A 57,671-nucleotide genomic window follows, 5' to 3' on the forward strand; every position below is an offset into this window, starting at 1 on the left:
TGGGAATGCTCCAGGTGGTTTTCAGTATTTAGGCTACTATGCTTTTGTTGACCAATACAACGGAAACAGTGCTGCAACGCCTTATCAAAAAGGTAATCCCGATATCAGCTGGGAAAAAGTTACCAGTTACAATACTGCCATTACTGCGAGGGTTTTCAACAGAGTGGGAATAAATCTTGATCTGTATTATAAAAACAGCGACGGCTTGTTAACTTATGTGCGGCTTCCGGCAATAACTGGTTACAACGGTGTTTGGATGAATGTTGGGCGTGTAACCAACCGAGGGTATGAACTTTCGCTGACCCCTGAAATTATTAAAACACCGCGGTTTAACTGGGATATGACTATTAACCTTGCTTACAACAAAAACAGGGTAGAAGAATTGTACGAAGACAAAGCTTACACCAGTGGAAATAAAAGGATTGAAGTGGGCCATGATATGGATGCATTCTATCAACGCGTATGGTACGGTGTAAATCCAAACAATGGAGACCCGCTTTGGGAAAAAGTGATTGTTAACGAAGATGGAACGGAGACAATAGGCATTACCTCTGATTATTCAGAAGCCACGCTGCAATTTACCGGAAGCAAAGGAACACCGACTTATTCGGGAGGTATATTAAATACCCTTAGTTTTGATAATTTTACTTTATCGGCAAATATTTCTTTTGTTGATGACATTTACAAATACAACAGCGATCGTGAGTTGTTTGACAGCGATGGTTCGTATATCGCATTTAACAACATGAATCTGGTTAACGGATGGAGCCGTTGGGAAAAACCAGGCGACGTTGCCACTCATCCAAGACCTCACAATGGAGGGAATAAAAACGCCAATAAAGTGTCATCACGTTACCTCGAAGATGCCAGTTACATTCGTTTGCGAAATGTTAGTCTGTCGTACTTGCTACCCAAACATTTTGCGGGTAAGCTTAAAATGAGCAATGCTTCAGTATATGTAAGTGCAGACAACCTGCTTACAATCAGCGACTGGTCGGGTATGGATCCGGAAAGCGGGGCTCTTTATCCACTGTCGAAAAAAATATTGTTTGGAGTTAAAGTAGATTTTTAACCGTGTATTCATTATTAAATTAAGAGTATGACAACTAAAAGAATATATTCAATTATTGCAGTGTTGCTGGTACTTTCAATTACTGCCTGTGATATTACCCGAGATCCTTTTCAAGATCTCGAGGATGAAAAGGTATTTGGAGATGAATTAGGTATCGAAGCTGCTGCCTTGGGTACATACGCTCTCTTAAAGAAGAATCAGTTTATGCGCCCTTACCACTTCCATGGCGAATTTGGGGGGGATAATATTGCGTTAAGTGGTTCTACCACCGACAACCTCTTTTACATGTATAATTACCAACACATACCTAATAACGGTCACTTAAACGACTTATGGGAAACTTGTTATAAGGGTATTGTTAATGCCAATAAGGTTATCGACAAAGCACAAAAAGGTACCGACCGCATGAACCATGTAATTGGTGAAATGTATTACCTGCGTGCCTTTTTCTACTTCAATCTTGTTTCTGTTTGGGGAAGACCTTATAACCAGGAGCCGGAAACAAACCTGGGAGTGCCAATTATTTTGGATCCAGAACCTAATGTTGACAGCCTTCCGTTGAGGAACACAGTTAAAGAAGTTTACGATCAGATTATTACGGATTTAACAACTGCTGCCGATTTAATGAGCAACTTTAAACGACTTCCGGAAGAATACAATATTTATGCTAACGAGCAGGCTGCCAATGCCTTGCTTTCCCGCATATATCTTTACATGGAAGATAATACCAAAGCAGCAGCATTTGCTACAAAAGTTATTGAATCTGGTAACTTCGAATTGCTTAATGGTTCTGAATATGAAACATATCCGACTATGGTGCCTGAAAATAACGCAGAGGTTATTTTTGCATGCCGGGCTTTAAAAGATGAAGATGACTACGACTGGTATGCTTTCGGCGGTATGTATTGCACCATCGACGGTGTTGGCTGGGGCGAAATGTATGCTTCGGAACCTTACCGCGATTTGCTTGATCAAAATCCGGCTGACAGAAGACATAAGTTTATTGTTCCTCAATATGTTGCCGGAAATAGCTATGAAATTACTTATTCTTACGACAAGTCATCACCTTCGGGTTCACGAATGTTCCAAATGTATGCTGTTACTCAAAACGGCAACAATTGGGAGTATGAATATAATGGCAGTACGCACACTGTTTTAACCGAAGATGTGGATGGAACTACCCGTTATTATATTACTGACGGTGCCAACATTTCTGGAAAAACCTATGTGCGTTTAGACAAGAAAATGGAAGTTCGTAACGGTTATCCGAAGTACTTTGTGATAAAATGTTCGAACCAGGAAGGACAGCCGCAACTGTTCTCTCCAATTATTTCTCGTCTGGCTGAAATGTACCTCAACAGGGCCGAAGCACTTGCTAAAACAGGTGATGTTGACGGAGCACTTGCCGATGTTAACCTGATCAGGGAAAGGGCGAATATCCCGACCTATTCTGAGGTACCAGATGACAAAACCATTCTGCAGATTGTTTTGGAAGAACGTCGCCTGGAACTGGCTTTCGAGGCACACCGTCGTTACGACATCTTCAGAAATGGCCTGACACTGGACCGCAGATACCCTGGAACACACGACAAGGGTAGCAATCCGTTAATGACTGTTCCGGCAAATCATCCGCGTGTGGTGGATTATATTCCGGAAGATCAAATACTCGCTCAACCTAATTTGGTGCAAAACCCATAGTTTAGTTTGACATTTAAACATAGGGGCTTTGCCCGGGAAATAACCCGGGTGGAGTCTCTTTTTAATAATCGTAAATCCTTGAAAAAGATGAAGGTGCTTGGTTTTAGCTTAGCCTTTGCATCGTTTTTCGTGAAAGGATAGTCAAGATAAAAACCAATAGATGAGCATGATAATGGAATTCATACCAACCGGGTTCCATACGATGCCTTAATAAAACAAACAATTTTAGTAAGATGAAAAGTTCAAAAATTACCATCATCTTTTACCTCGCTTTAATGTTTTCTTATCTGCTTGTTTCCTGTAGCGAAGAAGAGGGTATGAAGATGGAGGAACCACCGCAAATGTCGGTTCATGTGCCCGCTAAAGGGAATAGCTGGTTTTTGGACAATGTGGGAACCAGTCAAATGAAATCATCCGACTTTGACGGTTTTAGCTGGACCTCGAAAAGTTCAGTCTTACGCACCTATTTTCGTTTGGAAAAAGCCGGAGAAGTTCATATCGGAATAAAAGCAACAGTAGCCACTGGTACCTCTACTATTAAAGCAACTTTTCAGAACGAATCAAAAGACATAGAAATAAAAGATACCAATCACGGTATTGTGTATATAGGAGCCTTTACTGTTCCGACTGCTGGCTATTATTATATCGATTTACAGGGTATTGATCGTGGCAACACTCAGTTTGCTTCTATAGAATACATAGCTCTTGGTGGCGAAGCAACATCGTCAGGAGTGCATTTCTCGAACGAAGAATATTTTTACTGGGGCCGTAGAGGGCCATCTGTTCATCTTGCATATCAAAAAGCGGAGGGAACAGCTGATGTGCAATGGTTTTACAACGAAGTAACCGTACCGGAAGGAAACGATGTAGTTGGTTCTTATTTTATGGCCAATGGTTTTGGAGAAGGATATTTTGGCATGCAGGTGAATTCATCGAGTGAAAGAAGAATCCTGTTTTCGGTTTGGAGTCCCTATCAGACTGATGATCCGGGAAGTATTCCGGAGGACCAGCGGGTAAAGCTTATTGCAAAAGGCAACCAAACGACCATTAACGATTTTGGCGGAGAAGGTTCAGGCGGACAAAGTTACCTGGTTTTTAACTGGGAAGCAGGGAACACTTATCGGTTCCTGTTAAAAGGAGAACCTGCCGGTGATAATAAAACGGATTACACGGCCTACTTTTTTGATCCGAAACAAAGCAAATGGCATTTTATCGCACAGTGGAGACGTCCTATGATTTCCACTTATCTGACAGGCTTGCATTCGTTCCTCGAAAATTTTGACACGGCAACCGGTCCAATGGGACGAATGGTTAATTATAACAATCAGTGGGTTTACGATACCAACTCAACCTGGCACGAAATGACGCGTGCACGTTTTACGGCCGATGCAACTGCCCGAGATAAAGCCCGGTTGGATTACGCCGGTGGATACAAAAGCGGCGAGAATGGATTCTACCTGAGAAACTGTGGATTTTTTAACGAAACGTCGACGGTTGATACCTATCATACCCGGCCGGCTTTAGGCATTGCTCCCGACATTGATTTTGATGCTCTTTCTTCCAATTAATACAACGGGAATGTGACAATTTATAAAGCGGTGATATAATTTTGGAGGAGAGTTTATCTGTTCGTGGGTCATAATTATCAATCAGTTAAAGTTATTCGAATGAAGAATACAATTTTATGTTTTCAGGTATTACTTTGGGCGATTATCCTATTGGCTGGCTGTTCGAGAACGAAGCCAACCACGGATATCAAACTGTTAAATCCAAAAGCAGAAACGCTTTTTCCTGCCGATTTTATTTCACCGACTTTTACGTGGGAAGATCAAAATCTGAATGCAAAATTCTGGCAGTTATCGTTTAACGTTCAGGGAAAGGAAATTTTATCGCTTATTCTTGCCGGTCAGCAAAAATGGAAAGCGACACCCGAAGAATGGGAAACAATAAAAAAGCAGTCTGCAAACCAATCGATCAGTTTGATAATTAATGGATTGAGCGATACCATTAAACAAGAAGCCGTTTCGAATGCCGGAATCCAATTTAGTTTCTCGGTTGACTCAGTTGAAGCTCCTATTTTTTACCGGTCGGTTCCGCTGCCGTTTAAACATGCACGCGAACACCTTAATGAGATTGAGTGGAAATTGGGTTATGTTGACTCGGAAGAAAAGCCGTATACAGTAATTCAGAATTTGCCAGTGTGTGGCAACTGTCATTCTTTTTCGGCCGATGGAACTACCATTGCCATGGATGTTGATGCCCGGGATGAAAAGGGAGCTTACGCCATTGCCGATTTCTCAGAAACAACTGAATTTTCATCGGATAACATTATTAACTGGGCTGACTTTCAGAACGGAGAGTTTACCTATGGTTTGTTGTCGGCACTTTCGCCCGACGGAAGATATGCCATCAGCACGTTAAAAGACGCCGAGATTTTTGTGGACGTCGATAATTTCGAATATTCACAATTATTCTTTCCGATCAAAGGAATCTTGGCGTGGTACGACAGGGAGACCGAAAAGATGGCTGAACTTCCGGGAGCTAACGATACGGTTTGGGTGAACAGTAACCCAACCTGGAGCCCTGATGGCAAGTACATTTATTTCTCGCGGGCCAGGGCAAGACACTTCGATGAAAGCGGAATTATGTACGGGTCAAAAGCGGTTGACCAGGCAAAATACCAGCTATTCCTAAATAATTTTCTGGAGCGGAAAGACCTGGTAAAATTTGATATTTACAGGGTGCCGTTTAATGAGGGAAAAGGAGGAATTGCGGAACCGGTTTCCGGTGCTTCAGGTAATGACAGGAGCAACTATTTCCCCAAAATCTCCCCCGATGGAAAATGGATGGTATATACGCAGGCCGAAAGTTTTATGCTGCTTCAGAAAGACAGCAAGTTGTGTATTGTTTCCACCGATGGGGGAAGCGCCCGCGTGCTGAATTGTAATTCGGATAATATGAATTCGTGGCATTCGTGGTCGCCAAACGGAAAATGGCTGGTGTTTGCCTCAAAAGCCAATGGCCCGTTCACCCAACTTTACCTGACTCATATTGACGAGAATGGAAACGACTCGCCGGCGGTTTTGCTGGAAAACTTTATGTTCCCTAATCATGTGGCCAATATCCCCGAATTTGTGAATACCACCAACAGAAGACAATACTCAATAGAACCTACGTTTCTGGAGAGCGACGAGTTTGCGCTTCGGGCAGGAGAAATAAAAAACAAAGCAGGCGATTATAAAGGGGCACTTACTGATCTTACCCGGGCTGTTAAACTGGTGCCGGGTAATGCCGATGCCTGGCACAAGCGGGGCGATGTAAAAATGAAATTGGGAATGAAGAAAGAAGCTTTTGCCGACTTCGATAAAGCCATTGCATTAAACCCAAATAAAACCGATTACTGGATTTCGAGGGGGGCGGCCAATTCAGATTTGCAAAAGCATACCCAAGCCATCGAAGATTTGCAGCAGGCAGTTCGAATCGATCCGAATTCCTTTTTGGCGTACAACAATTTAGGTTTTGCTTATAGCCGGATTGGAAATTTCGAAGCAGCCATGTCGAATTATAACAAGGCGCTGAAGTTGAATCCTGCCTCGTATCTTACATTTGTAAACATTGGCATTGTAGAGGCCCGAAAAGGAAACCTGGATATCGCACTACAATATTTTGAAAAAGCGATTGACGGTGATCCTGACCTGGCAACCGCTTATGCTGCAAGGGCAAAGGCAAAGGAACAAATGGGAGATGTAGAGGCTGCAATGAACGACTATTTCAAAGCATTTCGTCTTGACCCGGGAAACAGTGAGCCGGCCTTTAATGTGAGTATGCTTAAGTACAAAAACAAGGATATTAACGGGGCTTTGGAGGTTTTAAATGAAATAAAGAAAAACAGGGGAGGCCTGCTACAGGCATACGAACTTTCTGCACGTTTTTATATCGAGTTGAGCCAGTTTACCCGCGCACGCGAAGAAATAAATGTGGTACTCGAAAAAGCGTCGGAAAATGGGGCAGCTGTATTTTTAAGCGGGATTATTTACCAGCGAAGCGGCGATCCGGAGAAAGCCTGTGATGAATTTCACCGGGCTTATTCGTTGGGATTTAACGATGCAAAAGATGCCATTGCAAAATACTGCAGGTAAGCAATTGGTCGGATTGTGTAACTGCCTCTGATGCTGGTTGGACGGTAAGTATAGGAAATCACGTGTTAAAAACTCACTTCGTTTAAAAACAACCGGTAGGGTGCTGAGTTTTTCATTAATTTTCGCTTATTTCACGTCTTTTAACATGGGGTAAATTGCTTGTCATTACGTCTTATTTACGACAGACAGCAATAATTTAAAAGCAATAATGGATTACGGGCAGGATACGGGGGATCTTATTTTGAAATCTTTAACCGGAAATCTGGGGAAAGAAGAAAAGGTTTTTTTTGAAAAATGGCTTGCTGAATCAGTGGATAACAAGCAGGAATACCAGTCATACAAAAAGTTGTGGAGTAAATCTGGTGAGCTGATTTTTTCTGATTCAATTGATGTTGAGTCGTCTTTAAAAGCAACCAAAGACCGCATGGATTTTAACCGGGGGAAGAAAAGGCGCTGGTTGTACTGGACGCAACAAATTGCGGCTATTCTGGTGCTGGCGATTGTATTTGCATCGCTTTACCAGTATTTTACGAAGCCTGGACCGGTAGCTCCAATATATCAGAATGTTTCTACCACTTACGGGATGCAGACAAGTATAACACTTGCCGACGGAACAAAAGTTTGGCTCAATTCCGACAGTCATCTTCATTTTCCTGTTTCATTTGATAATATGGATGAGCGACGAGTCGTGCTGAATGGTGAAGCATTTTTTGAAGTGACACACAACCCGGAAATACCATTTATTGTAAATGCCGGTGAGTTGGATGTAAAAGTTCTGGGAACGTCTTTTAATGTTTCAGCCTATAACGAGTATGATAAATTAACGGTGGCTTTACAGGAAGGGAAAGTAAGTCTCGTTCAGGCAAACTCAGACTCCGGAAAGGAATTACTCACCATGAAGCCCAACCAGGTAGCAACATTTAACTACGGGTCACGTTCTTTAAATGTTGCAGAAGAAAGTGATCTTGGAAAATACTGTGATTGGAAAGAGGGACGTTTGGCCTTTTTTGGTGATGACATTGAAACGGTTGTTCAAAAGTTGGAGAAATGGTACAATGTGGAAACCGTAATTGCAGATGAAGCAATCCAGCAATATCATTTTACCGCAACATTTACCGACGAAACGTTGAATCAGGCCTTAAGTCTTTTGTGTAGTTCTTCAGGTATCAATTACAAAGTAAATGCAGCTGAAAGGAAAGCTGACGGTTCATACACAAAACGTAAGGTTATTTTATCGTCGAAGAAAATTCAGTGAACAAAGTAGGCATATGAATGGAGACACACTCCTCTGTCCGTTTTACCTGAAGAGGTTCAGACTAATCAAATAGTAAATAAATAGGAACATTAGAGTTATGAAAAAATAGGATTAACAGTATAATTCCTAATGAGGAGGAGACGAGAAAAAAGGTTTATACGATGAAGACAACAATCCTGACAATATGTTTTTTTGCATGTTTCCTGATTGTGCCGCATTTGTATGCTCAGGAAACTAAGGGGATTGCGCTGAAATTGAATGACGTTTCTATTAAGGATGCTTTGAGGCAGGTAGAACGATCAAGCAACTATTTTTTTCTTTATAATAATAACCTGATAGATGTCGATCGAAAGGTTACGGTTGATGTTGAGCAGGCAAGCATCGAAAAAATAATCGATCTTATTTTTCAAGGGCAAAAGATAAACTACGTCGTAAAAGGCAGGCAAATTGTTATCTCTCCACTGGATCTAAAAGCATTTCAAGATAATCGAACTATTGCAAAAGGAAGAGTTACTGACGAATGGAATGAACCACTTTCCGGGGTAGCGGTGTTAATTGAAGGGACCACCTCGGGGACCATTACCGATACAGACGGAAACTTTGTGGTTGATTTGGATAGCCTCCCTGCCGTTCTCCAGTTTTCCTTTTTGGGAATGGAGCCGCGATCGGTTAACTACAACGGGCAGGAAAATTTGCCAGTGGTAATGTTTTCGAAAAACCGGGAACTCGACGAAATAATTGTGGTGGCATATGGAAGGCAATCGACTGAAACAGTTACCGGTGCAATTCAGTCGATCAATATCAATAAAATCAGTCGTGTTAGTTCTCCCCATGTGTCCAATATTATTCAGAGTTCAGCTTCCGGATTATTGGTGGTGAATACATCGGGAGAGCCGGGAGAAAAACCCGAATTACGAATTCGTGGCGACGGGTCAATCAATTATTCGAATGAACCACTTTGGGTGATCGACGGCGTAATTTTTGGTAATTCATCGCCCGATATCAACCCTAATGATATCGAGTCAATTTCGGTGTTGAAAGATGCTGCAGCTTCTGCGCTTTATGGATCAAGGGCTTCGAACGGAATTATCCTGGTTGAGACCAAAACAGGAAACATTGCTACCTCCAGTTTTAAATTTATCTCCAACACCGGTGTTGCATTTTTAAATCAGGGAGAGTTCTCTCTGATGAATGGACAGGAACTTTACGATTACATTTCTCCGATGATCAACAGTGAAGACCAGTTTCCTTTGCCCTCCGCAACCTCAAATAGTGTAAAAAAGGGAACCAACTGGCTCGACATTGCCATGCAACCCGGAATTATTCACGACTATAATTTATCGTACCAGGGAGGATCAGGAAAAACGATGATCTATACAAACTGGGGGTACTACAACGAAGACGGAGCTGTTGTCGGGCACAAATGGGAAAAATTTTCAGGCCGTATCAACCTGGATTACAATGCATCGAAACGGGTTAAACTGGTAGCCAAACTGAGTGGCATATTTCAGAATAAATTTAATAGCGAGAATGCTCTACTTTCGTATGCTTATTTAATGCTTCCGTGGGATAATCCGTATAACGAAGACGGAAGCATTAAAAAAGTCACAGGGAATGACGAAAGCCCGGTTTGGTATAGCCGCGACAAGATAAATCCATTGTATGACAGACAGTTTAATTATAATAAAAGCCGCAGTGCGCAGTACATGTCAGACTTTAGACTGGAGTTGAAACTAACGGACTGGCTGACCTTTTCTTCAGGAAACCGGCTACATACCATCAATAATCGGTATGAGAATATTATCGATGCCCGGTCGTTAAGGGGGCAGGCCGACAACGGTTCCATTGAAAATAACTATGGTTACCGGCAAAATCTTTCTACCAGCAATGTTTTTCGCTTCAGTTTTGAGTCGCAGCAGCATCGGGTATTCGGATTGGCTGCCTACGAGTACTCAAAATCTTATGCAGATGGTATTCTCGGGATAGGAAAAGGTATATATCCAAGCCTGGAAATTTTAAATGCTACTTCAACACCCAAGTATTTAGGTGGCGGTAAAACCGAATCGGCTTTTTTGTCGCAGTTATCGGATGTGCAGTATAATTACGGCGAGAAGTACATGGCCCAGCTTTCGTATCGAAGAGACGGATCGTCACGCTTTGGAGTTAACAAACGTTTCGGTGATTTCTATTCGGTTAGTGTTGCGTGGGCGCTTCACAATGAAAAATTTATGAAATCGCTTGATTTTATTGATCAGTTGAAGTTGCGTGGTAGTTATGGCTCGGTTGGAAACGCCAATATCACGGATTATGTGTCACAGGGAATCTACAATGTAACGGTGCAGTACGATGGGGTTCCCGGAGGCTACCCACGGCGCCTGGCCAACCCCGACCTGACCTGGGAGTCGAATTATAATACCAATGTAGGTGTTGATGCAGGTTTGTTCGGGCAAATCGATCTTTCAGTTGATTTGTACAACAAGAAAACCGAAAACCTGTTGCAGGATGTTCCGCTTCCGATGGTTAGTGGGTTTTACTGGTTTACCGATAATGTAGGGGCGATTCAAAACCGCGGAGTTGAATTTCTTGTTAAGGCAGATATTGTCGAACACGATAAATTGAAGTGGAATGCCGACTTTAATATCAGCTTCAATAAAAACAAAGTACTGAGGTTAAACGAGGGAAAAGACATCATTACCGGAAATAAAATCATCCGCGAAGGCTGGGATATGAATACCTGGTACCTGCGAAAATGGGCCGGTGTGAATTCTGAAAATGGTGATCCTCTGTGGGAAAGAGTGGTAACTGATGAGAACGGGAACAAGGTAGTTGAAATCACCAATAATTACAGCCGGGCAACTTTGCAAAACGTCGGGTCTTCGTCTCCCCGTTTTTTTGGAGGTTTTACCAACCAGTTTTGCTATGGAACGATAAGCCTTACTGCCAATTTTAACTTTGTGGCAGGAAATAAAGTATACAATTCCTATCGCGAGTTTTTTGATAACGATGGAGCTTATCCAAGCTACAATTCGATGAAACTGTCCGACGGATGGAGTAGGTGGGAAAAACCGGGAGACGAGGCAACGCATCCAAAGCCGGTTTTGCAAGGGAATAAATTGTCGAACAAAGTATCGTCAAGGTACATTGAAAATGGTAGTTTCATTCGCTTAAGACAGCTGGTCGTGGCTTACTCTCTGCCTGAAACATTTTTGGAACGGGTTCATATAAAAGAGGCCGTTTTGAAACTTTCAGGCGAGAATCTGTTTACAATAACTGACTTTTCGGGGATGGATCCGGAAGTGGGGATTGACGGATATTCCGGAGCGTTCTTTCCGGTTACTCGAAAATATATATTCGGATTGGATATTAGTTTTTAATCATTACAGGAAAAGGAGAGGAGAAAATGAATAAGATAGCCGCATGTATTTTGGTCGCATTTTCGGTGAGTGCCTGTAATCTCGACTTTGCTCCGTATGAAGGTTTGCCGGAGTCGGATCTTATTGAAAACGAGCTTGGACTACAGGGCGCCACAATCGGAAATTATAATTACCTGAAAGATTCGTATTACCAACGCAACTTTCATTTTTTTGGAGAATACGGAGGCGATAATGTTTCATTGAGTGGTACTACTACCGATCAACTTTTCTATTGCTACAATTATCAGCATTTCCCTGCCATGTTCCCCACCACCGCATTTTGGGAAAAAGCCTATCAGTTGGTTGTTGGCTGCAATAAGGTTATTCAGGCAATTGATGATAGTGCTACGGTTGAAATGCGTCAGATTAAAGGAGAGAACCTGTTTTTACGGGCACAGGCTCTGTTTCATTTGTGCAATACTTTCGGAAGGCCGTATTGTCAAAATCCTGAAATAAACCCCGGGATTCCGGTGAAGCTGGATGATGTTGTGGAAAATGTCCCTCCCCGTTCAACCGTAAAACAAGTGTATCAACAGGTAATTGACGACTTATTGTATGCAGAGCAGCTTATGAGCAGCGGAAAGAAAAATATCTATGCGTCGAAAGAGGTGGCGGAAGCCTTGTTGTCGAGGGTGTATTTGTATATGTCGGGAACGCCGGATAACCCAAATCGTGAATATGCGGAAAAAGTTGTAGAATACGCCGGTAAGGTTATTGCCTCGGGGCGATACTCACTGATGGATACTGAAAGTTATAAAACGTATTTTCGTTTGTCGCCGGAAGATAACCGCGAAACTATTTTTGCAGTGAAACACATCGCTGATGTGGATGATCAGGGGTGGAATTCAATCGGCTCAATGTATAACTATGTATCAGAACAAGGCTGGGGAGAGATGTACGCGTCACTGTCGTACCGGGAACTACTCGATCAGAATCCTGACGATGCGCGTCACTCATTCATAGAGCCACAATACGAGGCCGATGGTATTACGCTTCAAAAGCGCAATGGTTATCCCAAATACTTCATTAATAAATACTCGTTGCAGGAAAATAATCCTACTTTGAGTTCTCCTGTTTTTCTGCGGCTTGCTGAAATGTACCTCAACCGGGCTGAAGCCAATGCTAAACTGGGTAACAACCAGGCTGCCATTGATGATGTTAACCTGATTCGGGAGCGTGCGGGATTAACCGGCGACCAGCTATACACCCTAGATGATCTGAAGGGAAGGTACAGTGTATTGGAAGTGGTTCTGGAAGAGCGCAGGCTCGAGTTGGCTTTCGAAGCCCAGCGGCGTTGGGATATTTTTAGAAACGGATTGACACTCGACCGGCACTATCCCGGAATTCATGAAAACGGTGATGCGCTTCTTTCTGTGTCACCTGATCACCCACGGGTTGTTTTTTTTATTCCTGAGTCACAGATACTTGTTCATGATGGGTTGATTCAGAATCCGTAGTTATTTTTCCTTTTCGCGATCGCGATTCTGAATTTTCTCAAAATAGTAGGGAAGTTAAAGCGTCGGAATCTTCCATGCTAAAAAATGCCCTTCTTTTTCACCCAATCTTGTTGCTCTCAGAGCTGTCTAAGTAAAAAAGTAGGGAAAACCCACCCCCCGGTTTAGGCATGCCCCCAAAAGAATCTGTTGGAAGCTAAGTAATTTTGTTGCCACATTAATTATTGAACAATGTACAGCAACGGATTAAAAGGGAAGAACAAGAATATTGTTATTCTGACCGAGTTCATGGAAGGAGCCTGGGAGTCGGCGATCTTTTCACACAGAAACCTGATAAACAGTAATCACGGGGTTGTTTTTGTTCAAACCTATAGTAAGCCCAGGTACGGTCAGTCGTTACTGAAAAATTTCGTGCCGGTAATGAAACAAATCGTTCGGAATGAGTTGCTGGAATTGAAGTTGAAAGCCGTAAATGAGTTTAAGTTTGAAGAATCACGTGTGTCGATTCGTCCTTTTGAAGGTGATTGGTTTAGTTTTTTAAACGGAGGACAAAAATCGCTGTCGCCCGAATTGCTGGTTGTTAGTTTAAAGAAAGCTTTCCCCGGAGTTTGTTGCCCGATTATTGGCAAAATCCAGAAGCTGGCAGAACAAACTACCAATCCATTGTTGATTTTACCTGCCTCATTTGCTCCGGCGAAACTTAAAAGTATATTGTTTCTAACCAGCAAAGAACTGTCTTTTTTGCGCAAACTGGATGAGTGTGAGTCGGTAAGCACGCTGCTGCAAAAATCGGAAACCGACTTGCGCATATTGCTCGATAAAAATACGGCACCTCCGGTTGACTGGAACAGTTATGTGTCGAACCAATGGGGAGCCGCACTTAAATCAAACGAGGCCGTTCCGTTTGAAAAAGTTCATCAGTTATTAAAAGATACCTATAAATATGATTTGGTCATTGTAGACCAGGAGCTATTAAAATCGCCGTTTGGAAAGGCTTTAAACCTGAAAAAGTGGTTCAGAAACAAATACTCCAAACCCGTTTTAATTTGTTAATAATGGCAAAAACTACTATTCATCATATTCTGGTTCCGGTGACTCTCGATGAGCATGGAATCAACTCGATCAGACAAGCGCTTATTTTAAGCCGCAAGTTTGATTCGAAAGTAACCTTGCTGTATGTGGCGCCCCGGTTCAGCATGCTGGGAAAATACTATCGCCCCATGGAGAGGTTGCATTACAAACGCGAGGCATTTGCGAGGTTCAAAAAGTTTGTCAAAGATTTTTTTGAACAGAAGATTCCGGGATTTATTCGCTTAAAGCTGCGCAAGGGAAGTCTGCAGAAATGGGTCGTTTCGTTTATCCACCGGGCAAAGTACGACCTGGTGGTGATCAATAAACGGCTGGGCAACGATTCAAGTGGCCTCCGGAAATGGAGCGACCAGGTAAGCCAGATGGTGGCAGAAGCGTACTGCCCTGTGGTGACTTTTGATGGAGTACCGTCTGAAGAAGAAAAGCACAAAATTCTGGTGCCGATTGATATACGTCGCCGCTACAACCACAACGTAAAATGGGCGGCAGAACTTGCCAAAAAATACAATGCCAAAATCCATCTGATGTCGGTTTTGAACGAAAAGATGAAGCGGGAAAACAGCAGCATTCATACCAAAATATGGAAAATAGAAGATTGGCTGCTGAAGCAGGACATTGCGTGTGAAACTACTTTGTTGAGGGGAGATGAAAAGGAAATGCACAAAATGGTCCCCGACTTTATCAACGAAAGCAAGCCCGATATGGTGGTGATCATGACCAACCAGGAAGTGTTGATCAATATCAAAAGCATCGGGAAAATGGCTTCGAATGTGATCAAACAATCAGAATACCCGGTTTTCACGATTACACCAAAAAAGGAATCGCTGTTTACTATTTTGATTGATGTATTAAAGAGTATGGGTAAAAGAAAAAAATATGAACACAAAGATTAAGGAACTAACCGAGAATATCTACAAGGAAGGTATCGAAAAGGCAAAAAACGAAGGCGATTTGCTGGTTGAAGAAGCAAGAAAAGAAGCTGAAAAAATGTTGAGCGATGCCCGGCAGAAAGCGGAGCTGATGGTTTCTGAAGCTAAAGCTGAGTCGGAAAAGATCTATGCTGCCATGCAGGAAGAACTGGAGTCTATTTCAACGCAAATGCTTGAAATTACCAGGCAGGAGGTAAGCAATGTGGTTTCGGCCGAGCTAGGTAAAGAGCTTGCTGCACATGCCACTGCCGACCCAAAACTGATCCATGATATGATGTTGGAAATTACCCGTTCGTGGGTAAATCCAAACGGGAACGGTTCTGCCAACGAAGCATTGGTGCCTGAAAACCTGATCGGGGAACTGGAGCCGCTTTACAAAGCGTCGGCCGCCAAAATCCTGAACTCGGGGCTGGTTATCAAACCTGTTCGCGGCATGGAAAAAGGATTTCAGCTGCTCAACAATCACGAAGGCTACAAAGTCTCGTTCACCGAAGACGATTTTCAAACTTTTTTTGAATCACTAATCAAGCCGAAAGTGAAAGAGCTGCTTTTTAATTCCTAAGTTTCATGAATACTTATTATGCGTTTATATCCGGGCTGCCGGAGCTAAAACTGGCTCCTGAAAAAGAAGTACAGCAACCGGCAGAGTTTTATGCCCGCCTGAAAGAGGTGCTGGCCGAAAATGAACTTCGGTGGGCTGAACTTTTGTGGATGCGCGGATTTCATAATACGCTGGTACTGTATGCGAGTGGAAGAACGCAAATAGAAACACTTCCCTTTGGCTGGAAAGCCGAAATGCTGGAGCCTGAAAACGAACAGTTTCAGGCTTTGCCGACTTACCTCCGCGAATGGATAAGCTGGCAAAAGCAACAGGAGGGAAGCGTTTCGGAACGTACCAGTGGGCAAAAACTTCAGGAGCTTTATTTTTCTGCACTTCGTGACTCCGGGAACCGTTTTCTGGAACTGTGGGGCGAATGGGAACTTAACCGGGTTAATTACCTTGCTTTCAGGCGTAGCGGAAAATCGGCCGACGAGAAAAAATGTCAGCTGGTGGAAGGGAATTCGTACTACGAGTTGTTGCTCGATTTTAACGAAGAAGCCCGTGTGGTTACGTCAGAGTTTGATGCTTCCGAAAAGTTGAAAAAGCTTTCGGACAACACCAATTTGCAGGAACGGGAAAAGAAAATAGATGCGCTCCGATGGGCTCAAATCGACGAGATCAATCGTTTTGAATATTTCTCGGCCGATGTGATTCTGGGCTATTTGCAAAAACTGATAATCATCGACAGGTGGACAGGTATTCATAACCCGGAAAAAACGGTGGTGCCCGAAGAACTGGCTGAAGCCATGGTACGCGCGTACGACAGTAGTCAACAACTTCACTTCTGATTCAATTAAATCCCGGTTTTCAAAAGAATAAAATTGCTATGGAAAACAAGAATATTATAAGTAAAGGAAAAGTAACCGCCATTGTGGGCAACCTGGTTGAGGTTGAAACCAGGGGAGCATTGATCCAGAATGGGATTTGCTTTTTTCAACACGATGGAAAAGAAATAATGGGCGAAGTAATTAAAACTTCGGGACAGACTGCCTATGTGCAGGTTTTTGAAGCAACCCGCGGTTTTAAAGTAGGCCTCGATGTTCATTTTATCGATTCGATGCTGGAAGTAACAATGGGGCCGGGAATGCTTACACGCAATTACGACGGGCTTCAGAACGACCTGGATAAAATCGACGGTATTTTTCTGGAAGCAGGTTCACGTTCGTATCCGCTTGAAAACGACTCGGTTTGGCATTTCAAACCGCTGGCAAAAGTGGGCGACCTGGTAACTGCTGCCGACTGGCTGGGACAGGTGCCCGAACATCATATTCAGCATAAAATTATGGTTCCTTTTAAGTTGGAGGGAGAATATGAAATAAGCTGGCTGGCCGGCGAAGGTGAATACCAACTGAGTGATACCATTGCCCGCTTAAAAGACGACAATGGCCGTGAACACGAGGTTTCCATGAGTTTTACCTGGCCCGTGAAAAAGGCTTTCAGAGGCTACCGCGAGAAATTGCGCCCGGGTAAACTGTTTGAAACCGGGGTTCGGGTAATCGATACGCTTAACCCGATTATGGAAGGCGGAACCGGCTTTATTCCCGGTCCGTTTGGTAGCGGAAAAACCGTTCTGCAGCACGCACTGGCCAAACAGGCAGCTGCCGATGTGGTAATTGTCGCAGCCTGTGGCGAGCGCGCCAACGAGGTGGTGGAGATCTTCTCGGAATTTCCGCACCTGGACGACCCGCACACCGGGGGAAAACTGGCTGAACGGACCATTATTATTGCCAATACTTCGAATATGCCGGTGGCAGCGCGTGAAGCTTCGGTTTACACTGCCATGACACTGGCCGAATATTTCCGCTCGCAGGGCTTGCGGACACTGCTTTTGGCTGATTCCACATCAAGGTGGGCACAGGCTCTGCGTGAAATGTCGAACCGGATGGAAGAACTGCCCGGACCGGATGCGTTCCCGATGGACTTGTCGGCCATTATTGCCAACTACTACTCGCGGGCAGGTTACACCTTGTTGCCCAACGGAAAAAGTGGTTCCATTACTTTTATCGGTACCGTTTCGCCGGCCGGTGGAAACCTGCTGGAGCCGGTTACCGAAGCCACCAAAAAAGTGGCACGCTGCTTTTTTGCCTTGTCGCAAAACCGCGCCGACAGTAAACGCTATCCGGCCATCGATCCGAACGACAGCTACTCAAAATATGTGGAGTACGACGAGTTTATCGCTTTTGCCAAACGCGAAATCAGTGCCGACTGGATTGAGAACATCGAATTTGTAAAGTATTTTCTGATCCAGGGAAACGAGATCAGGGAACAGATCAATATTCTGGGCGACGATGGCGTTCCGGTAAACTACCACGAAACATTCTGGAAATCGGAACTGATCGACTTTGCCATTTTGCAACAGGATGCTTTTGATGCGGTTGACTGTAACTCGCCGCTCAAACGCCAGAAATACATGCTCGAAAAAGTAATTGGACTGGTACGGAAAGAATTCAGCTTTTCTGATTTTGATGAGGTGCGCGACTTTTTCAAACGCGTCATCAACCTGTTCAAACAAATGAACTACGCCGAATTCAAGAGCCAGCAGTTCAAAGAATACGAAGCACAGTTAGAAGAATACATCAATCAAAATGTAACAGTATCATGAGAGCAAAAGCCTTTCAAAAAATATATTGCCGGTTAAACAACATTACAAAAGCTACCTGTACGCTCGATGCCACAGGCGTTGGCTACGAAGAAATGGCTTATGTTCAGGGACGAACTGCCCAGGTAGTAAAGATTGCCGGGAAAAGTGTGACGCTTCAGGTATTTGAAGGTACCGAAGGTTTGCAAAACGATGCCGAAGTAATTTTTACCGGACGGGCCCCGTGGTTGCCGCTTAGCGCCCACATGGCCGGACGGTTTTTCGATGCTTTTGGCTCGCCCATCGATGGTTTGCCTGCTGTTGAAGGCCGCGAGTATCCGATCGGAGGGCCATCGGTAAACCCGGTGCGACGTAAACAACCCAGCGAATTTATAGCTACGGGTATTGCGGGTATCGACCTGAACAACTCACTGGTCTCGGGGCAGAAAATCCCGTTTTTTGCCGATCCCGACCAGCCGTACAATCAGGTACTTGCGCTTATTGCCTTGCGTGCCAAGGTGGACAAAATTATCCTGGGCGGAATGGGGCTGACCCGCGATGATTACTTGTTCTTCAAAAACACCTTTGAGAAAGGATACGGACAGTCGAAAATCATTGGCTTTATAAATACCACCGATAAGTCGCCTATTGAAATGTTGCTGATTCCGGACATGGCACTGGCTGCCGCGGAATATTATGCGGTGGAGAAGAATGAGAAAGTACTGGTGCTGCTTACCGATATGACGCAGTATGCCAACGCACTGAGTATTGTTTCGAACCGTATGGACCAGATTCCTTCGAAAGACAGTATGCCGGGATCGTTGTACAGCGACCTGGCCAAGATATACGAAAAAGCCGTTCAGTTCCCCGATGGCGGAAACATCACGATTCTGGCGGTAACAACCTTGTCGGGCGGCGACATTACGCATGCCATTCCGGATAACACGGGGTACATTACCGAAGGACAGTTGTTCCTGCGTCGTTCGTCGGATGTAAACAAGGTAATTGTTGACCCGTTCCGAAGCTTGTCACGTCTGAAACAGCTGGTGATCGGAAAAGTGACACGTAAAGATCATCCGCAGGTGATGAACTCGGCGATCCGGCTTTATGCCGATGCCGCCAACTCGAAAACAAAAATGGAGAACGGTTTCGAGCTGTCAGACTACGACCGCAGGGTGTTGCAGTTTGCCGAAGAATATTCGAGAAACATTCTGGCCATTGATGTAAACCTCGAGGTGGAGGAGATGCTGGAAGAAACCTGGCGGATTATGAGTAAATACCTGAGCCGCGATGAGGTTGGTATTAAGCAGGAATTTGTTGACAAATACTGGGTTGAATCCTAAGCAAACAAATGAGAAGTGATAAAATCGGCGGGGAATGAATATTGACATAAAATACAATAAAACAGCTTTACGCGATTTTCAGAATAAAATGAAAGTACGCAAGAATGCACTTCCGACTCTTAAAAACAAGGAAGCTGCCTTGCGTGCGATGGTTTTCGAAACCCGCGACCAGCTTCAGAAAGCCGAAGCCGAATACCGGGCCGTTACACAGCAAATTGCTCCCTGGAAAGAGATGTGGAACGAGTTTGATCCGCGGCTTCTGGAGATAAAGGAAGTGAAAACGACGGTGAGCAAGGTGGCGGGCATTCAGATCCCAGTATTTGAAAAAATGGAGGTGGAAGTAGTGGATTTTGCTACAACTGCTTATCCCGATTGGTTTGCCGACGGGGTGGAAGCCATGAAACGTTTGCTGGAAGCCAACATTAAATACAAGCTGCTGAAAAAGCGGCTGGATTTGCTGGAATATGCGCGAAAAAAAGCTACACAAAAAGTAAACCTGTACGAAAAAGTACAGATTCCTTCACTGGAATCGGCCATCAGGCAAATAAAACGTTACCTCGAAGACGAGGATAACCTGTCGAAGGCCGGACAGAAGTTACTGAAATCTAAAATTCAAAGAAAGGCGGTATCATGATTGTTCCGATGTTAAAATATACATTCGCGGTGCAAGGAAAGGAGTATGCAGCTTTTCTTGATAATCTGCAGGAATGGGGTATTGTTCACGTAATTGAGAAGGAGGCCGGGGAAACCGGTACGCGTGAACAGGAGGAAGTGGACAAGGAAATTCACCGGCTTGAAAAAACGTTGAAAATTCTTGATCGTTTTAGAGATGAGGAGATGACAGCTTCGGCTACCTCAAACCTTAGCTCGGAAGAAGCAGTGACGCGAACGGATGAAAGGCTAAAAAAACGCGATGCCGCAAAAGTGGCTTTGGAACAAGCAAAAGCTACACTGGCACAAGCAGGCGAGTGGGGCATTTATTCTTCCGACTTGTTGCAAAAGCTGGAACAGGAAGGAATCAGCATTCACTTTTATTCCATTCCTAAAAAGAAATTCAAAAAGGAGTGGCTGGAGAAATATGCGGTAAGCCTGGTTGCTGACACCGGTCACCAGGTGAAGTTTGCCTGCATTAACCACGACGAAGTTACTTTTGAAGGGGCTACCGCAGAGAAATTGCCCGAAAGAGATCTTTCCGTTCTGGAGAATGATGTGGCAAAATACGAGGCCGAAGTGCAAAAGCAGGAAACTGCATTGAGCATTTTGGCCCACGAAAACACGGATAAGCTTCAGGAACAGCTAAGCGGATTTGTGAATCGGCACACATGGCTGGATGTTTGGAACAACAAAACTTTGTCGGTGGGCGAGGGGATTGTTCGGATACTGGAAGGCTGGGTGCCCAAAGACCGCTCAGAACAACTGAATAAGTATTTGGAAGAACACGGTATTCTTTACCTGGTTTCAAAAAAATCGGCTGAAGAGCAACCTCCGATAGAGTTGAAAAATAGCCGCTTTGGAAAACTGTTTGAGCCCATTTCCAAATTGTTTGCTTTGCCGGCTTACCAGGAACTGGACCTCACCATTTATTTTGCACCGTTTTTTATGCTGTTCTTCGGCTTTTGCCTGGGTGATGCGGGTTACGGACTGGTGTTGCTGCTGGGCTCCACCATTTACGGGAAATTTGCATCCGATTCGGTAAAACCGTTTTTGCCGCTGGGGCAGTTGTTTGGGGCTTCAACGCTGGTTATGGGACTTATTTTCGGTACTTTCTTCGGAATAGAACTGGCAAAAGTACCGCAGTTGGAACAGGTGAAATCACTGTTTTTGGATAGTTCTCAAGTATTTTCATTGTCGCTGGTAATTGGGGCGGTTCAGATAATTTTTGGCATTGTTTTGCGCATCGTCAACCAGCTTCGGCAGGAACATCCGCAACTGGCCATCGGAACCATCGGCTGGCTGCTGCTTTTTGCCACAGCCGGTTTGTTCGAGTTTGTGTGGAAAGACGCAGAAAAAAGTACGCTGATGGAAATCGCTCCGTCGGTTTTGTACGGACTTTCGCTAGTGATGATTGTTTTCTTTTCAGGAACCGGGCCTGTTTTTATGCGCGCCATGGGCGGAATTTGGGAAATCTACAATACCGTTACCAGTATTTTTGGCGACTTGCTGTCGTACATCCGTTTGTTTGCGCTGGGAATTGCAAGCTCCATTCTGGGGCTGGTTATTAACCAGATGGCCATTTCGTTTGGCAGCGCTCCGTACATCGGGCCGGTAATTTTTGTGCTGATCATTGTGATCGGGCATACCGCCAATCTTGCCATTTCATCGTTGGGAGCCTTTGTACACCCTATGCGACTAACGTTTGTGGAGTTCTACAAAAATGCCGGATTTCAGGGGACCGGGAAACCCTATCAGCCATTTTCGAAACGAGTAAATAACAATTAAAACAAATATCAATTATTATGGATTTAGCTTATATTTTAGTTTATGTTGGCCTGGCGTTAATGGTTTTGCTTTCAGGAATCGGAAGTGCCATTGGCGTGTCGAAAGGCGGTAATGCCACCATTGGCGCATTGAAAAAACGCGAAGAAGCGTTTGGTAGCTACATGTTACTGAGCGCCCTTCCGGGTACGCAGGGACTTTACGGCTTTGCCGGATTTTTCGTACTCAATTTAAAACTTTCAACATTAACAGAAGTTACCATGTTGCACGGAGCAGCGTTCCTGGGAGCCGGTCTGGCACTTGGTTTTGTGGCCTTGTTTTCGGCCATTCAGCAGGGAAAAATCACCGCCAATGGAATTGACGGGATTGGCGCCGGTTACAATGTTTTTGGTAAAACCATGATTTTGGCCGTATTCCCGGAATTGTATGCAATTGTTGCATTTGCCGTTACCTTCCTGATCAGTACATCCATCTGATAGGAAAGCCTAAGAATAGCGGGATTTGAATTTTGCGCATCCGAAAGCTTCCTTTTTCAGCAGGGGCTTTTTCGGATGCGTTTTTATTTCCCGAAATCCATCAACTTAGCTTGGATGCGGGAGAGTTTTCCGCTCTTTGGATCCATGGGGTGAGATTTCTGGGGCGAAAGAAACAGTCCATCTGCTTCGAGTATGTGATCGCATACGTTGGCCTCGGGCGGTGAGCCGAAAAACAAGTGAAGTCGGCGTTAAAAGAGTTCGGTTGTTTGAGAAGGTACGACGAGTTCCGAACTCTTAGTTGGCAACACGTAGTTTTTTCAAGCGAAGCGGACGCAGCCAGGGCTTTTCTGTTTACTCTTTGTGCCAAAACAAAGAGTAAAATCCGGCTGATAAGCCAAAGTTTTACAAAGGTAAATGCATCTTATTTTTCTGAAGAACCTGCTCCCGCAAGTCGGTTAGACCAGAAATTTGATTGAGCAGTACCGTCTGGTAAATGATATAGCTTTAGAAATCAATCAACTCGTTTTTAAAAGCATAGATCACAAGATTGACCGTGTTTTGGGTGTTGGTTTTCTGGAAGAGAATGCTTTTGTGTTTCTCGATGGTTTTCACGCTAACAAAGGTCGATTCAGCAATTTGTTCGTTGCTTAGTCCTTTGCAAATAAGCCGCAGTATTTCGGTTTCGCGCGGGGTGAAGTTGTGTTTGTTGGAAATCTTTTTTTGCGTGCGAAGCCGCTTAATGTTCGATAAGATCATTCCTACAATTTCTTCCGAAAAATAGTTTCCACCGTAAAAAACCCGGTTAATTGCCTTGTCAAATTCATCCAGCTCCGAGTTTTTGAGCATATAACCTTCTACGCCGGCAGTTATCATTTGCTCAATGTATTCTTCTTCCAGGAAAGTAGTGAGTATAATTATTTTTAGATCAGGATAACGTTTTAGTGCCAGCTTGGTAGCTTCCAATCCATTGATCTTGGGCATGTTGATGTCCATGAAAACAATGTCGGGCTTTTTGTTCTCCAGCAAGTCAAGAAACTCGGCACCGTCAGAAGCCTCTCCGATAAGTTCCACATTGGGAAAGCGGGAAAGCAAAAGTTTTAGCCCGTCACGGAATATTTTATGGTCGTCAACAATTATCAGGGAAATCTTACTCATTTTCGTTTACTGTTTTACTTGGTTTTTTGGTAAACTGCCTGGTTACCCTAAATCGCAGTTGCATGCTTACGCCTTTGCCGGGGGCTGTTTTTAACTGGCAGCTTCCTCCCAGCGATTCTATCCTGTTTTCAATGCTCTTCAGCCCTATTTTGTTTTTCTCGTTGTTTTGCCCCGTTGTCATGTCGAAGCCAACACCGTCGTCGGTGTAATTTAAAATTACCGTATTTTTTGAACTCATTAAAGTCATTCTAACCACCGAAGCCTGCGAATGTTTCAGCGCGTTGTTGGTTAGTTCGCTAAACACACGAAACATGATCAACTCGGTGTTGGGCGACAATTCCAGATTAAAGTGTTGGGCATCAAATTCAAACTGGCTTTTTCCCAGGTCATTCATGCTTTCGCAAATACGCTGAACCGATTCAACCAAACCGTATTTTTTGAGGAAAAGAGGCTCCAGGTTGTTAATGGCCATCTTTACCCGTTGCAACGAAATATCAGACAATTGACGAAGGTTTTTTATCTGCGACGACACATCTTTCCCTTCTTTTACCTCCGCTTCCAGAATTTTCAGGTAGAGATTAATCGAGGAGAGAATCGCTCCCAGGTCGTCGTGTAAATCGGCGGCAATCCGGTTACGTTCTTTTTGTTCGGTCTCCACTGTTTTTTCCACCAGTTTTATTTCGGTTATTTTCAGGCGGTTCAGAAGCTTCGAGATAAAGAAAAGACTCACCAGCAAAGCTGCAAAGGCACCCAGTTTAAACAGGAAGGATATGAATTTGAAATCACTGTTTTCGCTGGAAAGGTATTTCTGGAGACCCGTTTCAAACTCTTTAAAGCGCAGGTTGTAAGCCGCAAACATTTTGTTCAGTTCGTGCTGGCTTTCTATGTTTTGAATATTTTCCCGCTTATTAAAAAACGATTCTATCTCGTGCAGGTTATCCTGCATCGAAGGGACCTGGCTGATAAAACCTTCGGGAGATTCCGGATCTACTTCCGAAGCTTCTTTGCCAATGTATTGGATGATGGAGTCGAAATTCTGCTCCATTATTTTTAGGTGTTCAATAAGCAACGGAACCGAGAGCGTATCACCTGTTAGCAGGAAGCTCTCATGGAATTTTTGCGAAAGAAAAAATTCTGTTTTTGTGCGTCCGGCCAGGTCGATAATGATAGTGTGCTTTTTTTCAAGCGACACCCCCCGCGAAAAGGTAAACAGAATTGCCAGCAGGGAAAAAACTCCCCATACAGTAAGGATAATATTTACATTTCGCTTCATTCTACCAGAATTTCGTTTAGCAAGCCGGAAGTTCGCTAAATTATTTTTTTAACAGCAAACTTTACCAAGAGTTTTTCTAAAATGAAGGGACAAAATGGTAAAAATGATGTTAAATCAGTGAGACTCTGATTTCAGGAGCGAAAGTGAACTGAAATTATGAAGTCGAACTGATCCCGATGGCGGTGCATCGGGATCTAATGGGTTCTATTCTCCGCACTTTGGGCGAATAAAATAATGATTTTCCGACGTGATACCTCGTCAGCTTGCTGCAAGGAGTTTCATTGCGATAACAGATTTATCCCGTTCAGGTTGCATTGTTGGAAACGCTAATTGGATTTGGAAAGTATCGAACTTTTTGCTTGAAGATTATGATGCTGTACTGAAGTTTATGAGCGCTGAAATACAAAAAAGAAAGCTAAAATGTATCAGAATTGGCTAGTGAGTTAAATTGGAGAAGAAAGAGAAAACTAAATCTTCACTATACTGAAGAGGATATCTGATTCTTCAATATCGATCTTGGGCGCTCGGTAATTTTTGGAGAAGTGGTTTTTATGTGAATTGGGTATGGAAATAAAGATGCAATAAAGAAACAAGTTAAAAATAAAGGGAGAAAAGAGAAGGAAATACGCTCAACGTAATTTTGTTTTGCTAAGGATACCTCGTGTATTCATCAACATTTTCCAAACAGTATTTACGATTGTTCAATAAGTATAGCACTTCTGTCGTTTTGGATAAAATGATGACTTAAAAGAGTAATCTCATTTTCTGTTTAGCCGCTTATTTTGTTTGCTGCAGCATCAAAATTAAACTCAATAGATTATGAAAAATATTGCTTACTACCTTCTTTTATTCCTTTTGACGATATGGCTTCCTGCCAAGCCACAAATTCCAACGGTATTAACTGATAATGATTTTTCGACAAAAGACGGAGTTGTAACCGATTCTCGTAACGGAAAAACCTACGCCTACAAAAAGTATGGTGATGTGCATTGGTTTATGCAAAACCTGAACTGGGATGGTTACAACGGCAGCGATGAGCAAACCAAAAACAGCGTTGGAGTGACTGGCCCTTCGGCAGTTAGTAATGACGAGGGACAAAAATACGGAAGGTATTATTCTACGGAAGAAACAAAAGAAAACATTTGCCCCGAAGGCTGGACCATTCCGGCCAAAAGCGATTGGGCTGATTTGATAGATGCAATCAGCAAAGAATATGAACTGCCCGACCTGAAAGCCAACAATACCAACTACTGGCTGTTCTGGAAAGCAGCTTATTATATGCGGGGAGGAACAACAGAAGGTGAGAATGCGCTTTGGAAATTTGGCACAAAAGCAGAAGCAGCAAACCAAGTTCAATTCAACCTGTTACCGTCAGGATGGCTTAATGCCGCCGGTACTGATTTCAACACTGGCACCAACAAAGGATTGGGATATTCTACCCTAATGCACATGCAAGGCGCGCAGTTTTACTGGACCGGCACTACAGAAACGGGCAACGACAGCCATGAAAACCTGCGACATACCCAGACCGAAAAATACGGGAATGTGCGTTGTATTAAATATGCAGGGTTTCCCGATGTTGAGATAAAAACACCTTATCCCACAACTATCGAACTAAAACAAATTAACAGCGCCGAAAAAGAACGCATACGTTTGGCCCAGGGGCAAAAGAAATACGATGGACAGCCCACCGGTTTTTATTTGTATCCGGGCAAAAAGCTGGTGCTGGATGTAGAAGAGCTTATCCCGTCAGCAGACGGATATCCTGTGGTTACCATCGGTACTCTTGGGCTGATAAACAATACCCGCACCGAAGTTCGTTTAACCCCCGGGTTAAACACCATCGAAGGTTCAGCGCACCAGGGCGGTTTGATCTATTTGAGCTATACCACAAGCAAAAAAGAATTTGACCCCGTTGGTAAGGTAAAGGTTACTTTTACCGGCGAAAGCGAACAAGTGCGCGCTCCCCGCTATGTATTCGGGGTTACCGGCGAGGATGAGTTTGCCTCCATGCTTGGGAAATACCAAACTCCGGATGTTGTTTTCCATTCTGATTATGCCCTGGTGGGAGCAACCCGTTCAAACGCTATTGCGATTTCGATGAAAGAAGACAAGAAAAAGTGGATGGAAACGATCCATACTTTACTCGAAAAAGAAGATGAAATAAGTGGCCTGGACAACGAAGATGAAAACCCGGTACACCACCGTTTAAAAGCCGGCGAGGTTCGTTACCTGTTTACCGAAAATGCAAGCTCAAGTCCCCACGCAAGTTCTGCCGGTTACACGGGCTATCCGGCATCGAGCGTTGGCAGGTACCTTACTTACACCGGAATATGGGATCGTTCGTGGATGATGGGACATGAAGTAGGACATCAGCATCAGCAACCGGCGTATCAGATCAATAAATCTACGGAATCAACGGTTAATATTTACTCCTATTTTGTAGAGCGGTACATTCAGCACCAAAAAGGAAACCTTTCGTACAACAGAACTACGGCCGAAAGATGGCAACAGGCGCAGAGTACTTACCTGAGTTTGCCGCTTGAAGAAAGGGTATATGATATGGACGATAGTAGTTTGGAAACGATTACCGGATTTAACCGCGACGAACTGCGTTTTATGCCCTGGGAACAACTGTTCCTTATTTTTGGCGACGATTTTTACAAGAAACTGCACCGGGTAACGCGCGAGGAAGGAACAGTTGGTGGTTCGGAAAACGAAAGACGCCGTTACCTGATATGGAAAGCGTCAAAAATAAGCGGTTACGACCTTCGCGAATTCTTTAACCAATGGGGAATCAGGCTGACCTCCGACTACGACAAAGGCATACTGAATACAAAAACGGAGGAAGCCGTAAAAGCCGGTAAAATGGTTGAATTGCCACATCCGGTAAGTGAAATAATCAAAGTAACGGGGCAGGATTTGCCCGAGTGGTGTCCACTGCCTTTGATTGGCGAAGCAACACCTGATGACGATTTGGCGCAAAGCGAAGTAGACTGGGTGCAGGCCAGAAAAAAATACTGCGATTATTCGACTTCAACCGGAACGATTACCGATACACGCGACGGAAAAACATATTCCTATAAAAAATACGGAGCGCTCGACTGGTTTACCGAAAACCTGAATTATGCCGACGAACGTTTCAATAACCCTTCTGACCCCAACATGCCCAAATACGTACTCAGTGTTTATCCTGAAGCCGAAAAAGATCCGGCCGGCGAAGTTTTCGGGAGAATGTACGTTACTTATGCCATGAGTGAACTGGCAAACAGCTGGTGCCCCGAAGGCTGGCGAGCAGCCACTAGCCAGGATTGGTCGGATTTGTACGAGGCCGTAAAAGAGGAATATAATTTATCTGAAGACCAGGTCGGTTCGTGTATGGTCTGCGGTGGCGATCAGGATACCGAAACTGACGGGCTTTGGTGGAAAGGAGCCTTAGGCTCGAAAGGAACCAACGAGTTGAAAAAGCAGGTAGGGTTTAATATATTGCCGGCAGGAGTTTACAACACTACTACTTCGGCTTACGATCAGGGAGATGAGAAAGGAAATAAAGCCAGTTTCTTTGATCCTTCGTCGGTGTGGTACCACCAGGTATTTAGCGCTTCGTCGTTGTCGATGGTTCGAAAAAACCGCAATTCACGTCATTATGGTTCCATTCGTTGTGTTCGCGAAGCTGGCGACGTGACCTCTTCTTCGGAGATTAAAACAGGGGCAAACCTGAAGGTGTATCCAAATCCGGTACGTGTAGGTCAGGCTTTTTATGTCGAAAACAGCTCCTTGCCTGAGAATACTACGATTGGGGTTTACAGCCTTACCGGGCAAAAGATCCAGAAAAAACCAGCCCGGCAATTCAAAGAACAATTGAGTATTGCAACTTCCGGCGTTTACATCATAAAATACGAGTCAGAAAATCAATCAATGCAAACGAAAATTATGGTGCGTTAAACCATAAATGATAAAGTAAGCTGAGAAAACAGCCAGAAAAAGTGATGAGTTAAGACCTCGTCCTTTGGAGGCTGTTTTTATATTTTATCGAAATTTAGAGGTGAATTTTAAAAGCAGAAAAAGAAATCAGTATGTAAGGGGTGCTGTGTTCAGTGCGCTTGTTGAGAGGTCGTAAAAGTAAATGTATTTGAAAATTGCCGATTATATTGAGATGAAAAATCGTACTATCCGTTTGCTACTTGTGGCCTGTTATTTTCTAATTGGAATTTTTGGCAGTGTAAAAACTGTTTCTGCTCAGCAGGAGAAACAGTTTCCCAAAATTAGCATTCCGGAGATTATTCCACAAAATGATAAAATAAACTACCTCGCAGCGCACTATTGGGATAATTTCAATTTTCAGGACACCGCTTTTCTTGCACACCCAGCGGTGTTGAGCAAGGCACTTGCCAGCTATTTACAGGTATTGTCTATGGCAAACAGTGAGATTTCCGATGCATCGTGGCATCACTTTCTTGAAAGAATACAAGCCAGCCGGCCCATGTTCAGCTACTTTTCCGCAGGCTTGAAAAGCTACCTGTATCACCCTGATTCTCCTTTTCGAAACGAAGATTATTATTTGGCGGTGCTGAATACTCTCATTGCTTCGCCCAAAACCAGCTGGTCAGAGAAGGAAAGGGCGAAACGCGAAAAACAGTCTTTGCTCAAAAACAAGGTGGGGACCTTGGCTGCCGATGTGGTTTACACACTCGCCTCCGGTAAAACCGGCCGTATATCTGATAGTCTAACCCCATATACGCTCTTACTTTTTTATAACCCGGGGTGCCATGCCTGCGAAGAAACCCTCGCATTTCTGAAACAATCGCAGGTTATAAATAGTGCTTTGTCTGAAAAAGAACTAACACTTATTGCCATCTATCCCGATGAAGATGTAAGTACCTGGAGAAATTACTGTGCAAATATACGTGCATCGTGGATTAACGGCTACGACAAAAATACCCGGATACTGAAAGAAGAGCTTTTCGATCTGCGTGCCATCCCATCACTTTATCTTCTGGATGCGAACAAAACGGTGTTGCTAAAAGATGCACCGGCTTCCGTTATAGAAGTCTTTCTGAACAATCACAAATTTCTAAACATCGGTTATTAAAATCGCGACCCCCAAAGCCTCTAAAATATCTCTCCATGTCGCAATGTGTTGCAAACCTGTGCTTTGAGAGGCAAGGTGTGAGTACATGAGTAAGGAGAGTAAAACAAATCACAATTTGAGTAAATCGAAAAAATGCCCCTGAACTAATATTGCAGCAATCATATGCATTATTAATTTACTAAACATTGTTATGACATGAAAAAACCTAACGAGATCTTTTTGGAGAAGTTCTTAACTCCAAAACAGACGTCTGCTATTCTATTCTTTTTATTGGTTTCGCTGACGCTGTTTTCGCAGGCTCAGGGAGTAAGTGGTTTGGTGAAAGACAAAAACAACGAACCGCTTATCGGAGCTAACGTGATTATCCAGGGGACAACCATCGGAACGGTAACCAATATCGATGGCAAGTTTTCGCTGGAGCAGGTTGCTTCTGACGCAACACTTGAATTTTCGTTGATTGGCTACCTAAAACAAACTGTAGAGGTAAATGGAAGAACTTCCATCACAGTTACGCTTGAAGATGATGTACAAAACATCGAAGAAGTGGTAGTGGTGGGTTTTGGTACCCAGAAGAAAGTAAACGTAACCGGTGCTGTGAGCAGTGTTACCGCCGAAACTTTCGAGAACAAACCGGTTGCCAACATTGGCCAGGCGCTGCAAGGGGTTGTACCTAACCTGAATGTGAACATCAGCAATGGTTCTCCCAATGCAACTCCTTCGTTTAACATCAGGGGAGGAACATCCATGACTTACAGTGATGGAAAATATGTGGTAACCTCAGGCTCTCCGCTTATTCTGGTGGATGGTATTGAGATGACAGCTTCGCTGCTCAATCAGATGAATCCCAACGATATTGAAAGCATGAGTGTTATTAAGGATGCTTCGGCTGCTGCCATTTATGGTACAAAAGCTACGTTTGGGGTGATTCTGATTACCACCAAAACCGGTAAATTTAACCAGGACGGAAAAATCAACTACAGCTACGATATTTCCTGGGACACTCCGTCGGCGATGCCCGACATTCTTGATTCGTACACCATTCAAAAAGCAGGAATGGACAAAACGGTATGGACAGGCGGTTCGGTTGGCGATGCCGATTTGAAAAAACTGGAAGCCATGCAAAAGTACCTTGACAATCCAATCCCCGAAAATGCTTATTACATGGACGGGAATTCGATTATATGGGTGGGGAATATGAATCCCTACAAAACCGTTGTCAGGAATTGGACACCCACTAAAAAACACAACCTGAGTTTTACCGATGGTACCGACAGGATTTCTTACTACGTGTCACTCGGATACCAGAACCAGGAAGGAATGTACAGCATTAATACCGATGAATATAAGCGCTACAATGCAAGTGCACGTGTGAATGCAAAAATTAAAAAGTGGTTTAATGTTGAAGCAAAATTCAATTACAATAAAACCAGCTACGATGCTCCTTACCTGGTTGGTGGCAAAGGAAACCTGTGGGGGGCGATGCGCAACGAAACAGGCAAAAATATAAACATGCCGATAAAGACCGGGCCAAACGATCCTATTCCCGGAGCTTATACCGATAATATTCTGGCCTGGTTGACCTACGGTGCCAAAACCAGTTCTATTTCTACGTCAACATCGCTAGCTATTTCGCCCGAGATCATTGTGATCCCGAAAACCTTGAAATTAAAAGCTGATTTATCGTACCTGCCACAAACTTCTGTATACAATCGTCATAGTCCGCAACACGAATACATTACCATCAGCTGGACAAATCCGGTTTCTGAACAATCAGAGGCTCAGGACAACAGGGCCCGTTTAACGAGAAGTTCAGTTGACACTTACCTGTTAAATACTTACGCTGATTTTAACAAGACATTTGCAGGGGTTCACAATGTTTCGGTAATCGCTGGTTTTAGCCAGGAAAGTGTTACTTACGGATCATTGACCGGTAACATGAGAGGCTTGTTCTCTCCCGACATTCAAAATCCGGATGCAGCCGAAGACATTACACTTCATACGCTTGAAACCGGGGCTCAGAAACGTACAGGCCGTGCGGTTTTTGGCCGTGTTAGTTATAACTATAAAGAGCGCTACCTGGTGGAAATGAATGGCCGCTACGATGGTAGCTCGCGTTTTACGCCTAACGAGCGTTATTTCTTCTTCCCTTCTTTCTCTCTGGGATGGCGTATTACCGAGGAAGCTTTTATGGCCGGTACCAAGAACTGGCTTACCAACCTGAAAGTAAGAGCTTCGTGGGGTAAGTTAGGTAGCCAGCCGGGCAGTTACTATCCTTACCAGGCAACGATGGACTCGGGCAGTGCAGGCATGATCATCGATGGCGTGTACGTATCAACGGTTAATGCTCCGGGGCTGGTAGCTCCAACCTTAACATGGGAAAAAGCTGCTACAACCAACTTTGGTCTCGATGCCGGATTTATTGACAACAAACTGAATATGAACCTGGATATTTTTGAGCGCAAAACCACAGATATCCTGACCAATGGTAACGTAGCTTATCCTTCGGTACTTGGTGCCAGTGCGCCACTCGAAAACTCGGGAGCCATTAAAGCCTACGGATGGGAATTGGCTCTTAAATGGAACGAACAGCTGAAAAACGGCCTGCGCTACGGAGTAGAACTGTCGGTATACGATTCCAGAACGAAAGTGGAACACTATGCAGCCAATCCGAGTATGAACATCAGCTACCTGTACGACGGAGCCTACACAGGTGCGATCTGGGGCTATACAACAGGTGGTATTTTACAGGAAGAAGACCTGGTAAAAAAAGAATCGGGAACCGGCTATATTTTTAACGGCCCTTACCACACCGGAAACCTTTATCCCGGGTACACCTGGTACCGCGATATTAACGGCGATGGTAAGATCAGCGGAGGAAATTCAACGGTTGAAGATTCAGGTGACCTTAGCATCATTGGGAACAGTACTCCACGTTACCGCTACAGTGCAACAGGTAATGTTGCCTACAAGGGACTTGATTTCAGCGTATTCTTTCAGGGTGTAGCTAAACGCGATATCTGGACCGGAAGTTCAGCTTACTGGGGCGGTGGCGCCGGTTCGCAATGGATGTACGACCGTTCGTGGACACCCGAACGCACCGATGCCAAATTCCCGATGTACACCTCAGGAGTGAGCACACAAACTGCCTACTTGCTTAACGGCGCTTATTTGCGGTTAAAACAAGTGATGCTGGGATACACTTTGCCACAGGAATTAACCAAGAAAGTAGGTGTTGACAGGTTACGTTTCCACGTTGCCGGTTACAACCTGTTTGAGATTACAGATATCCCGGGTGTTTTTGATCCCGATCAGATCTCCGATGCTTATCCGGCCAAAAGAACGGTATCATTTGGAGTACAGGTGGGCTTCTAACAGGGTTAAATTGAATAACAAATTATATCGGATTCAATTTTCGAATTATTAATAACAAAAAAAGATGAAGAATCTAAAATATTATATAGTTGCACTTTGCCTGGCGGGTGGAATTCTGTTTAGCTCGTGTAACGACGATTTTCTGCAACAAGATCCAATTCAGGAACTGGCCGAAGGTTCTTTCCTGAAAAATGAGGGCGATTTACCCTTGTTTTTAAACCAGGTGTACGACGATTATATTGTTGGCCATCAGAATGGCTGGGCGTACAGCCGCGTAGCTCCTTTTTACGATGTACAGGGAAGCCCGATTATTTACAAAGATTTGTTTTCGGACAATATGGTAAAAACAGGGAATACAAGCAGCCGTTTAAATGAATCGTACATTGTTCCGCAAAGCGGTGCAAACGAAGGATGGAGCTGGTCGAGCCTGAGAAAGATCAACTATTTTCTGCGTAACTACCGGATGGCGGAAAGCTCGGTAACCAGCCCCGACGAATTAAACAAATGGGCTGCCGAAGCATACTTTTTCAAGGCCTGGGATTATTATGAAAAAGTGGTAATTTTTGGCGAAGTTCCGTGGTATGTTACCGATTTGAATGTGGATTCGGAAGAATTGTACGCTCCGCGTACTCCCCGTGCAGAATTGATGGACTCCGTGCTTTGGAGCATTAACTATGCCGTGGACAATATCAAAGAGGGAGGAAATCCTGACGGCCGTATCAACCGCGACATGGCTAACTTTCTGAAAGCCCGGATTTGTCTTTTTGAAGGAACGTTCCGTAAATACCATACGGAGTTGGGCCTTGAATCGAGTGCCAATAAATTTCTGCAGGAATGTGTTACTGCCTGCGAGGAGATCATTGCCAGCGGGCACTACGAGTTGTACAACGCCGGTACCGATCCGTATTGGAAAATGTTCAGTTTCCAAAAGACCCCAGGTGCCGATGGAAACAGAGAAGCCATTTTGGCACGTGTTTACGACGGTGACAAACTGGGCCACGCTACGCAACGTTATTTCGACCAAAACAACGGTGGTGCCGGAGGACGTTACAGCAAAGGTGCCACAAGAGGTTTAATTGACGAATACCTGTGTATTGACGGACGTCCGATTTATACCGGAGGCTCAGAAGGTAATTATGTGAAAAACCCGCACTTCCTGGGATATGACGGCTTGTGGGCCGAGCTGGAAAACAGGGATCCGCGTTTGCGTCAAACCGTAGCGCGCCCGGGTGAATTTCAAACCATTTCTCCGGCAGGTGCCGGCGACATGAATGTTGAAAAATACGGTGTCAACTATCCGGCAATTGCCTACAACTATGCCCGCGCAAACGGCTCAACCGTAACCGGTTATTTGTTCTGCAAACACTGGGTGTGCGATTTCGATGAATACAATGCCGTAACCAACGGTACACAAACTGCCGTAATGTTCCGCTACGGCGAAGTATTACTGATGCTGGCCGAAGCAAAAGCCGAGCTGGGTACATTTACCCAGGAAGATGCCGACAGAACCATCAATAAATTGAGAGAAAGAGCCGGTTTTGATTTCAATACATACCCCAATTCAAAACTCAATGTTTCGAATTTGCCGGATGACCCACGTCTGGATAGAATTTATGCCGAAAAACTGGATTACCCGGTGTCGCCGCTTATTCGCGAAATCCGCAGGGAGCGAAGAGTGGAAATGGTACTTGAAGGACAGCGTTACGAAGATTTAATGCGTTGGAAAGCCGGAAAATTATTGACGGTTCCACTCAGAGGTATGAAGTTTACTTCTGAAAAACAAGCGATGTACGACGGGTCGCACGAGGCTGCTACCACACCTGCCACCTGGACAGCCAAAAAAGCGACCATTGGCAAAGAAGTGTGGGTTGATGGAGACGGATTCCTGATTGCTTATCCGCGCGACTCAAGGATTACCGATGGCACATTGCCCTGGAGTGACAAACGTTACTACTGGCCGATTCCGTTCGATCAGCTTACCTTGAACAAGAACCTGACACAATCGCCCGGTTGGGAAGATATTGAGAGATAAATAACCAAAACATTAGGATATACGAAATAATATGAAAGCAATACATTATCAAAAACTAACTATTCTGCTGTTGGCTTTCGGACTGTCTTTCTCGTCGTGTACGGAAGACGATGAAATAAAGGTAGCCGCGGTAACCTTGCTACAGGCTGAATACGTGGACAACAATATGCAGATTTCGTTGAAAGACAACGAGACCTTACAACTGACCCCTTTTATTATGCCTCAGAATGCTTCTGATAAGAAAGTTGTTTACTCCAATAAAAATACGGAGATACTGACTATCAGTGCCGAAGGACTATTGACGCCAAAAGCTATTGGAACAGATACCATTATGGTACAAGCCACTGACGGTTCGGGTGTTCAGACTTCGTACCGGGTTAACATTACCGACCACATGGTAAAAGCCACCGGTATTTCTGTTTCTGCTGAAGCCAGTAATGTTGAGTTGAAAATTGGCGGAGCCACTTTTAACCTGGCTGATCACATTACGATCACGCCTGCCGATACATGGGACAAATCGGTGACTTATATGTCGTCAAACACCAACGTGGTTACAGTAAGTCCTGAAGGTATTATTACTCCGGTGGGAGTGGGGAATGCCACGGTAACGGTAACAACTGCTGACGGCAGTAATATTTCGCGCAATTGCAATATTACCGTACTCAACCTGGTAAAACGTGAAATTGATATTGAACGCACCGGATGGACAGTGGCAACTTCAGTAAGCTATTACGACGGAAATGATTATGTGACAGACGGTACTACAGGAAAACCGGAAGACATACTGGACTTAAATCAGGCTACTTTCCTGTCGATGGTTAAACCGGGGAAAAAGTACGGTGACTATGATGGAACTACCTACACCGAAGTTTATTTTACAGTTGATTTGCAATCGGCTCAAAACTTCGATTATGTAATCTGGCAGCACCGCACCACCAATACGTTGGCATTCCTGCGCCCCTATACGTTTACTATCTCCGGTAGTAACGATGCCTCGTCGTGGACAGTATTAAAAGAGAATGTTGAAATCCCCAATACGGGCGCGAACGCACAAAACGGAAAAGATGAAAACGTTTACCACATTCCGCTGATCGATTTGCCGGAAACACTAACGGAAGCACCGGCAGGTTTCAATTACCGCTATGTGAAAGTAGAGCTTACCTCGTGGAATACAGGGAGCGGAAGTACCATGCAAATTGCTGAATTTGGATTGGGGAAAATAATTGTTGAATAATTCTAACTCACTTTTTAAAAATGCCCGGGAGTTTTCCCGGGCAATTTTTTTATTCATTGGCTCGAAACAGCAGCTGTCCAAAATCGGAATTTATGAGTTTTGACAGCCGCTAAAACTGTATGAATCCTACTTTTGCAAACTGTTTATATTCTAAAACTCGGAAAAACAAATACAGGACGATAAGGAAGCAGAGGGGACGTTAAGCCTGCCTGCCGTTGAAAACGGATGTTCTCCGCTGCTGCGAAATACCAAATGTTCCTTGTTGAAACAACTCGATAATACCATGATCCGGAAATATCTACTCATTATTCTTTTGGGCTTTCTGAATGCCTTAGTGATTCAGGCAAAGGTTGACTATCGTTTTCGGACGATGTCGCCCGAAGGAGGATTTTATTACGATGGCGTCAAATCCATTCAGCAGGATAAAGATGGTTTTATGTGGATACTGATGGAAAACGAGCTTTACCGGTTTGATGGCTACGAATACAAACGTTATTACGGGAAGTTTGCTCAAACCGATAAAACCAAAGAGTGGGAGTTCTACGATATCGACGTGGATGCTTCGGGAAACCTGTTTGTAACTACCAACAACGGTTTGTATTTGTACAAGCGCCCGTCGGATACCTTTCACCTTGAGCGGAAAGGAAATATAACAAAAGCAAAAGTAGACAACCGGAACAACATCTGGATCAGAAGCGACAATAGCTGGAGCATTTTAAACCTCAATGACAGAAGCCTTAAGACTCCTTTGTACGATGGTAAAAAGATACCCTACATTGGCACTGTTTTTTGCCCCTATAACGACGACTTGTACGTTTCCAGTAATTACGGACGCATTTACAGGTACAACTATAGTTCCGGTGATTTTTCGCAGTGTATGACCATGCCCGATAGCGACGGGTTTGTTTTGGACGCAAAAGCATACAAAGGAAAATTATGGGTACTTGTTAAACCCTATGGTTTATACCGGATTGATTTGGCCACTTTTACCGTGGAAGACCACATTGATATTTACAAAAAACTGGATGTGAAAATGATCCGCGCTTTTCACGTCGATAAAACAGGAATGCTGTGGTTTGGAGCCTTGAACGGGATGTATGTGATGAATCCGGAGGACAAGGAATTCCGTCATTTCCAACATTCAAGAACCGATAAATTCAGCCTCCCCAATAACTCGGTATGGAGCATTTACGAAGATTTCAATAAAAACATCTGGATAGGAACTTATGCCGGGCAGGTGTGTTACGTAAACCTCGACGAAAAAAATCCTTTCAAATCATATGCTCCCCAACCTGGAAAACTGAATCATATTCCGGTAAGTGCTTTTACTTCCGACGATCGCTTTTTATGGATTGCAACTGAAGGTGGAGGAATAAACAGGATGGAGAAAAGCAGTGGGAAATTTACTTACTTTTCTCACCAAAATGCAGAAAACAGCTTGTCGCACAACAATGTTAAGTCGATGGCAATCGATAAAAACCGGAATTTGTGGATTGGTATGTATTCCGGTGGATTGGATAAATACAACCTCGACAACGGGCATTTCAAACATTTCAGGGCAAAAGATAAAAACGGGTTAACCTCGGATAACATACGGAAACTGGTACTGGAAAGTGATTCCGGTTTGTGGATCAATTACCAGCTCCGAAAGCAGGTGATTTCTTACCTGTCGTTTCATGATGAAAGCATAACTCACTTTGCATTTGGCGATGAAAACAGCGGGCACTACATTTTTGATATGCTGAGAGAAGGTGAAAACCAATTGTGGATGATCAGCAGTAACCGAATTTTTCTCTTTAATGTAAAAAAACGCGAAGTAAAGGAAATTGCTCCTCCTGATTCTTCTTTTATGAACTTCCGTACTTTTTGTCTCGATGATTCCGGGAACCTGTGGATTGGTACGCTAAGCAACGGGCTTTTAAAATACGATCCCCGGTCTGAGACATTCTCCGTTTTTAACGACATGGAGAAATACGGCATCTTCTCGGTTTTTAATATCTGTTACGACAACGAGGGAAGCCTTTGGCTGGGAACCGACAACGGTTTGATTCGCTACGATATTTCAGGGCAGACCTATTACCGCTACGATAAGCACGATGGAGTGCAGGGAGATGTTTACTATCCGCTGGCAGCAATGAAAGGTACAGACGGAAACCTGTATTTTGGCGGTACAAATGGCTTTACCATTGTCGATCCCCAGGCCATTACTTTAAACCAGAATCCGCCACAGGTAATCATCTCCGATTTTTTAGTCGATCATACCTTTTCTGAATTGGACCGAAATTCGGAAAACAGCGATAAAACTCCGGTGGTTACCTTAAACTACAATCAAACCAATTTCAGTTTCCGGTTTTCTTCCGATAATTACCTGATACCCGAAAAAACACGTTTTAAATACCGCCTGTATGGCTACGATGACCGCTGGATTGAAGTGGATGCCTCAAACCGGGCGGCAATGTATGCAAAAGTTCCCCCGGGTTCTTATTATTTCGAGGTTGTAGCAGCCAACAACGACGGGATATGGAACGATACTCCCGAGCGGATAAAAGTGATACGAAAAGCTGCACCCTGGTTCAGCTGGCCGGCCTATGTTCTGTATAGCATCCTGTTCCTGATGGTAGTGGGACTTATCGTAAAATACATTTCAGATAAGAAAAAACTGAAAATGCAGCTTTACCTTGAAAATGTAGAAAAGCAAAAAAATAAGGAGATCTACGAGGCGCAACTCCGTTTTTTTACCAATATCTCGCACGACTTTAAAACCCCGCTGTCGCTGATAATAGCTGCACTTGACAAACTAAGGCGGGAAGGCTTAAAAGAGTATTACTACCGCATTTTAAACGGCAACGCACAACGCTTGCTGAACCTGGTAAACGAACTCATGGATTTCCGCACCGTAGAAAGCGGCAAAATGAAGCTCGAACTTCAGACGCTCGACCCGAATAAATTGGTGGAGGAAGTAGCTTCGGGTTTCACCGATTATGCCCAACAAAGAAACATCGACTTTAAAATTACCGGCAACCCTCATTTGCCGGTCCCTGTATGGATCGACAAAAATATTCTTGAAAAAATCATCATGAACCTGCTGAATAACGGGTTCAAATCGACCCGCGATAACGGGCATATTTCTTTAGAAATACACAGCGGTGAAGCGCCTTTTGTTTCGCCTTATCCAAACAGCTACAAGGTAAATCACCGGGAATTGCCGATAAGGGTATTTCACCTCGTTTTCCGCGACACCGGAATTGGTATTTCAAAAGAAATGCTCTCCAAGGTATTCGAGAGGTTCTATAAAATAAATGCCCAAAACTTCGATTCTCAGCTGGGAACGGGAATTGGCCTGGCTCTCGTTAAAAGCCTGGTTGCATTGCACCGGGGAGAAATCACTATTTACAGTGAACCGGATAAAGGAACCGACATTGTTATTTCGCTTCCGGTGGATAAATCGATATACCCGAATGATTGTTTTTTACCCACCAGCGAAATGCCCGGTGAAGAGGATCCGGAAGAAAACGACAGCGAATCAGTAAGTGATTTGCTGGAAGAAGACATAAAGCAGGGAATGCAGGAAGACCGGAGGCGTATTCTTCTGGTGGAAGACAACGAAGACCTGCGAAATATGATTGCCGACTACCTGGCAAGTGATTTTGAAATGCTGGAAGCCGGGGATGGGGTAGAAGCCTCCGGAATACTGGCTTCGAAAATGATCGATCTGGTGATCAGCGATATTATGATGCCCCGTAAAGACGGAGTAACACTAAGCCGCGAGATAAAGGAAAATGTGGAAACTTCTCATATTCCCGTGGTATTGCTTACCGCAAAAACCGGACTCGAGAGCAAAATAGAAGGCGTAGATTCGGGAGCTGATCTTTACTTTGAAAAACCGGTGGATTTTGAATTGCTGAAAATCAGTATTCAAAACATATTTAAACAACGCCAGCACCTAAAAGAGTTTTATGCCCGCAACTTTTTTGCCGACAGTGCCGAATTATCTTCCAACGAGCGGGATAATAAGTTTCTCAGCGACTTTGTGAGCATTATTGATGAGCACATCGACGAATCGGGTCTTGACGTTAACTTTATTGCCTCGGAATTATCGATGAGCAGGAGTAAACTGTACCGGAAAATCAAAACAATGACCGACAAATCGATCGTCGAGTTTATTCTGAATTACAGGTTGCGCAAAGCTGCCCGGATAATAATTGAGGAAGATTTAAGCATGCGGCAGGTTATGGAAAAAGTTGGGATCGAAAGTCAGCCATATTTTACCAATGCTTTCAAAAAAGAGTTTGGGCAAACGCCGACTGCTTTTGCACAAAAACACAAACCTCATACATCCGGATGATCGGTTTACCTTTCGGCTGTTTATGCCTGAAAAGAGCTTGCAGACAGGAATGTGCATCAAAATGATAAAAGAAATAGTCAAAAGAGTAATAGCCACATGGGGGCCAAAAATATTTTTGTGCCGGACAACTTTTTTGAGAAAGGCGCTGATCGACCCTTGTTTTACTGCTGCAAGCTGTTTAACCGTTGTATCATGGTGCCGATATTAATTTATTGACAATGAGACATTTTAATACTTCACTGTTTTTTCTGATTATCGTTTTTTTGATAACTGCCTGTACTCCCTCTGAATCAACCCATTCGCAGAAAGCTTTGGTGAAAGACGTGATGAAAAGAGTAGCAGACTGGCAAATAAACCATTTTGATTATGCAAAAGAAGGCAGTCCCGGATATTTGCACGATTACGGGATTGATGCCTGGACCAATGCCGTTTTTTTTACCGGGGTGGAAGAATGGGCTAAAATGTCCGATAACAGTTCGACATATTACAGCTGGTTGAACAAGATTGGTTCAGAGTGCCAGTGGAAACTTCCTGAGAACTTTGTTGACATGCCGGTTTACAGTTTGTACCATGCCGATGAGTTTTGCATCGGACAAATGTTTCTGGAAATGTCCCAAAAGAATAACAACGAAAATATGAGAATCCCTACGCAGCAAAGGCTGGATTGGGTAATGTCAAACTTTCACGAAGAGCTGCAGGGAAAAAAGTGGTGGTCGTGGTGCGATGCCTTGTTTATGGCACCGCCCGTTTATGCCCGCATGGCTTCGTTAACAGGCGATGAAAAATACCTGGCGTTTATGGATACCGAATTCAAGCGAACCTACGACGCCCTGCATGATAAAGAGGAAAGGTTGTTTTTCAGGGATAAAAGCTACTTTGAGAAACGCGAACAAAACGGAGAAAAAATATTCTGGGGGAGAGGAAACGGATGGGTGGCCGGCGGTACGGTAAAGATTCTGAGAACCTTGCCGGCTGATTCGCCCTACCGTAGTTTTTATGAGGACTTACTGCGCGAACATGTTTCGCGGCTGGTTGAATTGGCCGACACCAGCGGTGCATGGCATGCCAGTTTGCTCGATCCCGAAAGCTACCCGGCACCCGAAGCAAGTGCCACAGCCTTGATTACCTATGCACTAGCCTATGGAATTAATGAGGGTTTTTTCGACAAAGACATTTACCTCCCCCGTTTATTGGAATCGTGGAGTGCACTGACCGCAATGGTTGGAGACGACGGGAAACTGGGCTGGGTGCAGCCTATTGGCGCCGATCCAAAATCGGTGACAGAGGATATGACAGCCGTTTATGGCGCGGGTGCATTTTTGCTGGCAGGGTCAGAAGTCTACAAATTGGTTGATTAATTCAGAAAAAAATTGATAGCTATGCTAAGTTCATCTTTCATAAAAAGAATGGTAATGATCCTCGCTTTTGCCGGGATGTTTTTTGCATCTCCGCTTGGCGCGCGCGAGGTAATTTCGTTTAACGATAACTGGTTGTTTAAGAAAGCCGATAACTTTCCGAAAACATTTGACGAGGAATGGCAGCAGGTGCGCATCCCTCATACCTGGAATGCCGAGGATATGCAGGTGAAAAAGAACATTTTTTATGCCGGGCCTGCCTATTATAAAAAGCAATATACTCCCGATGCCAGCCTCCGTGAAAAACGTTTCTTTTTAAGGTTTCAGGGCGTGGCGGCGGTTGCCGAAGTATACGTAAACAATTCAATTGCCGGAAAACACAAAGGCGGCTATGGCGCTTTTGCGATCGAAATATCAGCTTTACTAAAGCCGGGCGAACCCAACGAGATAATCGTAAAGGTTGACAATGCACCGCGCCCTGACGTGATTCCGATTAACCATACTTTGTTTGGAGTCTACGGCGGGATTTACCGCCCTGTAGAGCTGATAATTACCGATAAGATAAACATTGCCGTAACAGATTACGCTTCGCCGGGGGTGTATATTTCTCAAAAAAATGTAACGTCAAAATCGGCTGATGTAACGATCAAAACAAAACTCGAAAACAAAAACAAAGAGTCGCGTGAAGTAACAATTCTTACTACTTTGTATGAACAGAACGGAAATAAAAAGGCTGAATACAACTTGCCGGTTCGTGTGTTGCCGCAAGGACGCCAGGTTTTCGAACAGCATTTTAGCATAAAGAAACCGCACTTGTGGCAGGGGCTCGAAGATCCGCATCTGTATAAAACAGTTGTTCAAATTCTTTCGGAAGGCGAAGTTATTGATGAAATTGTACAACCCTTGGGCTTGAGGCATTTTGAGTTGAAAAACAACGACGGGATGTACCTGAACGGCAAAAAAGTGCCGATGTACGGTGTTTGCCGTCATCAGGACTGGTGGCAAAAAGGAAGTGCACTAAGCAATCTGGAGCACGAAACCGATTTGCAAATGATCAGGGAAATAGGGGCCACCACCATCCGTTTTGCGCACTATCAGCAGGCAGAATATATTTATTCGAAATGCGACAGCATGGGGTTTATTGTATGGGCCGAAATACCTTTTGTAAACAGGGTAAGTACCGACGAAGCCGATAATGCAAAACAACAATTAACCGAACTAATACGTCAGAATTACAACCATCCGTCTATTTATGTATGGGGTCTGCACAACGAAGTTTATACGCCCTACAATTACACGGTGGCTTTAACAACAGAACTTAACGATCTGGCAAAATCAGAAGATCCGTCCCGTTATACGGTTTCGGTGAATGGCCATCAGGCCGTGGACCAGGCATCGAACCTGAATGCCGACATTCAGGGTATTAACCATTATTTTGGCTGGTACGGCGGAGAAATCGGAGACATCGAAAACTGGGTTGATGGCATGGAACAGGAATTCCCGGATCATAAAATTATATTTTCAGAGTATGGCGCCGAAGCAAATATTTACCAGCAAGAAGAAATGGTGGGCGAATTTGGGCGTTACTTCTCTCAATTTTATCCCGAAACCTTTGCCACCAAATTTCACGAAATCCAGTGGGGGGTTATTGCCAAACATCCTTATTTACTCGCTTCTTATGTGTGGAACATGTTCGACTTTGCCACACCGGTAAATACACAGGGTGGTGTGGAAGCCCGGAATATGAAAGGCCTGGTAACTTTTGACAGGGAAGTAAAAAAAGATCCGTTCTACTGGTACAAAGCCAACTGGAGCAAAGAACCGGTACTTTACTTAACACAACGGAGAGCGGTTAAACGCGTCAATAAAACCACCCCGGTAACGGTTTATTCCAACATCGGTGTTCCCCGGCTTTTTGTGAATGGAGTAGAAGTAAGCCACTACCGGCAAGGAACTACCCCGGTACATTATATTTTTGAGGGAGTTGAATTAAAAGAAGGCGAGAATATAATCGAAGCAAAAGCAGGGGCTAACGGTATTTCGTACGACGACAAGATTGTTTGGGATTATTCGGAAGACAATAAACTGCTGAACAACTACTCGCCACCCAAGAAAAAAACAGAAGAACATATCGGACTATAAAACAATAAAAATTATCATAATGAAGAAGAACTTATTGATTACAACGCTGCTCTGCTTTTTTATGTTTTCAGGATTTGCCCAGGATAAAAGCAAGGAGCGAATCCCATTAAAACATGGTGCCCATCGGGTAGGGAAGCGCAACGACGCAGCCATGCAAAAGTGGCGCGAGTATGGCCTCGGGCAATTTATTCACTGGGGAGTTTATGCGATCCCCGGCGGTCAGTGGAACGGAAAAACAACTACTTACGCAGCCGAATGGTTCAGAACGTCGGGATTAATTACACACGAAGAGTACGATAACCTGTACAAACAGTTTAATCCTGTAAATTTCGATGCGAAGGAGTGGGCAAAACAAGCCAAACAAATGGGAGCCAGGTACATGATTTTTACGACCAAACACCACGACGGTTTTTGCATGTGGCCCAGCCAATACACTGATTATACAATCGCCAATACTCCGTATAAAAAGGACATTGTAAAAGAACTGGTTGATGCGTATACCGCTGAAGGAATTGATGTTTACCTGTATTTTTCGATTATCGACTGGAGTCATCCGGGATATTATTCGGGAGGAAATATTAACTCACCCAAAATAAAAGAAACGTTTCAGTCGGGTGGCGATTACAACCCGTTTGAAACAGAAGAACAGGAAAAACGTTACGAAGATTTTAAATCGTTTACCCGTAACCAGCTTTTGGAACTGGTAGATAATTATCCGGCCATGAAAGGCCTTTGGTTCGATGGCTCGTGGGATGTTGCCTGGGTAAAAAATGCGGCCTGGGTTGATACGCTGGGAATGGAACTCAGAGCCAAACATCCGGGACTGATTATCGGAAGCCGCTTCCGGTCGGATGAATTGGGAAACAGACATGTGGATGCCAATGGCGATCTGATTGACGATTATGACCAGCGCTACGAACGAAGCCTGCCTTCAACCTTGGAAGATACCAAAGGATTTGACTGGGACTGTGTAATGACCATTCCGGAAAACCAGTGGGGCTACCACCGCGATTGGTCGCTGTCGTATGTGAAAACTCCGTACGATCTGATTGAAATGACCGTGAAAGCCACTTCGCTGAATGGTAACTTTGTTATAAACTTTGGCCCCGATGGCGACGGAAATATTCGCACAGAAGAAACAAAGATTGCCAAAGGAGTAGGAGAGTGGATGGATGTTAACCGCGAAGCTGTTTACGGCGTTCATAATTCGGTGCTGGAAAAACAGGATTGGGGATATTCCACACAAAAAGGTGAATCTATTTACCTTACTGTATTCAACAAACCAATGAACGACAGAGTTCGGGTGAAGGTTCCCAGAAGCAGAACAAAGGATATGATTTTTGTAATTGAACATGCCGAATTTATTTCGGGTAAAAAAGAAGCCATTGTGACCGACGGTGGCCGGGATAAATATGGAAGTTATTACTACGACATCGTGATTCCGCAAAAAGTATCAAACAAAAAAGAGCCGTTTGTTATTAAAATTAAACTGAAAGAAGTTGACCGCGGGGCAAAAGCGGATTATCAAAAAGCAATAACATAGAACGGAATATTCAGTTAATCGTGCTCTACAAGAACGGTCCCGGATTTTCCCTTTTAAAAAGCGCTTAAAGTCAACGACTTTAAGCGCTTTTTAATTTTTTAATCATACCCGATGATTGATGTTGTATTTACAGGATTCAACGTTTTTATAGCTATCTCTGTCGCAGGGGAGAGATGATAGAAAACAAACTTATAATGTCATTTCTGTTCCCCCATAATGAAAAAAGCCGCTGTTTATGCGGCTTTTGGTGATCCCACCGGGAGGAGTATCGAACTTTTTGGAGAAGGATTAGGAGGGTGTACAGAAGTTTATGTGCACAAAGTTCAGAAAATGAGGCACTGGTGGTCGGTGAAAAATTACCGAGTAGTGTATTTTGATGAACTACCTGATATATCTGTCTTTGAGTTACTACACCCAAAAGTTTGACATGGGTAAAATACTATTTCGCAGACATCCGTTTAACAAATTTTCATTTCGGTACAGTGGCTGCAAGGACAATCATATGTTGTTGTTAGAAGTATAAGCTTTACCTGTAGGATTGGTTGTAGCTTTTGGGCAAAGGATATATTTGGATTTTCCTGTTATCCTTAAACATCATTCATTTCAATCTCAAAAAAGAAAAATCAGACTACTTCCTTTATCTGTTTTTTTATTTTTAAAAACTGTCGAAATCTTGAATTTTAATGGATACTAGCGGTGAGGACCGTCATTCAACAATCTGTTTTTTTCTGCTTTATAACTAGTTGCGTAATAAAAATCGTCCGTAAATAACTCTTAGAGTAAAGCTAATTCTTATTATCATTACAATATTTCTATTAATTTTAAAAAGATTTTTTAATAGATCTGTATATTCGATAGTGAGCATATGTCGGTATTTTTTTAATGCATTGTTTCCAGGTTTTAGATTAAACCTAAATTTTCAAGAATGCTTTAAAGGAAACAAAATATAAGTTTTAAATATGTATGAATCATTTAACTGAAGAAAGATTATGCGAAGCATTGAAGTTAGGTGAAATTAAAGCTTTTGATGCTCTTTATTATATATATCACAAAAAACTATTTGCATTTGTATACAAGTTTCTGAAAAACTGGCACGATACAGAAGACCTTGTACAAAAGGTTTTTGTTATCATTTGGGAAAAGAGAAGAAATATCAATCCCGAAAAATCGTTTAATAGTTACCTATTCACAATTGCCCGAAACGAAGTTTATGATTGGTTAAAAAAGAAGGCACTTACCGAGTATTGTGATGCTTACCTTTTGGGTGATATTACACAGGATGATGAAAATATAGAGACAAAAAAGATAGTCGAGATTGTTTATTCGTTAATTAAAAAGATTCCTGAAAGAAGACGTCAGATTTTTTTGTTAAACAGAGAGGAGGGGCTATCCTATAAGCAAATTGCCGTAAAACTTAATATTTCTGAAAATACTGTTGATACGCAAATTCGAAATTCTTTAAACTTCCTACGCAAAGAGTTACCCAAGTATTTAAAGGCAGCAGTCCTGCTTTTTATAACTAAGTTTATATAAGTTTAATACTACTATCGCATTTTTTTTACTTTTCCCTTCACGGAAATTTTCGGTTTAAAAGTATATATCAATATATGATTGACAATTACCTGTCAGACGAATGTGAATGTAGCATAGTTCGAATGCAGATAAATAGGCAGAATTGCAATCATGCTTTCAAGTTATTATAGAATGAAAAAACAAAATGAAATAATTGAATTATTTGAAAAATTAATTTCAAATCAAGCTACAAGTAAAGAAAAGGAAGAACTATTTCAGCTTGTTTACAACGAAAACAATAAGGAGATTGTATTTAAGTGGTTGGAAGAAAATTGGAATACTGTAGAATACGATGAACTAAATATTTCATCAAAAGCTTTGTTAAATGAAATTCATGATATAATTGGGACAGAAAATACTACTCGATCAGAAAAAAAGCAAGGGATAAAACTAAGGCGAACAATAATTACCACTATGAAATATGCAGCTGCTTTTATAGTGGCTTGGTTGATACAGTGGTTTATTTATACACAACCCGAGAGCAATGTAGATATAGCTCAAGTGTCGCAGGAAGTACATTATAACGAAGTGAATGTTCCCATAGGGTCAAAATCATATATAATACTGGCTGATAGTACCAAAATCTGGTTAAACGCAGGTGCGACATTAAAATATCCAACAAATTTTCAGGAAAATCAGAGGGAGGTATTTCTTACTGGAGAAGCTTTTTTTGATGTTGCAAAAGATAAACAAAAACCTTTTTTCGTTAACACGAACGGAATGAATATAAAGGTTCTTGGAACCCAGTTTAATGTGAAAGCTTATGGCGATGAAAACAGTATTGAAACCACATTGATTGAAGGAGCTATTGAAATTCTGGGGCTAAAGTCGGACCAAGAAGATGAAAGCAACTTGGTACTGAAGCCCGGGCAAAAATTGGTTCTGTTAAAAGACAAAAGCGTACATGAAGTACTTGACGCTACCGAGGAAAATTCAGATGAAAAATCAGAGAACAAAGCTATTCCATCCATACGGATAAAGCAGGCTCAGGTAATAACCCTGCAAGATACAGAACCGGAAGTTTCGTGGAAAGAAGACAAATTGATTTTTAATAAAGAACCATTCCGCGATGTGAAAATCATGCTGGAGCGTTGGTATGGGGTAAATATCATCGTTAAAGACAGCGAAATACTAGACTACCGGTTTACCGGAACATTCGACAAGGAAACGTTCGACCAGGCTATGTTTGCACTCCAGCAGGCAGCCCGTTTTGATTATTCAATAAAAAAGAAGACTGTGACCATTAAACGAAACTAAAGCATTTTTTAAACTACTTACAATATCTAACTAATAAACGATGTGCCTATGCAGATAAACCATTAAACTAATCAAAAAAAGGGACGGAGAATATGGCCGTATTCCTCGTCCCTGAATTTGTGAAAAATCATTCGACAAAAAATTCATTAACACATTTCAATCTTATGAAAAAAAATATTCATTTACAAGAGAGAGGATTGTTTTTTTCTCTCTTTAAAAAAGCGTGGCTGATTATGAAATTAACTGTAATATTTACAATCTTCTGTGTCTTTCACGCCCTTGCAGGAATTTCACAGGATATAATCGAGAGTGTTGAAACAACCAATACTCCGCTTGAAGAATTTCTTTCTGCAGTTGAAAAACAAACTTCAGTAAAATTCCTTTATCGTTACGAAAATATTGAAGGTAAACGGGTTAGCGTGAACATGAAAAATGCTTCTGTTGACGAGATTTTAACCAATGTTCTACCGGAACAAGGCTTAACTTACAGTCATTTAAGAAACAATCTGATTGTGATTTCTGCCGATCAGGAAAGGATCATTACCGGAAGGGTTGTAGACAAGAGTGATCAACCCCTGGTTGGAGTGAATGTAATAATTAAAGGAACCATGCAGGGAGGCGTGACTAATTTTGATGGAGAATATCAAATCTCTGTACCAAATGATCAGGCTATTCTTCAGTTTTCTTATATCGGTTACGAAATAAAGGAAGTGTTGATCGGAGAGCAAAGCGTTATAAATGTAACCTTAATGGAGGATTCAAAATCGATAGAAGAAGTTGTTGTTACTGCTTTGGGAATTGAAAAGAAAAAGAAAACGCTTACCTATTCTACCCAGGAGGTTGATATGGAAGGCGTGACTACTATTAAAGATGTTAGTCTTGGTAATGCTTTGGCCGGAAAGGTTGCCGGAGTTTCAATTACTTCTTCGTCAGGTGCAAGTGGTGTATCCGGCGATCCGCGTATCATTATTCGCGGTGATCGCTCAATACAAAATAATAACCAACCTCTTATTGTAATCGACGGGATACCCCAGGCTTTTGCCGAAAGTATTGCCCCTAATATGCAAGGCCAACCCAGGCCGCCGTTAGATAATTTATCAAGTATTAATGCCGATGATATTCAAAGCATGAATGTACTGAAAGGCCCTGCTGCCTCAGCTTTGTATGGTTCAAGTGCAAATAATGGTGTTATCGTGATAACTACAAAAAGAGGAGTAAAAGGTAAGCCCAGAATTACTGTAAACTCTGTTACTAATTTTGACCTGCCGTATCTATATCCTGAGTTTCAGAATGAGTATGCGCAAGGTGCTGGCGGAATTTATCAGGCCACAGCTGCCAATACAAGTTGGGGGCCCAAAATGACAGGGCAAAGTGTGCAAAACTGGAAAGGGGAAACAGTAATGTTAACTCCACAACCAAATAATGTTAAAGATCTTTTTTCTGTAGGATATAATCTGACAAATAGTTTTTCATACAGTGCAGGTACCGAAAAATCATCTTCATATTTTTCGTACAGCAATACTACGGCAAGGGGAGTATTGGAAGACAATAAAATGGTAAGACACAATTTAAATTTACGCCTTACTGCAGAGTTGTTGGAAAACCTGAATCTTGATTTTAAAATTACCCACTTCCGTCAAACAGTAAAAGATCAGCCTACTTCAGGAGACAATCTTTTTAGTCCTATGTGGCAATTGGTTAAAATGCCCCGAAGTATAAGGACAGCTGATATTGAAAATGGCTCATATTTAAACGACAAGGGAGAACTCACTCAAAATACCTGGGCACCGGAATCAACAGATAATATTAACCCATATTGGGCTATGGAAGGTTTTGAACTGCCCAGCACACTTAACCGAGTGAATAGTTTTTTGAGTTTGCGCTACAATTTTTCCGAGAATTTGTTTTTACAAGTTCGTGGTGGAATGAATATATCTAACTCAGACAACGAAGAAAGAACATATTGGGGTACTCCGTATATTTATTCTGGCTTCGGAAATTATAAAACGTCATTTGATAAAATCCAGAACCTGAATAGTGATATTTTATTGGCATTTGATAAAGAGCTTAATAAAGATTTCCGAATTGGATTTAATCTGGGGGCAGAGGTTAAAGATATGCAACGAAGAGGTCAGTGGGCAGAAGCAAGAGGCCTGTCGATGATGAACAAATTTGCTTTGAATTTTGCTAAAAATGTCATTACCGAGGATCTTGAAACACGGATTCAAAAACAATCAGTTTACGGGATGGGACAGTTCAGTTTCCGAAATTATTTATTCCTGGATGTAACTGCCCGAAAAGACTGGAGCTCAACTTTGCCGGAACCTCATGATTATTTCTACCCGTCAGTTGGGCTGTCAGGGATTATTAGCGACATGGTTAAATTGCCCGATGCAATTACGTTTATTAAGTTACGTGGTTCGTATGCCGAAGTAGGTAATGATGCCGGATTTGCAAGTATATTCCAGGCATATAACAGTGATTCCAGTGGTCCGTTAGGAATGATTACTCCACAAAGCACTAAGGTCGCAGAACAACTTATTCCCGAAAAAACCAAATCGTGGGAAGCCGGGGCCGACCTGAAATTTTTTGACAATAGGTTAGGAGTCGACTTTACCTGGTATAAATCAAATACTTATAACCAGTTAGTACGGATTACCAATCCTCCAACATCAGGCTATAGTTCAGCCTGGTTAAACTGTGGAAACATTCAGAACACTGGGGTTGAAATTATGCTTTATGTTACACCCGTTAAAACACACAATTTTAACTGGGATGTAAGCCTTAATTTTGCTCGTAATAAGAATGAGGTTGTTGAACTTACCGAATTTATGGACCGGTATGAGGTTGAATCACCCAATTTGTCAATGGGCGAAACATGGATTATCGAAGGAAGGCCATTTGGGGAAATCTTTACTTATGGTTTTGAGCGCAACGGGGATGGAAAAATTATTGTTGGATCCAACGGTATTCCTCTTATCGATCATGGAAAAGCCGACGTTTATTTAGGTAACTTCAATTACGATTGGAGAAGTGGGCTTATTAATAGTTTTAATTACAAAAATTGGCACATGTCATTTTTAATTGATTTGAACTATGGTGGAGTAAGACAGTCAGCTACTGAGGCAATGATGTTAAGTGCAGGCACTAGTAAAGCCTCTCTGGTTGGGCGAGAAGAAGGAATTATTGTTGATGGTGTAAAAGAAGATGGCAGCGTGAATGATATCCGTATCAGTGCCGAAGACTATTACAAATCTGTCGGAGGCAGGATTAATAGTGGTACTGGCGAATTGTTTAGCCATGATGCTACCAATTCCCGCTTACGTGAATTTTCTTTAGGGTATAATTTCCCCATAAGAAATTCAGTTGTAAAATCATTAAAGGTATCGGCCGTTGGACGAAACCTGTTCTATATCTACAATGGCTGCGACTGGTTTGATCCGGATGTTTCTTATGATGTAGGTACAAACGGACAAGGGTCAGAAAGCGCTTTCTTGCCGGGAACAAGAACACTTGGATTTAATGTTAAATTCACCTTGTAATGATTAACTTAAAACTTAAGGACATGAAAAATATATATCAGATAAAAAAATATGGATACGTAATAATTTCAGGTATTCTCTTGGGAATAACCATGTTATATTCTTGTACCGATAATTTCGCTGAATACAATACCGACAAAACAGAGGTGATGCAGATAGGGCCGGAACAGTTGCCTTCCCTTTTTTCAAAAACTCAGTATGAAGGAAGCAATTGGCTTACAACCGATAACTATGTCCGTATGTCAGCGGCTGCTGCAATACATTTATGTGGCTATATGGCCGTACCATCTTCATATGGTGGACATAATGAATTAAGGAAAGGTTGGTGTGATGCTGGTTTTGAAAAGATGTATTCCCAGGGGCTTCCTCCACTCTTCTCAATCCTGAATATGACAAAGGATGATGAAAGTTATCAGGCAGAATATGGGCTTGCTTTAATCTGGAAGGTATTCCTTATGCACCAATTAACTGACATTTGGGGACCAATTCCTTATACAAAGGCTTGTTCTGGAGAAAAAACAATTCCATACGAAAGCCAAAAGGATGTTTATTACCTGATGTTTGAGGATTTAAAAACAGCTGTCAATATACTGAAATCACATCAGGGGGAAAATGCATTTGGCGCTGGTGACCTGATTTTTGAGGGGGATGTTTCGAAATGGACAAAACTTGCCAATACCATGCGTTTACGTTTAGCAATGCGTATCTCAAATATTGATCCTCAAAAAGCCAAACAGGAAGCAGAGGCTGCAGCAGCCGAAGCCACAATGGACTCGAACGACGACGACGCATTTATGAATGTTGTGGGGCTAAATAGAGGCAATGGAATCTGTCGTGTGCTCCCCTGGTATGCATTGGTAATGAGTTCAAGTATGGAAAGCGTTCTTAAAGGGTATGCTGATCCGCGTATGGAGAAATTTTTCTCTCCGGTTAAAGACGATCCTGTTTTTTCAATGGCGGGATATCCGGAAGAATTGAAAGCCAATACAGGAGGTTTTCATGGAATGGCCAACGGCTATGCAAATGAAAGTGAAATAAATTTTTTCAAATCCTACTCAAATTTTGGAACCTATTTTGAAAACGATAACCATGAAGTTCCTATTAATATTATGCATTCGGCTGAAACTTATTTCCTGAAAGCAGAAGGAGCATGGCGAGGATGGAACATGGGAGGTACTGCTCAGTCGTTTTACGAGAAAGGTATTGAAGTTTCCGTTAAGCAATGGAGGGGAACTGGAATCTCGCAGGATTCTATTCAGAATCTTGTAAACAGTATGAATACGCCTGTCGCCCCCAATAATTTTGGGTATTACGACCCCGCAATGACGGATATCCCGGTTAAATTCTCAGCTGATCAGGATAAACAATATGAGCAGATTATTACTCAAAAGTGGTTGGCACTTTTCCCTATCAGCTTTGAAGCCTGGGCTGAATACAGACGGACACGCCTGCCCCAAATATATGCAAAAAAGAGATCTGCGAATGGAAGAATAGATCTGTCAAAAGGAATGATTCTCACAAGATTTATGTTTGCTGACAGCGAAAAATCAGCTCAATCGGAAGAGGTTGAAAAAGCAGTTCAGTTATTAGTGAACGGCAACGAAGACTCAGACAATGTTCCTTTGTGGTGGGATGTGAATCCGAATGGAAATTAAACTTTCATAATTCTAAAGGTTAAGTTGGGACGAAAATCGTGCTTTCCCAACTTAATCTTTTCTCTTGTGTTTGGTATTTCTTTGATTTTTAGATTGTTATTGTTTCTTGAAAAGAGGTGATATGGCTGTGTATTGGAGTTTAATGATGGCCAATGAACCCTCTTTATTAAATCAATTAAACAAATGAGTATGATGAAAGATAATGTCTCTCGTCGGAACCTGCTGAAAATCGCGGCTCCGACTGCAATTGGCTCTTTGCTGGGAGTTCCGGTGCTTAGTTCAGCAAATCAACAAAACAAAACAGAACCGCGCCAAAAGCTGAAAATCATCGTATTTGGTGCCCATCCCGACGACCCGGAAACCGGATGTGGCGGAACCATGGCACTTCTGGCAAATGAAGGTCACGAGGTAATTTCTGCTTACCTTACAAGAGGAGAGGCAGGAATAAAAGGAGTTTCGTACGATGATGCAGCAAAAATAAGGACAGCAGAGGCATTGGAAGCATGTGAAATTTTGAATGCCACACCAAAATTCTTAGGGCAAGTAGATGGTAATTGCGAGGTTACAAAAGCGTACTACAAAGCCATATCTGAATTTTTTGAGGAAGAAAAACCGGATATTGTTTTTAATCACTGGCCAATCGACCGGCACCGCGACCACAGGGCATGTTCGATTCTGGTTTATGATGCCTGGTACAATCTTGGCAGAAAATCGGTCATGTATTATTACGAGGTGATGTCGGGACGACAGTCGCAAAATTTTAAACCGACTGATTATGTCGATATTACTCCGGTTATCGATCAAAAGCATAAAGCTTGTTACGAGCACAAAAGTCAAGAACCAGAAAAATGGTATCAGGAATCTCACGGGCAAATGGAAATTTTTAGGGGACTGGAATATCGTACACAATATGCTGAAGCCTTTGTTAGACATGTTCAAAGTCCAAATAGTCTTATTATCTAGGATGTTAAAATATGTGTTGATCGTTTTTTGATCGTCATATTTAATAGAAAATCAAGAGTGAAATCCATCCGGTATTATTTCTAAAACTGAATAATGTATTTCTAACTGAGTTAAAAATTATGATATGAAGCAATTAATTTATGTAAAGCTGTTCCTTGGTATTTGTTGCTTGTTGGGCAATCCTGTTTTTGGACAACAAAAACAAGCGTTTGAATTTGTTGTAGAGCCTTATTTGATCGATCTGAACAGCAATTCTTTTCAGGTAATGTGGGAAACATCTGAGGCTGCCCGGGGTGAAGTATATTTTGCAAAAAGTACTTATGAAATCTTAGTCCCGGAATTTAAAATTGTTGGTAAGGATAAGTCCCTTAAGGTATTGCATCATCATAAAATAACTGGATTAAACGCCAACGATCTTTATTTCTACCAGGTAATAAATATTAACCAGAGTGGAGATACCATAAAAGGTCCGGTAACTCAGGTTACCACTTCAGACTACAATCAGTCACCTGTATCATTTTCGGTAGTTGGCGACACCCAGGGGAATCCCGTTGTTTGGGGAAAGATTATTAAGCTAATGGCGCAGGAACGCCCGCAGTTTATTGTTCATGTGGGCGATTTGGTACAATACGGTCCGCATAAGGATGACTGGACAGACGAATTTTTTCATCCGGCAACCGGGTTACTTCGTTACACTCCTTTGTATCCGGCAGCTGGAAATCACGAAATGAATGATGAGAAACTCTACCAGTATTTCAATTTACCTGAAGGCAATGCATTTTACACAATAACCAAAGGCGATGTAAGACTGATTTTTGTGGATACGAATAAGGATGTGTTACCGGGTTCAGCACAATACCGAAAACTTGAAAAGTTACTGGCTACAACAACTGAGCCTTGGAAAATTGTTGTGCACCATCATCCTTTGTTTACTTCCGATAAATATTCGTACCGGAGCTCGTTGAGGGCAACACCAACGAAAGGCGATCCCAACCTTTTTCATTTAAATAATTTGTATGAAACCTATGGCGTAGACCTTACGCTTAGCGGGCATGTGCATAACTACGAAAGAACCTGGCCAATTTTTAAAAAACATGTTGATCTGGAAAACGGAGTGACTCATATTGTTACCGGAGGAGGTGGCGGAAGTTTCAGGAAAACTCCAAGCGACATAAACTGGTTTTCTGAGGAAGCTAAAAACGATTATCATTTTCTGAACATCCGCATACAGGGGAGCCAATTGTTTGTGGAAGCCATTGATACTACCGGTAGGGTATTTGACTTTTGGAAAAAAGAAAAACTGGCAGAAAAAACCAATCTGTTATCTCCAATGATTAGCTCAAATAATAAATACTTTATCGACTCAACAACCGTGACTATTGAGAATATAAATGAAGGTGGATTTATTAATTTTCGATTGAACGACGGGTTGTATCAATCGGTAGTAACAAAAAAGAAAACCATTACCATTCATAATACAACCACTATCTCGGCCATGGTGAATGGAGTAAACAATGCAAGTAGAGAAGCAGTAAAAACATTTGTGAAACTTCCGGTAATGCCTCAGCAAAAATCGGCAGAGAAAAAAGTTCGGGCAGATTATTATGAAGGATATTTTACAGAATTGCCGGATTTTGATGTACTGAAAGCAACCAATTCCTTTTCTCTGGATTCGTTAACGCTAACGGGTGTTGTGCCGCGTGTAAAAGATCATTTTGCAGTAAGGTTTAACGGTAGTTTTATTGTTCCGGATACTGATGTTTATCGCTTCTTTTTGGAGTCGTACGATGGCAGTCGTTTAATAATTGATGGAAAAGAGATCATTGATAATGATGGTGTTCACTACGAAATCAGCAAAGAAAATTATGTAGCCCTGGAAAAAGGGATTCATCATTTCGAGGTCCAATATTTCGACTTTACGAGACGGGAAACGTTGAACCTCTTAGTAGGTAAGCAAGACAATAAAATGGTTGATTTCAATTCACTTATCAAATATCCGAAATAACACATTTACCATGCGCCTGTTTATTTTTCTCCAGTTGTGTTCTGTTTTATTCATTTTCGGATGTGAGCCCAAGGAACAGATCGTTGTCGACAATCTCTGTTGTGAGAACCTGGTCGATCCTTTGGGCATTGATACTACAGTACCTCGTTTTAGCTGGAAGATTTCGAGTAGCAGAAAGGGAGCTGAACAAAAAGCTTTTCAAGTTATGGTTTCAAGCGATATGGGTGAACTTGAAAATAATAATGCTGATATGTGGGACTCAGGAAAAACGGAATCCTCTGCCAGTATTTGGGTCGCTTATGAAGGTAAGCCATTGAAACCGGGAATCGCTGCATACTGGAAAGTGCGGGTGTGGGATAATGCAGGTAATGTTTCGCCCTGGAGTCAGGTTGCAGAATTTAGCATTGGTTTGCTAAGTAAAACTAATTGGCGTGCTTCTTATATTGGTTTTCCTTCAAAGGCCGGGGATAGTGAATGTCCACAGTTTAAAAAATCATTCAATTTCGATAAAGACGGGAAGAAAATACTTCTTCATGTAAATTCATTGGGATACCACGAGGTGTATTTAAATGGTGAGAAAGTGGGAGAAAGTGTTCTTTCTCCCGCAGTTTCTCAGTTCGATAAACGATCGTTGGTAGTTACTTACGATGT

34 protein-coding genes (2 of these 34 running past the window's edge) are annotated in these 57,671 nt (G+C 42.8%); 32 read left to right on the top strand and 2 right to left on the bottom strand.

Annotated elements, in window-relative coordinates; all coding sequences use genetic code 11:
- The 16 genes from INQ51_RS16150 to INQ51_RS16225 form a co-directional block, all read left to right on the top strand.
- Window positions 1–1,072: the end of a SusC/RagA family TonB-linked outer membrane protein gene (locus INQ51_RS16150; RefSeq protein WP_233378985.1), read on the top strand. It extends 1,928 nt beyond the left edge of the window; the window shows 1,072 of its 3,000 coding nt (coding positions 1,929–3,000); its start codon lies off the left edge, out of view; the stop codon is at window positions 1,070–1,072.
- A gap of 27 nt (window positions 1,073–1,099) precedes the next feature.
- A complete protein-coding gene (locus INQ51_RS16155) occupies window positions 1,100–2,770 on the top strand; it encodes a RagB/SusD family nutrient uptake outer membrane protein (protein WP_233378986.1) in 1,671 nt (556 codons plus the stop codon).
- A 233-nt stretch (window positions 2,771–3,003) separates the two neighbouring features.
- Window positions 3,004–4,338 carry a DUF3472 domain-containing protein gene (locus INQ51_RS16160; RefSeq protein ID WP_233378987.1) on the top strand — a complete coding sequence of 445 codons (1,335 nt, stop codon included), beginning with the start codon at window positions 3,004–3,006 and terminating at the stop codon, window positions 4,336–4,338.
- A 99-nt stretch (window positions 4,339–4,437) separates the two neighbouring features.
- On the top strand, window positions 4,438–6,909 hold the full coding sequence (locus tag INQ51_RS16165) for a tetratricopeptide repeat protein (protein ID WP_233378988.1): 2,472 nt from the start codon (window positions 4,438–4,440) through the stop codon (window positions 6,907–6,909).
- A 208-nt stretch (window positions 6,910–7,117) separates the two neighbouring features.
- Window positions 7,118–8,164 carry a FecR family protein gene (locus INQ51_RS16170; RefSeq protein ID WP_233378989.1) on the top strand — a complete coding sequence of 349 codons (1,047 nt, stop codon included), beginning with the start codon at window positions 7,118–7,120 and terminating at the stop codon, window positions 8,162–8,164.
- A gap of 161 nt (window positions 8,165–8,325) precedes the next feature.
- Window positions 8,326–11,538, top strand: coding sequence for a SusC/RagA family TonB-linked outer membrane protein (locus tag INQ51_RS16175; protein ID WP_233378990.1), 3,213 nt, complete (start codon window positions 8,326–8,328; stop codon window positions 11,536–11,538).
- A gap of 26 nt (window positions 11,539–11,564) precedes the next feature.
- Entirely contained in the window at window positions 11,565–13,034 is a 1,470-nt protein-coding gene (locus tag INQ51_RS16180) for a RagB/SusD family nutrient uptake outer membrane protein (RefSeq protein ID WP_233378991.1), read from the top strand.
- 228 nt (window positions 13,035–13,262) lie between these two features.
- A complete protein-coding gene (locus INQ51_RS16185; RefSeq protein ID WP_233378992.1) occupies window positions 13,263–14,084 on the top strand; it encodes a hypothetical protein in 822 nt (273 codons plus the stop codon).
- A gap of 2 nt (window positions 14,085–14,086) precedes the next feature.
- Window positions 14,087–15,013 (top strand): universal stress protein, encoded by a 927-nt coding sequence (locus INQ51_RS16190; RefSeq protein WP_233378993.1) that lies wholly within the window; start codon window positions 14,087–14,089, stop codon window positions 15,011–15,013.
- Window positions 14,997–15,611: a hypothetical protein gene (locus tag INQ51_RS16195; protein ID WP_233378994.1), complete on the top strand. Its 615-nt coding sequence runs from the start codon at window positions 14,997–14,999 to the stop codon at window positions 15,609–15,611. The genes INQ51_RS16190 and INQ51_RS16195 overlap by 17 nt, the downstream gene beginning before the upstream one ends.
- A gap of 5 nt (window positions 15,612–15,616) precedes the next feature.
- Window positions 15,617–16,438, top strand: a complete 822-nt coding sequence (locus INQ51_RS16200; protein ID WP_233378995.1) for a DUF2764 family protein — start codon at window positions 15,617–15,619, stop codon at window positions 16,436–16,438.
- Between the two features lie 38 nt (window positions 16,439–16,476).
- The gene (locus INQ51_RS16205) at window positions 16,477–18,252 is read left to right on the top strand and encodes a V-type ATP synthase subunit A (RefSeq protein ID WP_233378996.1); all 1,776 of its coding nucleotides are present in this window, start codon (window positions 16,477–16,479) and stop codon (window positions 18,250–18,252) included.
- Complete coding sequence (locus tag INQ51_RS16210) at window positions 18,249–19,571, top strand: V-type ATP synthase subunit B (protein WP_233378997.1); 1,323 nt, start codon at window positions 18,249–18,251, stop codon at window positions 19,569–19,571. The genes INQ51_RS16205 and INQ51_RS16210 overlap by 4 nt, the downstream gene beginning before the upstream one ends.
- A gap of 34 nt (window positions 19,572–19,605) precedes the next feature.
- Window positions 19,606–20,205: a V-type ATP synthase subunit D gene (locus INQ51_RS16215; RefSeq protein WP_233378998.1), complete on the top strand. Its 600-nt coding sequence runs from the start codon at window positions 19,606–19,608 to the stop codon at window positions 20,203–20,205.
- Window positions 20,202–22,010, top strand: a complete 1,809-nt coding sequence (locus INQ51_RS16220) for a V-type ATP synthase subunit I (protein WP_233378999.1) — start codon at window positions 20,202–20,204, stop codon at window positions 22,008–22,010. The genes INQ51_RS16215 and INQ51_RS16220 overlap by 4 nt, the downstream gene beginning before the upstream one ends.
- A 17-nt stretch (window positions 22,011–22,027) precedes the next feature.
- On the top strand, window positions 22,028–22,483 hold the full coding sequence (locus INQ51_RS16225) for a V-type ATP synthase subunit K (protein WP_119439601.1): 456 nt from the start codon (window positions 22,028–22,030) through the stop codon (window positions 22,481–22,483).
- Between the two features lie 504 nt (window positions 22,484–22,987).
- Here INQ51_RS16225 and INQ51_RS16230 read toward each other — a convergent pair.
- Together INQ51_RS16230 and INQ51_RS16235 are read right to left on the bottom strand one after the other, a co-directional pair.
- The gene (locus INQ51_RS16230) at window positions 22,988–23,638 is read right to left on the bottom strand and encodes a response regulator transcription factor (protein WP_233379000.1); all 651 of its coding nucleotides are present in this window, start codon (window positions 23,636–23,638) and stop codon (window positions 22,988–22,990) included.
- Window positions 23,631–24,911, bottom strand: coding sequence for a sensor histidine kinase (locus INQ51_RS16235; protein WP_233379001.1), 1,281 nt, complete (start codon window positions 24,909–24,911; stop codon window positions 23,631–23,633). Before INQ51_RS16235 ends, INQ51_RS16230 begins: the two co-directional genes overlap by 8 nt.
- A gap of 819 nt (window positions 24,912–25,730) precedes the next feature.
- Here INQ51_RS16235 and INQ51_RS16240 point away from each other — a divergent pair.
- The 16 genes from INQ51_RS16240 to INQ51_RS16315 form a co-directional block, all read left to right on the top strand.
- A complete protein-coding gene (locus INQ51_RS16240; protein ID WP_233379002.1) occupies window positions 25,731–28,856 on the top strand; it encodes an FISUMP domain-containing protein in 3,126 nt (1,041 codons plus the stop codon).
- A gap of 211 nt (window positions 28,857–29,067) precedes the next feature.
- A complete protein-coding gene (locus INQ51_RS16245; protein ID WP_233379003.1) occupies window positions 29,068–30,003 on the top strand; it encodes a DUF5106 domain-containing protein in 936 nt (311 codons plus the stop codon).
- Between the two features lie 195 nt (window positions 30,004–30,198).
- A complete protein-coding gene (locus INQ51_RS16250; protein ID WP_233379004.1) occupies window positions 30,199–33,375 on the top strand; it encodes a SusC/RagA family TonB-linked outer membrane protein in 3,177 nt (1,058 codons plus the stop codon).
- Between the two features lie 64 nt (window positions 33,376–33,439).
- Window positions 33,440–35,407 (top strand): RagB/SusD family nutrient uptake outer membrane protein, encoded by a 1,968-nt coding sequence (locus INQ51_RS16255; RefSeq protein WP_233379005.1) that lies wholly within the window; start codon window positions 33,440–33,442, stop codon window positions 35,405–35,407.
- A 31-nt stretch (window positions 35,408–35,438) separates the two neighbouring features.
- Window positions 35,439–36,641, top strand: coding sequence for an Ig-like domain-containing protein (locus INQ51_RS16260; RefSeq protein ID WP_233379006.1), 1,203 nt, complete (start codon window positions 35,439–35,441; stop codon window positions 36,639–36,641).
- A gap of 262 nt (window positions 36,642–36,903) precedes the next feature.
- Entirely contained in the window at window positions 36,904–40,986 is a 4,083-nt protein-coding gene (locus INQ51_RS16265; RefSeq protein ID WP_233379007.1) for a hybrid sensor histidine kinase/response regulator transcription factor, read from the top strand.
- A 218-nt stretch (window positions 40,987–41,204) separates the two neighbouring features.
- Complete coding sequence (locus tag INQ51_RS16270; RefSeq protein ID WP_233379008.1) at window positions 41,205–42,344, top strand: glycoside hydrolase family 105 protein; 1,140 nt, start codon at window positions 41,205–41,207, stop codon at window positions 42,342–42,344.
- A 54-nt stretch (window positions 42,345–42,398) separates the two neighbouring features.
- Window positions 42,399–44,483, top strand: a complete 2,085-nt coding sequence (locus INQ51_RS16275; RefSeq protein WP_233379009.1) for a glycoside hydrolase family 2 protein — start codon at window positions 42,399–42,401, stop codon at window positions 44,481–44,483.
- Window positions 44,484–44,502: 19 nt separating this feature from the next.
- The gene (locus INQ51_RS16280) at window positions 44,503–46,026 is read left to right on the top strand and encodes an alpha-L-fucosidase (protein WP_233379010.1); all 1,524 of its coding nucleotides are present in this window, start codon (window positions 44,503–44,505) and stop codon (window positions 46,024–46,026) included.
- 963 nt (window positions 46,027–46,989) lie between these two features.
- Window positions 46,990–47,559, top strand: a complete 570-nt coding sequence (locus INQ51_RS16285; RefSeq protein WP_233379011.1) for an RNA polymerase sigma factor — start codon at window positions 46,990–46,992, stop codon at window positions 47,557–47,559.
- 171 nt (window positions 47,560–47,730) lie between these two features.
- Entirely contained in the window at window positions 47,731–48,855 is a 1,125-nt protein-coding gene (locus tag INQ51_RS16290; protein WP_233379012.1) for a FecR family protein, read from the top strand.
- Between the two features lie 164 nt (window positions 48,856–49,019).
- Window positions 49,020–52,397 (top strand): SusC/RagA family TonB-linked outer membrane protein, encoded by a 3,378-nt coding sequence (locus tag INQ51_RS16295; RefSeq protein WP_233379013.1) that lies wholly within the window; start codon window positions 49,020–49,022, stop codon window positions 52,395–52,397.
- A complete protein-coding gene (locus tag INQ51_RS16300) occupies window positions 52,397–54,052 on the top strand; it encodes a SusD/RagB family nutrient-binding outer membrane lipoprotein (RefSeq protein WP_233379014.1) in 1,656 nt (551 codons plus the stop codon). The genes INQ51_RS16295 and INQ51_RS16300 overlap by 1 nt, the downstream gene beginning before the upstream one ends.
- A gap of 189 nt (window positions 54,053–54,241) precedes the next feature.
- On the top strand, window positions 54,242–55,015 hold the full coding sequence (locus INQ51_RS16305; RefSeq protein WP_233379015.1) for a PIG-L deacetylase family protein: 774 nt from the start codon (window positions 54,242–54,244) through the stop codon (window positions 55,013–55,015).
- A gap of 124 nt (window positions 55,016–55,139) precedes the next feature.
- Window positions 55,140–57,020 carry a metallophosphoesterase gene (locus tag INQ51_RS16310; protein WP_233379016.1) on the top strand — a complete coding sequence of 627 codons (1,881 nt, stop codon included), beginning with the start codon at window positions 55,140–55,142 and terminating at the stop codon, window positions 57,018–57,020.
- A gap of 10 nt (window positions 57,021–57,030) precedes the next feature.
- Window positions 57,031–57,671, top strand: partial view of an alpha-L-rhamnosidase gene (locus INQ51_RS16315; RefSeq protein WP_233379017.1) — the beginning only. 1,996 nt of this gene lie beyond the right edge of the window; only the first 641 of its 2,637 coding nucleotides appear in the window; it begins with the start codon at window positions 57,031–57,033; its stop codon lies off the right edge, out of view.

It is taken from the genome of Maribellus sp. CM-23 (assembly GCF_021354595.1).
GTDB lineage: Bacteria > Bacteroidota > Bacteroidia > Bacteroidales > Prolixibacteraceae > Draconibacterium.

Coding starts and splice junctions, on each gene's coding strand:
- INQ51_RS16195 (WP_233378994.1), top strand. CDS start 14,997: ATGAACACAAAGATTAAGGAACTAACCGAGAATATCTACAAGGAAGGT.
- INQ51_RS16255 (WP_233379005.1), top strand. CDS start 33,440: ATGAAGAATCTAAAATATTATATAGTTGCACTTTGCCTGGCGGGTGGA.
- INQ51_RS16295 (WP_233379013.1), top strand. CDS start 49,020: ATGAAAAAAAATATTCATTTACAAGAGAGAGGATTGTTTTTTTCTCTC.
- INQ51_RS16160 (WP_233378987.1), top strand. CDS start 3,004: ATGAAAAGTTCAAAAATTACCATCATCTTTTACCTCGCTTTAATGTTT.
- INQ51_RS16260 (WP_233379006.1), top strand. CDS start 35,439: ATGAAAGCAATACATTATCAAAAACTAACTATTCTGCTGTTGGCTTTC.
- INQ51_RS16285 (WP_233379011.1), top strand. CDS start 46,990: ATGAATCATTTAACTGAAGAAAGATTATGCGAAGCATTGAAGTTAGGT.
- INQ51_RS16225 (WP_119439601.1), top strand. CDS start 22,028: ATGGATTTAGCTTATATTTTAGTTTATGTTGGCCTGGCGTTAATGGTT.
- INQ51_RS16205 (WP_233378996.1), top strand. CDS start 16,477: ATGGAAAACAAGAATATTATAAGTAAAGGAAAAGTAACCGCCATTGTG.
- INQ51_RS16165 (WP_233378988.1), top strand. CDS start 4,438: ATGAAGAATACAATTTTATGTTTTCAGGTATTACTTTGGGCGATTATC.
- INQ51_RS16230 (WP_233379000.1), bottom strand. CDS start 23,638: ATGAGTAAGATTTCCCTGATAATTGTTGACGACCATAAAATATTCCGT.
- INQ51_RS16155 (WP_233378986.1), top strand. CDS start 1,100: ATGACAACTAAAAGAATATATTCAATTATTGCAGTGTTGCTGGTACTT.
- INQ51_RS16210 (WP_233378997.1), top strand. CDS start 18,249: ATGAGAGCAAAAGCCTTTCAAAAAATATATTGCCGGTTAAACAACATT.
- INQ51_RS16280 (WP_233379010.1), top strand. CDS start 44,503: ATGAAGAAGAACTTATTGATTACAACGCTGCTCTGCTTTTTTATGTTT.
- INQ51_RS16250 (WP_233379004.1), top strand. CDS start 30,199: ATGAAAAAACCTAACGAGATCTTTTTGGAGAAGTTCTTAACTCCAAAA.
- INQ51_RS16220 (WP_233378999.1), top strand. CDS start 20,202: ATGATTGTTCCGATGTTAAAATATACATTCGCGGTGCAAGGAAAGGAG.
- INQ51_RS16170 (WP_233378989.1), top strand. CDS start 7,118: ATGGATTACGGGCAGGATACGGGGGATCTTATTTTGAAATCTTTAACC.
- INQ51_RS16270 (WP_233379008.1), top strand. CDS start 41,205: ATGAGACATTTTAATACTTCACTGTTTTTTCTGATTATCGTTTTTTTG.
- INQ51_RS16185 (WP_233378992.1), top strand. CDS start 13,263: ATGTACAGCAACGGATTAAAAGGGAAGAACAAGAATATTGTTATTCTG.
- INQ51_RS16245 (WP_233379003.1), top strand. CDS start 29,068: ATGAAAAATCGTACTATCCGTTTGCTACTTGTGGCCTGTTATTTTCTA.
- INQ51_RS16290 (WP_233379012.1), top strand. CDS start 47,731: ATGAAAAAACAAAATGAAATAATTGAATTATTTGAAAAATTAATTTCA.
- INQ51_RS16180 (WP_233378991.1), top strand. CDS start 11,565: ATGAATAAGATAGCCGCATGTATTTTGGTCGCATTTTCGGTGAGTGCC.
- INQ51_RS16190 (WP_233378993.1), top strand. CDS start 14,087: ATGGCAAAAACTACTATTCATCATATTCTGGTTCCGGTGACTCTCGAT.
- INQ51_RS16235 (WP_233379001.1), bottom strand. CDS start 24,911: ATGAAGCGAAATGTAAATATTATCCTTACTGTATGGGGAGTTTTTTCC.
- INQ51_RS16305 (WP_233379015.1), top strand. CDS start 54,242: ATGATGAAAGATAATGTCTCTCGTCGGAACCTGCTGAAAATCGCGGCT.
- INQ51_RS16175 (WP_233378990.1), top strand. CDS start 8,326: ATGAAGACAACAATCCTGACAATATGTTTTTTTGCATGTTTCCTGATT.
- INQ51_RS16200 (WP_233378995.1), top strand. CDS start 15,617: ATGAATACTTATTATGCGTTTATATCCGGGCTGCCGGAGCTAAAACTG.
- INQ51_RS16215 (WP_233378998.1), top strand. CDS start 19,606: ATGAATATTGACATAAAATACAATAAAACAGCTTTACGCGATTTTCAG.
- INQ51_RS16240 (WP_233379002.1), top strand. CDS start 25,731: ATGAAAAATATTGCTTACTACCTTCTTTTATTCCTTTTGACGATATGG.
- INQ51_RS16275 (WP_233379009.1), top strand. CDS start 42,399: ATGATCCTCGCTTTTGCCGGGATGTTTTTTGCATCTCCGCTTGGCGCG.
- INQ51_RS16310 (WP_233379016.1), top strand. CDS start 55,140: ATGAAGCAATTAATTTATGTAAAGCTGTTCCTTGGTATTTGTTGCTTG.
- INQ51_RS16300 (WP_233379014.1), top strand. CDS start 52,397: ATGATTAACTTAAAACTTAAGGACATGAAAAATATATATCAGATAAAA.